This is a genomic window from Rhizobium leguminosarum, assembly GCF_002953715.1.
Taxonomy (GTDB): Bacteria; Pseudomonadota; Alphaproteobacteria; order Rhizobiales; family Rhizobiaceae; genus Rhizobium; species Rhizobium leguminosarum_V.
Map to the genome: position 1 here is coordinate 57,672 of NZ_CP025014.1, position 55,215 is coordinate 112,886.

General features: G+C 60.1%; 58 protein-coding genes (2 of these 58 running past the window's edge). 35 read left to right on the plus strand and 23 right to left on the minus strand.

Going from position 1 to position 55,215, the window contains the following annotated elements:
* Nucleotides 1-302 carry the start of an ABC transporter ATP-binding protein gene (locus CUJ84_RS29730; protein ID WP_105009247.1) on the minus strand. It extends 1,588 nt beyond the left edge of the window, so only the first 302 of its 1,890 coding nucleotides appear in the window; its start codon is at nucleotides 300-302; its stop codon lies beyond the left edge, outside the window.
* 155 nt (nucleotides 303-457) lie between these two features.
* The gene (locus tag CUJ84_RS29735) at nucleotides 458-1,801 is read right to left on the minus strand and encodes an adenylate/guanylate cyclase domain-containing protein (RefSeq protein WP_105009248.1); all 1,344 of its coding nucleotides are present in this window, start codon (nucleotides 1,799-1,801) and stop codon (nucleotides 458-460) included.
* A 452-nt stretch (nucleotides 1,802-2,253) separates the two neighbouring features.
* On the opposite strand from CUJ84_RS29735, the gene CUJ84_RS29740 reads away from it, so the two are divergent.
* Nucleotides 2,254-3,591, plus strand: a complete 1,338-nt coding sequence (locus tag CUJ84_RS29740) for a nucleotide sugar dehydrogenase (RefSeq protein WP_105009249.1) — start codon at nucleotides 2,254-2,256, stop codon at nucleotides 3,589-3,591.
* Here the strand turns inward: CUJ84_RS29740 and CUJ84_RS29745 are convergent.
* Nucleotides 3,581-4,807 carry a DUF3095 domain-containing protein gene (locus CUJ84_RS29745; protein WP_199788868.1) on the minus strand — a complete coding sequence of 409 codons (1,227 nt, stop codon included), beginning with the start codon at nucleotides 4,805-4,807 and terminating at the stop codon, nucleotides 3,581-3,583. The genes CUJ84_RS29740 and CUJ84_RS29745 overlap by 11 nt on opposite strands.
* Before the next feature lie 171 nt (nucleotides 4,808-4,978).
* Between CUJ84_RS29745 and CUJ84_RS29750 the strand changes: the two genes are divergently transcribed.
* Nucleotides 4,979-5,458 (plus strand): class I SAM-dependent methyltransferase, encoded by a 480-nt coding sequence (locus CUJ84_RS29750; protein ID WP_105009251.1) that lies wholly within the window; start codon nucleotides 4,979-4,981, stop codon nucleotides 5,456-5,458.
* 132 nt (nucleotides 5,459-5,590) lie between these two features.
* Here the strand turns inward: CUJ84_RS29750 and CUJ84_RS29755 are convergent, their stop codons facing one another.
* A complete protein-coding gene (locus CUJ84_RS29755; RefSeq protein WP_105009252.1) occupies nucleotides 5,591-7,381 on the minus strand; it encodes an ABC transporter ATP-binding protein in 1,791 nt (596 codons plus the stop codon).
* A 419-nt stretch (nucleotides 7,382-7,800) separates the two neighbouring features.
* On the minus strand, nucleotides 7,801-8,256 hold the full coding sequence (locus CUJ84_RS29760) for an Rrf2 family transcriptional regulator (protein WP_105009253.1): 456 nt from the start codon (nucleotides 8,254-8,256) through the stop codon (nucleotides 7,801-7,803).
* Between the two features lie 131 nt (nucleotides 8,257-8,387).
* On the opposite strand from CUJ84_RS29760, the gene CUJ84_RS29765 reads away from it, so the two are divergent.
* The 10 genes from CUJ84_RS29765 to CUJ84_RS29810 all read left to right on the plus strand — a co-directional run bounded on the left by CUJ84_RS29765 (nucleotide 8,388) and on the right by CUJ84_RS29810 (nucleotide 17,945).
* Nucleotides 8,388-9,293: an NAD(P)/FAD-dependent oxidoreductase gene (locus CUJ84_RS29765; RefSeq protein ID WP_105009254.1), complete on the plus strand. Its 906-nt coding sequence runs from the start codon at nucleotides 8,388-8,390 to the stop codon at nucleotides 9,291-9,293.
* Nucleotides 9,294-9,539: 246 nt separating this feature from the next.
* Nucleotides 9,540-9,986 (plus strand): DUF805 domain-containing protein, encoded by a 447-nt coding sequence (locus CUJ84_RS29770; protein WP_105009255.1) that lies wholly within the window; start codon nucleotides 9,540-9,542, stop codon nucleotides 9,984-9,986.
* Between the two features lie 206 nt (nucleotides 9,987-10,192).
* The gene (locus tag CUJ84_RS29775) at nucleotides 10,193-10,639 is read left to right on the plus strand and encodes a DUF805 domain-containing protein (RefSeq protein WP_105009256.1); all 447 of its coding nucleotides are present in this window, start codon (nucleotides 10,193-10,195) and stop codon (nucleotides 10,637-10,639) included.
* 3 nt (nucleotides 10,640-10,642) lie between these two features.
* Nucleotides 10,643-11,398, plus strand: coding sequence for a hypothetical protein (locus tag CUJ84_RS29780; RefSeq protein WP_105009257.1), 756 nt, complete (start codon nucleotides 10,643-10,645; stop codon nucleotides 11,396-11,398).
* Nucleotides 11,391-12,665: a DUF4350 domain-containing protein gene (locus CUJ84_RS29785; RefSeq protein ID WP_105009258.1), complete on the plus strand. Its 1,275-nt coding sequence runs from the start codon at nucleotides 11,391-11,393 to the stop codon at nucleotides 12,663-12,665. The genes CUJ84_RS29780 and CUJ84_RS29785 overlap by 8 nt, the downstream gene beginning before the upstream one ends.
* Entirely contained in the window at nucleotides 12,652-13,608 is a 957-nt protein-coding gene (locus CUJ84_RS29790; RefSeq protein ID WP_018071512.1) for an AAA family ATPase, read from the plus strand. Before CUJ84_RS29785 ends, CUJ84_RS29790 begins: the two co-directional genes overlap by 14 nt.
* The gene (locus CUJ84_RS29795) at nucleotides 13,609-14,928 is read left to right on the plus strand and encodes a DUF58 domain-containing protein (protein ID WP_105009259.1); all 1,320 of its coding nucleotides are present in this window, start codon (nucleotides 13,609-13,611) and stop codon (nucleotides 14,926-14,928) included. It abuts the gene before it with no gap.
* Entirely contained in the window at nucleotides 14,928-16,004 is a 1,077-nt protein-coding gene (locus CUJ84_RS29800) for a stage II sporulation protein M (protein ID WP_105009260.1), read from the plus strand. The genes CUJ84_RS29795 and CUJ84_RS29800 overlap by 1 nt, the downstream gene beginning before the upstream one ends.
* The gene (locus CUJ84_RS29805) at nucleotides 16,001-16,900 is read left to right on the plus strand and encodes an RDD family protein (protein ID WP_105009261.1); all 900 of its coding nucleotides are present in this window, start codon (nucleotides 16,001-16,003) and stop codon (nucleotides 16,898-16,900) included. Before CUJ84_RS29800 ends, CUJ84_RS29805 begins: the two co-directional genes overlap by 4 nt.
* Before the next feature lie 712 nt (nucleotides 16,901-17,612).
* Nucleotides 17,613-17,945, plus strand: a complete 333-nt coding sequence (locus CUJ84_RS29810; protein ID WP_105009645.1) for a hypothetical protein — start codon at nucleotides 17,613-17,615, stop codon at nucleotides 17,943-17,945.
* Nucleotides 17,946-18,095: 150 nt separating this feature from the next.
* Here the strand turns inward: CUJ84_RS29810 and CUJ84_RS29815 are convergent, their stop codons facing one another.
* The gene (locus CUJ84_RS29815) at nucleotides 18,096-18,974 is read right to left on the minus strand and encodes an FkbM family methyltransferase (RefSeq protein WP_105009262.1); all 879 of its coding nucleotides are present in this window, start codon (nucleotides 18,972-18,974) and stop codon (nucleotides 18,096-18,098) included.
* Nucleotides 18,974-20,692 (minus strand): adenylate/guanylate cyclase domain-containing protein, encoded by a 1,719-nt coding sequence (locus tag CUJ84_RS29820; RefSeq protein WP_105009263.1) that lies wholly within the window; start codon nucleotides 20,690-20,692, stop codon nucleotides 18,974-18,976. The genes CUJ84_RS29815 and CUJ84_RS29820 overlap by 1 nt, the downstream gene beginning before the upstream one ends.
* A gap of 181 nt (nucleotides 20,693-20,873) precedes the next feature.
* Between CUJ84_RS29820 and CUJ84_RS29825 the strand changes: the two genes are divergently transcribed.
* Nucleotides 20,874-21,962 (plus strand): glycosyltransferase family 4 protein, encoded by a 1,089-nt coding sequence (locus CUJ84_RS29825; RefSeq protein ID WP_105009264.1) that lies wholly within the window; start codon nucleotides 20,874-20,876, stop codon nucleotides 21,960-21,962.
* Nucleotides 21,962-22,720, plus strand: coding sequence for a polysaccharide deacetylase family protein (locus CUJ84_RS29830; protein ID WP_105009265.1), 759 nt, complete (start codon nucleotides 21,962-21,964; stop codon nucleotides 22,718-22,720). Before CUJ84_RS29825 ends, CUJ84_RS29830 begins: the two co-directional genes overlap by 1 nt.
* A gap of 108 nt (nucleotides 22,721-22,828) precedes the next feature.
* Here CUJ84_RS29830 and CUJ84_RS29835 read toward each other — a convergent pair whose 3' ends face one another.
* From CUJ84_RS29835 to CUJ84_RS29845, 3 genes are all read right to left on the minus strand, one after another.
* Nucleotides 22,829-23,671 (minus strand): alpha/beta fold hydrolase, encoded by an 843-nt coding sequence (locus tag CUJ84_RS29835; RefSeq protein WP_105009646.1) that lies wholly within the window; start codon nucleotides 23,669-23,671, stop codon nucleotides 22,829-22,831.
* 47 nt (nucleotides 23,672-23,718) lie between these two features.
* The gene (locus CUJ84_RS29840; protein ID WP_105009266.1) at nucleotides 23,719-24,093 is read right to left on the minus strand and encodes a GFA family protein; all 375 of its coding nucleotides are present in this window, start codon (nucleotides 24,091-24,093) and stop codon (nucleotides 23,719-23,721) included.
* A 143-nt stretch (nucleotides 24,094-24,236) separates the two neighbouring features.
* A complete protein-coding gene (locus CUJ84_RS29845; protein ID WP_105009267.1) occupies nucleotides 24,237-25,070 on the minus strand; it encodes an MBL fold metallo-hydrolase in 834 nt (277 codons plus the stop codon).
* A 511-nt stretch (nucleotides 25,071-25,581) separates the two neighbouring features.
* On the opposite strand from CUJ84_RS29845, the gene CUJ84_RS29855 reads away from it, so the two are divergent.
* Both CUJ84_RS29855 and CUJ84_RS29860 read left to right on the plus strand, forming a co-directional pair.
* Nucleotides 25,582-26,250, plus strand: a complete 669-nt coding sequence (locus CUJ84_RS29855) for a GntR family transcriptional regulator (protein ID WP_018482621.1) — start codon at nucleotides 25,582-25,584, stop codon at nucleotides 26,248-26,250.
* Between the two features lie 75 nt (nucleotides 26,251-26,325).
* A complete protein-coding gene (locus tag CUJ84_RS29860) occupies nucleotides 26,326-27,000 on the plus strand; it encodes a GntR family transcriptional regulator (RefSeq protein WP_105009269.1) in 675 nt (224 codons plus the stop codon).
* A 104-nt stretch (nucleotides 27,001-27,104) separates the two neighbouring features.
* On the opposite strand, the gene CUJ84_RS29865 is transcribed toward CUJ84_RS29860, so the two are convergent.
* Entirely contained in the window at nucleotides 27,105-29,000 is a 1,896-nt protein-coding gene (locus tag CUJ84_RS29865; protein ID WP_105009270.1) for a bifunctional sugar phosphate isomerase/epimerase/4-hydroxyphenylpyruvate dioxygenase family protein, read from the minus strand.
* Between the two features lie 248 nt (nucleotides 29,001-29,248).
* Here CUJ84_RS29865 and CUJ84_RS29870 point away from each other — a divergent pair, with 248 nt between their 5' ends.
* The 7 genes from CUJ84_RS29870 (at nucleotide 29,249) to CUJ84_RS29900 (ending at nucleotide 34,745) form a co-directional block, all read left to right on the plus strand.
* Entirely contained in the window at nucleotides 29,249-30,079 is an 831-nt protein-coding gene (locus CUJ84_RS29870; RefSeq protein WP_105009271.1) for a transporter substrate-binding domain-containing protein, read from the plus strand.
* Nucleotides 30,080-30,185: 106 nt separating this feature from the next.
* Nucleotides 30,186-30,629, plus strand: a complete 444-nt coding sequence (locus CUJ84_RS29875) for a type II 3-dehydroquinate dehydratase (protein ID WP_018071496.1) — start codon at nucleotides 30,186-30,188, stop codon at nucleotides 30,627-30,629.
* A gap of 31 nt (nucleotides 30,630-30,660) precedes the next feature.
* A complete protein-coding gene (locus CUJ84_RS29880; protein WP_017991876.1) occupies nucleotides 30,661-31,329 on the plus strand; it encodes an amino acid ABC transporter permease in 669 nt (222 codons plus the stop codon).
* A gap of 10 nt (nucleotides 31,330-31,339) precedes the next feature.
* The gene (locus CUJ84_RS29885; RefSeq protein ID WP_105009272.1) at nucleotides 31,340-31,981 is read left to right on the plus strand and encodes an amino acid ABC transporter permease; all 642 of its coding nucleotides are present in this window, start codon (nucleotides 31,340-31,342) and stop codon (nucleotides 31,979-31,981) included.
* A gap of 52 nt (nucleotides 31,982-32,033) precedes the next feature.
* On the plus strand, nucleotides 32,034-32,798 hold the full coding sequence (locus tag CUJ84_RS29890) for an amino acid ABC transporter ATP-binding protein (protein ID WP_105009273.1): 765 nt from the start codon (nucleotides 32,034-32,036) through the stop codon (nucleotides 32,796-32,798).
* Nucleotides 32,799-32,842: 44 nt separating this feature from the next.
* Nucleotides 32,843-33,910: a Gfo/Idh/MocA family protein gene (locus CUJ84_RS29895; RefSeq protein ID WP_105009274.1), complete on the plus strand. Its 1,068-nt coding sequence runs from the start codon at nucleotides 32,843-32,845 to the stop codon at nucleotides 33,908-33,910.
* A 4-nt stretch (nucleotides 33,911-33,914) separates the two neighbouring features.
* Nucleotides 33,915-34,745 (plus strand): shikimate dehydrogenase family protein, encoded by an 831-nt coding sequence (locus CUJ84_RS29900; RefSeq protein ID WP_105009275.1) that lies wholly within the window; start codon nucleotides 33,915-33,917, stop codon nucleotides 34,743-34,745.
* A 58-nt stretch (nucleotides 34,746-34,803) separates the two neighbouring features.
* On the opposite strand, the gene CUJ84_RS29905 is transcribed toward CUJ84_RS29900, so the two are convergent.
* The 6 genes from CUJ84_RS29905 to pcaD all read right to left on the minus strand — a co-directional run bounded on the left by CUJ84_RS29905 (nucleotide 34,804) and on the right by pcaD (nucleotide 39,395).
* A complete protein-coding gene (locus CUJ84_RS29905) occupies nucleotides 34,804-35,571 on the minus strand; it encodes an SDR family oxidoreductase (protein ID WP_018071491.1) in 768 nt (255 codons plus the stop codon).
* A 67-nt stretch (nucleotides 35,572-35,638) separates the two neighbouring features.
* A complete protein-coding gene (locus CUJ84_RS29910; protein ID WP_105009276.1) occupies nucleotides 35,639-36,685 on the minus strand; it encodes a 3-carboxy-cis,cis-muconate cycloisomerase in 1,047 nt (348 codons plus the stop codon).
* 126 nt (nucleotides 36,686-36,811) lie between these two features.
* The gene (gene pcaG, locus CUJ84_RS29915; RefSeq protein ID WP_105009277.1) at nucleotides 36,812-37,423 is read right to left on the minus strand and encodes a protocatechuate 3,4-dioxygenase subunit alpha; all 612 of its coding nucleotides are present in this window, start codon (nucleotides 37,421-37,423) and stop codon (nucleotides 36,812-36,814) included.
* A 2-nt stretch (nucleotides 37,424-37,425) separates the two neighbouring features.
* Nucleotides 37,426-38,175, minus strand: a complete 750-nt coding sequence (gene pcaH / locus CUJ84_RS29920; protein ID WP_018071487.1) for a protocatechuate 3,4-dioxygenase subunit beta — start codon at nucleotides 38,173-38,175, stop codon at nucleotides 37,426-37,428.
* Nucleotides 38,176-38,184: 9 nt separating this feature from the next.
* Entirely contained in the window at nucleotides 38,185-38,589 is a 405-nt protein-coding gene (gene pcaC / locus CUJ84_RS29925) for a 4-carboxymuconolactone decarboxylase (RefSeq protein WP_105009278.1), read from the minus strand.
* A complete protein-coding gene (gene pcaD / locus CUJ84_RS29930; RefSeq protein ID WP_105009279.1) occupies nucleotides 38,586-39,395 on the minus strand; it encodes a 3-oxoadipate enol-lactonase in 810 nt (269 codons plus the stop codon). Before pcaD ends, pcaC begins: the two co-directional genes overlap by 4 nt.
* Nucleotides 39,396-39,490: 95 nt before the next feature.
* On the opposite strand from pcaD, the gene pcaQ reads away from it, so the two are divergent.
* Genes pcaQ through CUJ84_RS29945 form a run of 3 tightly spaced genes read left to right on the plus strand, consistent with a single transcriptional unit; the run spans nucleotide 39,491 to nucleotide 41,658 of the window.
* Nucleotides 39,491-40,411: a pca operon transcription factor PcaQ gene (gene pcaQ / locus CUJ84_RS29935; RefSeq protein ID WP_105009280.1), complete on the plus strand. Its 921-nt coding sequence runs from the start codon at nucleotides 39,491-39,493 to the stop codon at nucleotides 40,409-40,411.
* Between the two features lie 57 nt (nucleotides 40,412-40,468).
* A complete protein-coding gene (locus CUJ84_RS29940) occupies nucleotides 40,469-40,990 on the plus strand; it encodes an MbcA/ParS/Xre antitoxin family protein (RefSeq protein ID WP_105009281.1) in 522 nt (173 codons plus the stop codon).
* Nucleotides 40,987-41,658 carry an RES family NAD+ phosphorylase gene (locus CUJ84_RS29945; protein ID WP_105009282.1) on the plus strand — a complete coding sequence of 224 codons (672 nt, stop codon included), beginning with the start codon at nucleotides 40,987-40,989 and terminating at the stop codon, nucleotides 41,656-41,658. Before CUJ84_RS29940 ends, CUJ84_RS29945 begins: the two co-directional genes overlap by 4 nt.
* A 40-nt stretch (nucleotides 41,659-41,698) precedes the next feature.
* Here the strand turns inward: CUJ84_RS29945 and CUJ84_RS29950 are convergent, their stop codons facing one another.
* Nucleotides 41,699-42,340, minus strand: coding sequence for an alpha/beta hydrolase family protein (locus CUJ84_RS29950; RefSeq protein WP_105009283.1), 642 nt, complete (start codon nucleotides 42,338-42,340; stop codon nucleotides 41,699-41,701).
* A gap of 69 nt (nucleotides 42,341-42,409) precedes the next feature.
* Here CUJ84_RS29950 and CUJ84_RS29955 point away from each other — a divergent pair, with 69 nt between their 5' ends.
* Both CUJ84_RS29955 and CUJ84_RS39425 read left to right on the plus strand, forming a co-directional pair.
* A complete protein-coding gene (locus tag CUJ84_RS29955) occupies nucleotides 42,410-42,592 on the plus strand; it encodes a hypothetical protein (protein ID WP_018482643.1) in 183 nt (60 codons plus the stop codon).
* Nucleotides 42,593-43,208: 616 nt separating this feature from the next.
* A complete protein-coding gene (locus CUJ84_RS39425) occupies nucleotides 43,209-43,613 on the plus strand; it encodes a DUF1643 domain-containing protein (protein WP_432444926.1) in 405 nt (134 codons plus the stop codon).
* On the opposite strand, the gene CUJ84_RS29970 is transcribed toward CUJ84_RS39425, so the two are convergent.
* A protein-coding gene (locus CUJ84_RS29970) for an IS3 family transposase (RefSeq protein ID WP_105009286.1) occupies nucleotides 43,573-44,720 on the minus strand; the annotation gives its coding sequence in 2 pieces (ribosomal slippage) (nucleotides 43,573-44,471 and nucleotides 44,471-44,720; 1,149 coding nt in all). The two genes, CUJ84_RS39425 and CUJ84_RS29970, sit on opposite strands and share 41 nt — an antisense overlap.
* 207 nt (nucleotides 44,721-44,927) lie before the next feature.
* On the opposite strand from CUJ84_RS29970, the gene CUJ84_RS29975 reads away from it, so the two are divergent.
* The 4 genes from CUJ84_RS29975 to CUJ84_RS38440 all read left to right on the plus strand — a co-directional run bounded on the left by CUJ84_RS29975 (nucleotide 44,928) and on the right by CUJ84_RS38440 (nucleotide 49,288).
* Nucleotides 44,928-45,380: a GFA family protein gene (locus tag CUJ84_RS29975; RefSeq protein WP_024323549.1), complete on the plus strand. Its 453-nt coding sequence runs from the start codon at nucleotides 44,928-44,930 to the stop codon at nucleotides 45,378-45,380.
* 831 nt (nucleotides 45,381-46,211) lie between these two features.
* Complete coding sequence (locus CUJ84_RS29980) at nucleotides 46,212-47,444, plus strand: ATP-binding protein (protein WP_105009287.1); 1,233 nt, start codon at nucleotides 46,212-46,214, stop codon at nucleotides 47,442-47,444.
* A 385-nt stretch (nucleotides 47,445-47,829) separates the two neighbouring features.
* A complete protein-coding gene (locus CUJ84_RS29985) occupies nucleotides 47,830-48,978 on the plus strand; it encodes a hypothetical protein (RefSeq protein ID WP_245457609.1) in 1,149 nt (382 codons plus the stop codon).
* A 166-nt stretch (nucleotides 48,979-49,144) separates the two neighbouring features.
* Nucleotides 49,145-49,288 (plus strand): hypothetical protein, encoded by a 144-nt coding sequence (locus tag CUJ84_RS38440; RefSeq protein WP_018069798.1) that lies wholly within the window; start codon nucleotides 49,145-49,147, stop codon nucleotides 49,286-49,288.
* A 512-nt stretch (nucleotides 49,289-49,800) separates the two neighbouring features.
* Here CUJ84_RS38440 and CUJ84_RS29990 read toward each other — a convergent pair.
* The 3 genes from CUJ84_RS29990 to CUJ84_RS30000 form a co-directional block, all read right to left on the minus strand.
* A complete protein-coding gene (locus CUJ84_RS29990; RefSeq protein ID WP_226307206.1) occupies nucleotides 49,801-50,049 on the minus strand; it encodes a hypothetical protein in 249 nt (82 codons plus the stop codon).
* Between the two features lie 464 nt (nucleotides 50,050-50,513).
* Nucleotides 50,514-50,933 carry a response regulator gene (locus CUJ84_RS29995; RefSeq protein WP_245457610.1) on the minus strand — a complete coding sequence of 140 codons (420 nt, stop codon included), beginning with the start codon at nucleotides 50,931-50,933 and terminating at the stop codon, nucleotides 50,514-50,516.
* 14 nt (nucleotides 50,934-50,947) lie between these two features.
* Entirely contained in the window at nucleotides 50,948-51,685 is a 738-nt protein-coding gene (locus CUJ84_RS30000) for a sensor histidine kinase (protein WP_245457620.1), read from the minus strand.
* A 308-nt stretch (nucleotides 51,686-51,993) separates the two neighbouring features.
* Here CUJ84_RS30000 and CUJ84_RS30005 point away from each other — a divergent pair, with 308 nt between their 5' ends.
* Nucleotides 51,994-52,413, plus strand: a complete 420-nt coding sequence (locus CUJ84_RS30005; RefSeq protein ID WP_105009289.1) for a response regulator — start codon at nucleotides 51,994-51,996, stop codon at nucleotides 52,411-52,413.
* A gap of 4 nt (nucleotides 52,414-52,417) precedes the next feature.
* On the opposite strand, the gene CUJ84_RS30010 is transcribed toward CUJ84_RS30005, so the two are convergent.
* A complete protein-coding gene (locus CUJ84_RS30010; protein WP_348632684.1) occupies nucleotides 52,418-54,118 on the minus strand; it encodes a diguanylate cyclase in 1,701 nt (566 codons plus the stop codon).
* Between the two features lie 350 nt (nucleotides 54,119-54,468).
* Between CUJ84_RS30010 and CUJ84_RS39325 the strand changes: the two genes are divergently transcribed.
* Together CUJ84_RS39325 and CUJ84_RS30015 are read left to right on the plus strand one after the other, a co-directional pair.
* Nucleotides 54,469-54,798, plus strand: coding sequence for a hypothetical protein (locus tag CUJ84_RS39325; protein ID WP_348632686.1), 330 nt, complete (start codon nucleotides 54,469-54,471; stop codon nucleotides 54,796-54,798).
* On the plus strand, nucleotides 54,774-55,215 hold the 5' portion of the coding sequence (locus CUJ84_RS30015; protein WP_105009648.1) for a nutrient deprivation-induced protein. The gene runs 128 nt beyond the window's last position; the window shows 442 of its 570 coding nt (coding positions 1-442); its start codon is at nucleotides 54,774-54,776; its stop codon lies beyond the right edge, outside the window. Before CUJ84_RS39325 ends, CUJ84_RS30015 begins: the two co-directional genes overlap by 25 nt.

A 55,215-nucleotide genomic window follows, 5' to 3' on the forward strand; every position in this document is an offset into this window, starting at 1 on the left:
CGCCGGCCGCGCAGGTCGCGCATTTCCTCGCTGTCGCGCGGAAAGGACAGGATATCGGTCGTGCTGCCGTCGAGCGGATCGGTAAAGAGAATACGGCCAGACGCCTTGGCCGGATTGGGCAGGATGCCCATGACCGACTGGCTGATCACCGATTTTCCGGAGCCGGATTCACCGACGAGAGCGGTGACTTTGCCCGGAAGGATGCGAAGATTGGCTTCTTTTACGACGCGTAACCGGTCACCGAAAACCGAGAAGGAGACGTCGAGATTTTCAATACGCAACAGATCGGCCGCAGACGCCATACCAATGAAATTCCCCAGTCTTCTATGTTCCCGTTAAGGCACACTATCGTACCGCAAACGGGGTGTCTAGCTGATGACAATCATAGAAAAACCGCCGCCTCCCGCCGAAGTTCCCCCGGGCGAGACACGCAGATTATGGCAGGGGTTCTAAGCTCTTACTGGATGAATTTCTCCATGCTGGTGTGCTTGACCTGTTTCTTTGCGTCACGATGCAGGAGAATGACCTGCTCGGCTTCTGAAAGTCCGTTCTGCACGGCCTCGCGGAAGCTCTCGTCGACGTTGATTGCGGGCGCCGGCGCACGCGGCTGCAGCACCGTCACCTTCTGGCGGATGCCGCGCAGCTTCTCCTCGCCGAGCGTCGTCCATTCGCCGCCGCAGTAACCGGCGAAGGCCTGGCTGGCGACGACCTCGCGGCCGTATTTCTTGGTAAGGATCTGCAAACGTTGGACCTCGTTGACCGCCGAGCCGAAGGCGGAGAAGGTCAGGCGGTCCTTGAGGCCGACATTGCCGAACATCACGTTGCCGACATGCAGGCCGATGCCGTAGCCGACCCTGGTCAGGCCCTTCTGCTCGCGGTCCCTGTTGAGCTCGGCGACCCGCGCCTGCGCCTGATGCACGGCCGAAAGTGCCGCCTCGCAGGCAATTTTCGATGGGTCCTTGTGGCGTCCGCAAGGATAGACGGCGAGGAAGCCATCGCCGAGGAAACTCAGGATCTCGCCGCCATTGCGGTTGAAGGGGGCGGCGATCGCGTCGAAGAACTGGTTCAGCGTGTCGATATAGGCCTGCCGGCCTTCCTTTTCGGCATACATGGTGGATTCACGCATGTCGCCCATGACCAGCGCCGCGCGGATCGTCTCACCGTCGCCGCGGCGGATCTGGCCGTTCAGCACCCGCTTGCCGGCGTCGCCGCCGAGATAGGTGGTCAGCATGTTGTTGGCGAGCTTGCCGAGCACCGCCATCTTGGCGGCGACCGCCAGATGGTTCTGCATCCTGAGCAGCGCATCGATCATGTCGTCGGAAAAGCCGGTATTATGGTCAGTCGACCAGGAGCCCATCATGCCCTGCACGGAGCCGTCGCCGAAGGGCTGCACAAAGGCCAGGTAATCGGTGATGCTGTCCTTGCGCAGGTCCTCGAAGATCGGAAATTCGTTCGGCCCTTCCTGTATCAGCCGGCGGCGGATGTGCTGCAGATTGTTGTCGAGCAGGTAATAATAAGGGCTCTGGAGGAAGCGATCCGGCTTCTGTCCGGCGGGCATGCGGAAGCCCTCGATGGTGACGCCGCTGGCGCGCCGCCAGGTGAAGCTGAGCGCGTCGTAGAGCGGATGCAGCATCGAGAAAGAAAGATGCACGCGCGCAAGTGGCAGGCCCGCAGCAGTGAGCCTTTCGCAGAAACCGCGCACGATGTTTTCAAGCTCGTCTCCGGCCAGCGAAGAGTTAGTCAGCCATTCAGCGACCCGGTCCAACAGGATGGAGGACACGCTGGATTCGATCGTGCTCATTCTCGGTATGATCCTCATAAGGCACGCCATCCCCAAGAGCCAAAAGTCCCTCGGCCGGCACATTTTCATGCGCAGGTCCCAAGGAAATCAGGATGTACGAGCGGTATTATTGTGTCAACGATCTGCCGAAAGCCCGGCAGCGGCGCCCTCAGTTCCCCATAGCGGAATCGGACGGGTAGTCCTTTCCAGGTGGTTCATTATCAAAAGTCAAAATAGGGATGCTGCAATTGCGAAACAATGGGAGCTGCAATTTTTTGTGCGCTCAAGTTGCAGCAAAGGCCGCCGCCGAGTCATTTTCGCCACACCCGGTCAGCCACACCCAGATAAGCATGGCAAGGAGGCGCGGCCCTGTTTTCTGCTCCCCTTGTCAGCGGAGAGACGGAGCCCGGGTTTAATTTGCCTGGATCATGCATTAGATCAGCCTTCTCTTCCCCCGTTTGAAAGATCCCGCCTTGGCCCTCTCCCCCTTCGATACGCTTTTGCAGAAGATCGAAACCCGCGCGGCCCGTGCCGGCATCATCGGCCTCGGCTATGTCGGCCTGCCGCTGGCGATGGCGGTGGCGCGCAGTGGCTTTGCTGTCACCGGCTTCGACATCGATCCAGGCAAGATGGTGGCTCTCGATGCCCGCCGCTCCTATATCGACGCGGTGAGCGACGAGGCGCTGTCCGCCGAGATCGACGCGGGACGCTTCAAGGCGACGACCGATTTCGCCGGCCTCGACGAGTGCGACGTCATCATCATCTGCGTGCCGACGCCGCTCACCAAGCATCGCGATCCCGATCTTTCCTTCGTCGAGGCGACATCGCGCTCGATTGCCGCGCATTTGCGCCCCGGTCAGCTCGTCGTGCTGGAATCGACCACTTATCCCGGCACGACCGATGACGTGGTGAAGGTCATTCTCGAAGGCACCGGGCTGAAATCCGGCTCGGACTTTTTTGTCGGCTTCTCGCCGGAGCGCGAGGACCCCGGCAACCAGCATTATCATACCGCCACCATCCCGAAGGTCGTCGCCGGCGACGGCGACGAGGCGCTGGCGCTGATGAAGGCCTTCTATGGTGCGGCGGTATCGTCCGTCGTTCCGGTCTCCTCGAATGCGACGGCCGAGGCCGTGAAGCTCACCGAAAACATCTTCCGCTCGGTCAACATCGCCCTCGTCAACGAGCTGAAGACCGTCTATGCGGCGATGGGCATCGATGTCTGGGAAGTGATCGACGCGGCCAAGACCAAGCCCTTCGGCTACATGCCCTTCTATCCCGGTCCCGGCCTTGGCGGCCATTGCATCCCGATCGATCCCTTCTACCTCACCTGGAAATCGCGCGAATACGAGCTGCCGACCCGCTTCATCGAACTTGCCGGCGAGATCAATTCGGCAATGCCGCGTCATGTCGTCGGCAAGCTTGCCGAGGCGCTCGACATCCGCGCCGGCAAGGCGCTGAGCCGCAGCAGGGTGCTGGTGCTCGGGCTCGCCTACAAGAAGAACGTCGCCGATATCCGCGAGAGCCCGTCGCTGCGGCTGATCGAGATCATCGAGGAGCGTGGCGGGCGGGCGGATTATCACGATCCCTTCGTCGCCGAGATCCCGCCGACGCGCGAATACCAGGCGCTGAAGGGCCGCAAATCGGTGGCTCTGACGCCGGAGACCATTGCCGGCTACGATGCCGTGCTGGTCGCGACCGACCACGACAGGGTGGATTATGCGACGCTCGCAAAAAACGCCTCGCTGATCATCGACACGCGCAACGTCTTCAACCGGCTCGGCCTCTCGGCCGATCACGTCATCAAGGCGTGACGGAAACAGCCGAAAGCGACTTGCCGGTGATCTGGCTCGCGGCCACCGCATAACCGCCGGCGGCGCCATCGATGAAATGGATGTGATCGCGCGCGATCGGCGTCGGCACGAAGCAGGTCATCAGCGCTGAGGATTGCCGATGCAGGCCGTAGCGGGCCACACCCTTGGCCTGCGCCTGTTGCAGCAAAGTCTCGATGCGCTTCAGGTGTTCGGCGTCGACGTCGATCGTCATCTTCAGCCCGTCGTCGAACTTGCGGAAATCGGAATTGTCGGCGACGTCGCGCTTGTAGCGGCGGGCATCGAAGCGGCCGAGCGGAATGCCGAGCCTGTAGCACGCGACCGTGATGCCGAGCTGCAGGAAGATGAAGAGCTTCTGCCACAACCGGCGGTTGGGTGGCGCGGTGGCCTTTGCCTCGCGATTGATGCCATGCAGCGAGAAGGCAAGGTCCGGACCGTCGGCCGGTACCGGATGGCTGTCTCGGTTCTGCTCGGTGGTGATGGCGACGATGCCGCTGACGAGCTCTTGAAATTCCCGGCCCGGCCGGCCTTCGCCGGGCACGGCGATAATCGAGACGATCTCGCCGTTTCGGGCATCGATCGGGCTCCAGCGGCAGGAGAGACCGGTGAGATCCGGGCGGGTTCCAGCGGGCGCGCGGGCAATGCCGTAACGGCCGAGCTTCATCTGTCTTTCGGCCCAGCTGGTGCCGCCGCCCCAGAACATCGCATAGGTGACATAAGGGCTTGCGGAATAACGCGCGACGCGGACGTCGAGGCCCTCGGCACGGGTGTCGGCGACCGGCACGATGGCGATGCGCAGCACCAGGTTCAGATCTTCCTCGACCCAGACCTGCGCGGCGGCAAGGGCGTCGCGTGCCGCCGCCTCCAGCGAACCCGGAAGCGCGATCAGCGCGCCGTCGCCGCCGAAGACGAAGGGATAGTCGCCCTTGCCGACGGAATTCAACACCGCTGAAATGACGCTGGCGCCCGCCATGTTGACGTCCTTGTAACGGCCGGCACCGATCGCCTGCGTCGAGCCGACGATGTCGGCGAGCGCCAGCACCCATCCATCCGGCAGCGGCCGGTAGTTGGCGGCGTCGGTCACGCCCTCGAATTCGCTGAAGAGCGGCACTTCGGCAAAGAAATCTTCGTCGGTCACGGTTTTCATGTCATCGAGCTTAGCACAGACCCATGTTGCCACTGCAACGCCAATTCCCATTTACGGCAATCGACTTGGCGCGGTTTCATGTGTTAGAGCCTTTCTTCGTTTCCAGGACGCAGGGAAACGCCCTATCTTTTTGTTTTTACGCAATTCCGACGCAAAACCGCTGCCGCATTTTTGCTGGAATTGCTCCAGGACCGCTAACGATTTCATGACGGATACGGATAGATGAGCCGCCTCGACAGCTTCATTCGCCGGTTGACGGCTCAACGCGACATTCTGAACTCGATCATCGATCTGGTGGGGGAAATTCAAGGCCCGGTGCTGGAATTCGGCCTCGGCAATGGCCGCACCTATGATCACCTTCGCGAGAACTTTCCCGGCCGGCGCATTGTCGCTTTCGACTGGGAAGTCCGTTCCTATTCGGCCTCGACACCAGAGGCACAAGACATGGTGACCGGTAATATCCGCGAGTCCGGCCAGACTTTCGTCGGCATCGGTGCGGCACTTGCTCATGCCGACATCGGCACCGGCCATGACGAGATCGACGCGGTGACGCTGACCTGGCTGCCGCAACTGATGGCCGGCGTGCTTGCCCATAACGGCGTCGCCGTCAGTGGGCTGCCACTGGAGCATCCCGAGCTGGTGGCGCTGCCGCTGCCAGACGGCATCAAGGAAGGCCGTTATTTCCTTTATCGAAGGACGTAAAGGACAGCATCAGCCCTACTCCATAATTCCTTAAATCGGAATCGATTTAAGGATAAAATTATCCAGCAATTCAAAGTGCTACAGCGTCCTTTGCGGCTCTCGAAAAGACGCGCGGCGCTGTAGCGTTTCGGTTCACGCCACCAGACCCTTGGTCAGTTCCAGCGCCTGCCGTTCGAACAGCCGGCGATAGATACCGTTATTGAGCCTGATCAGCGCCTGGTGATCGCCTTCCTCGACGATCTTTCCCTTGTCGAAGACCAGCAGCCGGTCCAGCGCTCGCACCGTGGACAGCCGGTGCGCGATGACCAGCGTCGTGCGGCCGTTCATCAGGCGTTCCATGGCCTGCTGGATCTGCACCTCGCTCTCACTGTCGAGGCTCGACGTCGCCTCATCCAGGATCAGCACCGGTGCATCGGCCAGGAAGGCACGGGCAATGGCGACACGCTGCCGCTCGCCGCCCGACAGCTTGACGCCGCGTTCCCCCACCAGTGTCTCATAGCCCTTGGGAAGGTCCATGATGAAGTCGTGGGCACTGGCCTGTTTTGCCGCCTGCTCGATCTCGCGGCGCGAGGCGTTCGGCCTGGAATAGGCGATGTTTTCCGCAAGCGTGCGGTGGAATAGGATGGGCTCCTGCTGCACGATGGCGATCTGACCGCGCAGGCTGGATTGCTTGACCGCCGCGATATCCTGCCCGTCGATGCGGATTTCGCCCGAGTTGACGTCATAGAGGCGTTGGATGAGCTTGACGAAGGTCGTCTTGCCGGACCCCGAATGCCCCACCAGGCCCACGCGCTCACCCGGCTTGATGGTGACCGAAAAGTCCTCATAAAGCGGAGTGGGATGAGCGCCATACTGGAAGGTGATGCGATCGAAGACGATCTCGCCCACGCCAATCTCGATCGGCGTGGCGTTCGGCTTGTCCTCGATGCCGAGCGGCATCTTGTCGAGCAGCACCAGCTCTTCCATGTCGTTGACGGCACGCTGCAGATTACGGATGTCCTGGCCGACATTGCGCAGATAGCCTTGCAAAACGAAGAACATCGCCAGCACGAAGGTGATGTCGCCAGGTGTCGCCAGCCCCTGCCGCCACATGACCAGGCCCGTTCCCAGAATACCTGCCTGCATGGAAACCATCAGGAAACCCTGGATCGTGCCGCTCAATGTGCCGCGCTTCCATGTCCGTCGCGTGCGGCTGTCCCATTTGGCCAGCACGTGGCCCAGTCGCTTCTCTTCGCGGCTCTCGGCCCCGAAGGCCTTGACCACCGAATTGCAGCTGATGGCATCCGCCAGTGCACCACCAAGCTTGGTGTCCCAGGCATTGGCAAGCCGTGCCGCCGGCGACACGAAGCCCATGGAAAGCGCCACGGTCACGCCGATATAGATCAGCGAGCCCGCAGCCACGATCAGGCCCATGATCGGCCAGTAGCTGCCGAGCACGATGCTGGCGCCCACCAGCATGACGATGGACGGCAGCAGGGCGACCAGCAGCAGGTCGTTGAGCTGGTCGAGCGCCCACATGCCGCGGGTGATCTTGCGCACCGTCGAACCGGCGAAGCTGTTGGCGTGCCAGTCGGTCGAGAACCGCTGCACCTTGTGGAAACCATTATTCGTCACATCCGCCATGGTGCGCAGCGTCAGCCGGATGATGCCGTTGAAGATGAACCAGCGCAGTGCCACGCTGGTCAGGCCCAGAGCCACGACGATGACGAAGGCGCGCAGCGCCCGGTCAGCCGCATTGCTGCCGGCAATGGCATCGACGATCTGGCCGGAAAAAACCGGCACCATGACTTCGGCCAGCGTGCTGGCAATGACCAACACGATGATGATGCCCACCAATACTGGCCGATGGCGCCAATGATGGAAAACAAAGCCGAGCACATGGCGATAGGCATCGGCGCGGAAATCGAGCTTCTTGCGAGTCATTTTAATCGCTCGGCGCCGTGTCGGCGTCCGGTCCTCAGAATCGAGAGTTGGATGGCACAGCCCAAGCGGGAGACGAAATAATCGCGTCAGATCAATCGGGCTATGAATTAAGGGAAAACCGCATGTCGGGCGCGCTCGAGGCGGGCCGCGAATGGAAATGACCTAGTGTCGGGACATTCCGCACGGGAAGGTTTCGATGATTGCTGGCATGCAACGCCTCCCTTATGTTTGAACTCAAGCGGTGAGCGTTTTGTACCGAAGCATTTCGCCATTGCCAAGCGGATATTTGCAACCTTACGGAAAGTGATGCGGAAACGACACACCTTGTGCGCTTGCGAGGAGAGGGTTCGGCCGGCCCATTCGCTAAAAGCGGCATCAAGAAAGGCCGTTATTCCACTACCGCAGGACGTAATCCCCGCTCAGGAAGCGCAGGAATAGGATGTGGCCGGGAGCGCGGTCAGTTTTGCCTCGAAGTCGGCGGCGATTTTGTCCAGCGTCACGCTGTCCAATCGTCGCAGGAGCAGGGCCTGGGCTTCCTTCATCGCGTCGCCGAGGGCGACATTCACCGCCTGTTCCACAAGACACTCCGGCTGATCGTCGGCTGGGCCGATGGCGAAGAGATGCGGTTCGCCAATGGCGCGGTAGACGTCGAGCAGGGTGATCTCAGACAGCGGACGCACCAGCGTCCAGCCGCCGCCATGGCCCTTTTCGGAGCGGACGTAACCCTGTTCGCGAAGGCCGGCCATGGTGCGGCGGACGACGACCGGATTGGTGTTCAGCATCTTGGCAATCATGTCGGAGGTCGCCGAGTGCTGGTGCTTATCCATGTGGATCAGCACGTGCAGCATGCGTGAAAGGCGGCTGTCATTGCGCATGGTTCTCTTCCTGTCGATCGGAAGGGTCATTATCGCAAGCGGATCGTAACAAGACAAGTAACATGATGCTTGACGGCGGCATATCACGTAACTTATGTTGAGTCATGAGTTCGATATCAGAGGAGAGTTCCATGTCGTTCGAAGCCATCGTCATCGGCGGAAATTTTTCCGGCCTGTCGGCAGCCATGCAGCTTGCCCGGGCGCGGCGGCGGGTTCTGCTTGTTGATGCCGGCGCGCCGCGCAATCGGTTTTCTGAAGCGTCGCATGGCTTCCTCGGCCAGGACGGCCAGACGCCGGCGGCGATCATGAGGGAGGGAAAACGGCAGCTTTCGCTTTATCCGAGCATCACCATCCGCGAGGGGAAAGTCGTCCGGGCACTGAGGGATGGTGACGCGTTCATTGTCGGCACCGAAGACGGCGGCGAAGAACGAGCCGCGCGCATCGTGCTCGCAACCGGCGTCAGCGACACGCTGCCGGAAATCCCCGGCCTCAAGGACCGGTGGGGCCGCTCCGTGCTGCACTGCCCCTATTGCCACGGTTTTGAGGTCAGCGGCGGCAAGCTCGGCGTTCTGGCAAACCATCCGCATTCGGCCCATTCGGCCATGATGATCCCGGATTGGGGAGCGACGACTTATTTCACCCAGGCGCTGTTCGAGCCCGATGAAGAGCAATTGGTGAAGCTGACGGCCCGTGGTGTCCGGATCGAATCCAGCCCTATCGTGGAATTGTTGAGCGACAGTCCGAAGCTTGAGGCCGTTCGCCTCGCCGATGGCCGCGTCGTGCCGCTCGATGCCGTGTTCGTCGCGCCGAAAACGACGATGGCGAGCCCGGTTGCCGAACAGCTCGGCTGCGCCTTCGATGACGGCCCGTTCGGGCCGGTCATCCGGACAGGGGATAACAAGGAAACCACCATCACGGGTGTCTTTGCCGCCGGCGATGCGGCAAGCGCCATGCACAATGCCACGCTCGCCTCCGCTTCGGGCGTGCTCGCCGGCGTGCACTGCCATCAATCGCTTGTCATGCAGTCGGCCGCGTAAGGCGGAAACAGCACGTTAACCGGGTTGAATTCTTCCCCAGCAGGTCAAGGACCTTCACGTCCACCTCGTCACCGAGGTGAAAATCTCAAGGCGTTAATCATTGCTTCTAAAATAATGAGCCGTTGTAACCGACTTATTGCAATTTCTACGTTTGAATTGTAGCTGTTTTTCAGCCGCAGCTACTATCGCTCAACGACCGTGGTGAGACAATAGCAGACGCGCAGCACGCAGAACGGGGGCATCGAGTTGGGGTTTACTGACGCTGTTGGGACGGCTCTTGTGCAGAAATATGCAACTTTCGCGGGCAGGGCCTCCCGCTCGGAATATTGGTGGTTTGTCTTATTCTATTTCACGGTGCTGTTCGCGATCGGAATCGCGTGTCTTGTGACCTCCAGCTTTTCCGACTTCCGGGGCGGAGTTCCGCCACCAGTCGGCCTCCTCGTGTTCATCGGCGGATTGACTTGGCTGGCAATGTTTTTGCCACAGGTGGCCCTTCAGGTTCGCCGTTTCCATGATCGAAATATTTCCGCTTGGTGGTATCTCGCGCTGTTCGTCGGCGGCTTCGTTCCCTACTTCAATGTCATTGCCGGTATCGCGATCCTCGTGATCTGCTTGCTTCCAGGCACGGAAGGTCCGAACAAATTCGGGCCAGATCCGCTGCGTCCCCAAGCGCGAGCGGAGGTCTTTGCCTAGCGCATGGCCATCCGCAACGTCGGCCTGTTGGGTCTGTTCCTGGGCCACGATTCAGTTTCCGCATCAGCGAGCGTCTGTTGGAGCAATCGACTTATTGCAATTTCTACGTTTGAATTGTAGCTGTTTTCATCTTAATGACTATCAAGCAAGACGATGGTGAGACCGTGGATCACCGTGCTTGAATCAGCATAAATGGGGGCATTGAAATGGGGTTTACTGAAGCTGTTCGGACAGTTTTAACGCAGAAGTACGCAACCTTCTCCGGCAGGGCTTCCCGCTCGGAATATTGGTGGTTCGTGCTGTTCTATACCTTGGTAGGGCTCGCGCTTGTAATTTTGGCTTTGGCGGTAGGCGCCTTTTCCGACCAACAGGGTGGAGTTTCGTCAGCGGTGGTCGCCATCATGGTGATCGGTGGATTGTTTGGGCTTGCAATCTTTTTACCAATATTATCCCTTCAGGTTCGCCGTTTCCACGATCGCGACATTTCCGGTTGGTGGTATCTCGCGCTGATCGTCTTGGGCATGGTTCCCTATATCGGTACCGTTACGGGTCTCGCGATCACGGTTATTTCCGTAATGAGGGGCACGGATGGTCCGAACAGGTTCGGGCCGGATCCGCTGCGTCCCGAAGCGAGAGCAGAGGTCTTTGCCTAGAGAATGACCATCCGCAATCTCGGCCTGCTGGTGGCTCTGTTGCTTGCCACCTCGGTTCAGTTTTCGCCTGCTTGGGCGCAAGACAGCGACAGTCAGCAGGTTGGGGGCGGCGATCATCAAAAGAGCGCCGTCGGAGCCGAATATGCCGCGCAGTGCCAGCAGAACGGATTGCGCTGCACGCTCGTCTATGGCGACGCCTCTGCAAAGGTCGAACCGGCATCGAATACGACAAAATCGTCGCCACAACGCAAGCCGTTGATGAGCCCGCGGGAGCCGGTCGTCAACGGTCCTCTGGCGGTTGCTATCGTGCTTGTCGGTCTCATTGTGGCCGTCGGCTTGTGGATACGCTTCGGAAATGGCGGTGTCTTGCTCTCGTCTGCTCCACGCGACATCAAGCGGCAGGGGGAGGCGCCGGAAAGCTGGCGCACGTCAGCAGCCGAGGCCGAGGAAAAGCCGAGCGACTTCCTGCAGCGCATTGCCGCCATGGCGGATCGCAGGCAGGCGCTTGTCCTGCTGCTCAGACATTGCCTGCTTCATGCAGCAGATATGACGGGAACACGGCTTTTCCGCTCGGATACGGAACGGGCCGTTTTCGCCCGTCTACCGAGCAATATGCCCGAACGCGATAGGCTTGAAAATTTTCTGACGGCAGTGGAACTCGTTCATTACGGCGGCCGCACGCTTGCGGAAAGCCATTTCGGCGTCCTTCTGACGACGGCGCGCGGCTTGCTGTCATCAGGCAGAGTGGCCAATGCGTAACTCGGGGCCTCTTCTGTTGCTGGGGCTGCTGCTTGCGCTGGCGGCTCTGGCAGTCTTTGCGCTTTCGCGCGGCAGCGATTTCGACCGCTCGCCGCTTGGCAACAAGGGGTTGGAAACGTGGCTGCAAGCCAAGGGTATCCCTGTCGTACGATCCGACCCTCATGTCGCTCGGGCGCGTTCGGAAATCTCGCTGCGCATCATTCCCCTGTCGATACGCCAAGCCGAGGCTGTCGCACCTCAGGCAAACGAGGAAGCGGATGACGCAGGCCCGGAAAGCCCGATCCGGGAGTCAAACCGCTATGCGCTGCCGACGCTGATCGTTTTGCCGAAATGGCGCGGTAGTGTCTCAACGGATGGTGTTGCCGGCAAATCCGGACTGGCCGATCTCGCCGATATCGGCGGCGAACTCGACAAGATCGGTTATTCAGATTTTGGCTTCGCCCGCAGCAGCACCGATTTTGAAGTGGCGCAACCACAGCTGAAACCGGGCCAGCCAATCAATATCGCCCTCTATCAGGCACAAACCTTCGAACGGTCGAGCCTCCCGAGCGGCTGGGAGGAACTCGCGGGCACGCCGTCGGGTGCATTGCTCCTGCATGGTGAGGACGACCCCAACGTCTATCTGCTATCGGATCCGGACCTGTTGAACAATCACGGACTGGCTCTGGCCGACAACGCCTCCTTTGCCGTGTCGCTGGTCACGCTGCTGCGCGGCGCGGGCGAGAAGCGGCCAATCTATCTGGATACGGCCGGCCTGCCCCTGGATAGCAAGAAACCGGCGGATGAGGGCCGGACCTACGAGCGCTCTGCCTCCGATTTCAAGCGGTTTTTCGCTTATCCGCTGTCCGTCATCTGGGGAGTGCTGTTTGTCGTCGCCGCGATTTGTTTCTGGCGCGGCGCCTATCGCTTCGGGCCTGCCTTGAACGAGACATCCGGAAACATCGAGCTGTCGAAGACCGCCGCGATCGACGCGACGGCGCGTCTGCTGCGCCTTTCGGGCAATGATGGCCGGATGACCGGACAGTTCGTGCTCCATCTGCTTGCGGACAAGGCGCAACTGGTCTTCGGCCCCGGAGCCGGAAACGAGGCGGGCATAGAGCGGCTGTTTCAACGCCTGGCGCGCCGCGATCAGGCGGCGGCGAAGGCATTGCATTCGTCAGCGCAGGCGCTGATCGATCGTGGACATCGGATGACGCGGGCGGATCTGCACCGCAATCTCGAAATTTTTAGAAAATCGCTGGGGAGCACTGACCTTGGATCTAGGTGAATTTCGCAATCTTATCGCTGCGGTTCGTGGCGAAATCGGCAAAGCGGTGCAGGGGCAGGATGCGATCATCGATCTCGTCCTGATCTCGATCTTTGCCGGCGGGCATTGCCTGGTCGAAGGTCCGCCCGGCACGGCCAAAACCCTGCTTGCCCGGTCGGTCTCCGCCGCCATGGCGCTGCAATATCGTCGCATCCAGTTCACGCCAGACCTGATGCCCGGCGACGTTCTGGGCGTCAATCTCTTCAATTTCCAGACCAATCAGTTCCACCTGACCAAGGGCCCGGTCTTTACCGACATTCTGCTGGCCGATGAGATCAATCGCGCCCCCCCGAAGACGCAATCGGCTTTGCTGCAGGCGATGAACGAGCGAATGGTCACGCTTGATGGAACCGATTATTCCCTGGGGCCGGACTTCTTCGTGCTTGCCACGCAAAACCCGATCGAGCAGCAGGGCACCTATCCTTTGCCCGAAGCACAGCTCGATCGCTTCCTGTTCAAGCTTGTCGTCGATTTTCCCAGCCGCGATACGGAAATTGCCATCCTCTCCAAACACGCGACGCAGGCGCTGAAATCAGACCTGCGCAATGCCGGCATACGTCCGCTTGTCACAAGCGCGGCACTTGCCGAGGGGCGGGCGTTGATCGATGCGATCCGTCTGGACAACACGATCCTGACCTACATCGTCGACCTGGTGCGCGCCACGCGCTCCGATCCCGACATTCTCTACGGCGCGTCCACCCGCGCGGCCGACGCTGTTGCATCGGCAGTGCGCGTGCGCGCGGCTTTCGAGGGAAGGGATTACGGCTTGCCAGACGATGTCCAGGCGTTGCTGGTGCCTGCCTTGCGCCATCGCATCGTGCTTTCGCCCTCCGCGGAAATTGATGGGCGCACGCCGGACGAGGTGCTGCGCAATATCATGAACCGCGTGGATGCGCCCCGTTAAATGCGGCCATCCTCCACTCTGATCGCGCTCGTTCTGATATCAGCCGCGGTGACGATCTTCACCAGCGTGTGGTGGCGCGACATGAGCTACGTCTTGCTCCTCATGTGGCTTGCACTTGCAGCCCTGACCGTCGCCGATCTGGTCATCTCCAACCTGGCGGGCAGGATGACGGTCGATTTCGATCTGCCGCCGCAGGGCTTTGTCGGCCACACCGCCGCGTTTACGGTCGGCATCCGGTCGCAGAAGGGCGCGCTGTCCCGGAAAATCGAAATCCGGCTCGATCTCGCTCCCGAGCTGGTCGTCGACGAAATCAGATGGCTCAACCCTGCATCGGGTGCCGGAGAAGGAGAGGTCAAGGCCTCTCTGGACCTTCATCTGACCCGGCGGGGACGATACGCGGTCAACGCGCTATGGCTGAAGTGGCCATCGCGATTGAAGCTGCTCGAGATCATCGCGAAGATGCCCGTCGGGCAAGAGATCGCTGTCCAGCCCGACATATCGCCGGTGCTGTCGGGAGCGATCAAGACCCAGATCCTGCCGCTGGAGGCCGGCCAGAAAGATTTGCGGTTGCGCGGCGAGGGATCGGAGTTCCACCAGCTGCGTGAATTTGTAAGCGGCATGGATCCGCGCAGCATCGATTGGAAGCGGTCGGCGCGCATGCGCAGTCTCGTCGTGCGCGAGATGAGGGCCGAACGAAACCACCAGATCATCCTCTGCGTCGATTCCGGGCGGCTGATGGCCGAGCAGCTTGCCGGCTTCACGAAGCTCGATCGCGCCATCAATGCAGCGCTCGCCATGTGCTGGGGCGCAGGCCTTGCCGGCGATCTCGTCGGCTTCTATAGCTTCGACAGCCGTCCGCGTCTCTTCGTGCCGGCCTTGCCCGGACGCGCAGCCTTTCCGCGACTGCAGACGGTGTGCGCCGGGCTGCGCTACGAAACCCAGGAGACCAACCATACTTTGGGGCTGACCCACCTGTCGGGACGCCTGAAGCGACGGTCGCTGGTTGTGATATTCTCCGATTTCGTCGACACCATCACGGCGGAGCTGATGATCGAGAACATACAGGTGCTCGCCCGGCATCACTTCGTCGTCTATGTCGCCTTGCGCGATCCGATGCTGGGGAAGCTCATCGAGCCCGAGGAAACGACGCTCGATGCCGTCGCTCGCTCGGTTGCGGCGCGCCAGATTCTTCACGAAAGGCGCGCCGTCATGGAAAAGCTGGCGCGTCTCGGGGTGCTTTGCCTCGACAGCACGCCGGAGGCACTGACTTCGGATCTCATTGCGCGCTACATCGAAATCAAATCCCGTGAGATGATATGATGGATATCGGTATCGACGGCAGGATGGATAGGGGCGCGACAGTCAATGTCGGCACCGTTCAGAACGATACGCTTCGTTCGGCCCGCTTCCGGCTGGAGCGCGAGGTACACTGGCGTCAACTGGACGAACTGGTGACGCGTGCCGAGAAAGGGGGCGCAGCCACACTCGGCTATGATGAAGTCCGCAATCTCGCCACCGGATACAGGCAGGCGATGAACTCGTTGAGCGTGGCGCGCGATATTTCTCTCGATCGCGCCCTGATCGCCTATTTGGAAAGCCTCTGCGCCCGGGCCTATCTCGTCGTCTACGCTCCGCAGGAAAGCCTGGGCGGCCTGATGTCGCGCCTGCTGTTGCACGGCATTCCCCAGGCCGTGCGGCGCTCGGCCCTGCCTTTGTTCATCGGCTTCCTGGCGCTCATTTTGGGCGCGCTGGCGGGTTACAGGCTCTGCACCAACGACCCAAGCTGGTTCTATACCTTGGTGCCGCCGGAGATGGCCGACCAGCGCACGCCTGATGCCTCGACCGATTACCTCCGCTCGACCATCTATGGCGATGAAGGGCATGACAGCGACCGGCTGGCCGCATTTTCCGCCTTTCTCTTTTCCCACAACACCACCATCGTCATCCTGATCTTCACGCTTGGTGTTTTCGTGTCGGTGCCGAGCTTCATCCTGACCTTTTACAATGGTCTGATCCTCGGCGCGTTCTTCGCGATGTTTTATCGCAGAGGGCTGGGCTACGATGTCTTCGCCTGGCTCTCGATCCACGGCGTGACCGAGCTTGCGGCCATCGCCATTGCCTGCGCGGGTGGGGCAAGGCTCGGACTTGCCGTTCTCCTGCCCGGTGCCAGAACGCGAAAGGAAGCCTTGCGCCACCAGGCGCATGATGCCGTCAAGCTCGCCATCCTGGCGGCGCTGATGCTCATCGTGGCAGCCTTCATCGAAGGGTTCCTGCGTCAGCTGATTCAGGATCCGCTCTGGCGCATCGCTATCGGCTGGGGGATGGGCCTCTTCTGGGTAGGCTGGCTGCTGCTTGGAGGCCGCCAAAGCAAGGTTTCGCGCGAGGCCATGCGATGAGCCAGGCAGTCACCGACGGCAGGCGCACCGAGCAGTTCATCCCGCCGGAAGGCGTCCCGATCACCTTCGCCATTGCCTCGATCGGAACCCGTTTCGGCGCGCAATTCCTCGACATCGTCTTCACCTCGATCATCATATTCATCTTTGCCACCGCCATCATCTTCACAGGCGTGCTGCCTATGACGGCGGAGGCGATGCTCATGGTGATGCTCGGTTTTTTGGTGCAGACCCCCTATTACATTCTCTCGGAGCTCATCTGGAACGGACGCACGCTCGGAAAGAGAATCACGGGCATCCGCGTCATCAACATGGACGGACGGCGGCTGACGCCGCACCAGGTGACCGCACGCAACCTGATGAAACAGGTCGAGATTTTCGCCCCCATGGGCCTTTTGGCTTCGGTCGGCACGCAGTCGGCCTGGGAAAACGGTCTCACGAGCCTCTGGCTTTTAGCGGTGGTCATCGTCCCCTTCACCAACCGACGCCGGCAAAGGCTTGGCGACATCATCGCCGGCACCCTGGTGGTCGACACTCCGCGCTCCGTGCTGCTCTCCGATCTCGTGCTATCTGCTCCTGCCGCCGCATCGACGCAGGCGGAATTCGAATTCCTGCCGGAACATCTCGATGTCTACGGCAAGTATGAGCTGCAGACGCTGGAGGACGTGCTTCGCGACTCCACAAAGAGGTCCAACTATAAGGAGATCGAACAGATCGTGCGAACCATTACCCGAAGGATCCGGTATGAAGACACCGTGAAGCCCGGCCGGGAGCTGCACTTCCTCAACGAGTTCTATCGGGCCCAGCGCGAGCATCTGGAAAGCTTGAAGCTTTTCGGCACGCTTCGCGAAAACAAATATCATGAGCATTCGCGATCAGAGGCGAAGAAACTTGTTTGAGGTGGGGTGAATGCGTTGGGCATGGAAAGTGGCAAGTCACCGCCACCAAATGATGATTGGGAGCTGGTACCAAAAACAGCTTAAGCGAGAGGGGATTTTACCCTCGCCGAAAGTGTGCAGCATCGTCACCTCTCAACCCGGAGGGCACATACTGCGCCTCACCTTTCTCGCAATCCCCGTATTATTAGCTGGCTGCATGACCCCTGAGCGATGGGATAAGGTCTATTCCACGCAGACCGCGCCGACAGCTAGCGACAGATCCAGCGCCATCGAGTATGCGCGGAAGACATATTATAACTATTACTCAATTAGCGACGCGAGCATATCGAACGTCATAACGCTAGATAGTGGAGATCGGCTCATTTGCTTACGGTTCAACGCAAGAAATCGTCTAAGCGCATATGCAGGCATCTCGAAGAGTCCCTTGCGCTACTTCCATGGAGGAGGCCCTCCGCTCAGTTTGGTTGGAGACGACTATCGCTGCAGCGCAAGCCGGCTGCAGTACTCTCCATTCCCCGAACTGGAACGTCTTTTTTAAAGCATTGAGAAGGCTTGAGCTCGACGACAGGTGATTGGATGCCAGTTTCGCTGTTGTTAGAGCCCTCCTACCGATCGAACTCTGAAGGAATTGTGGTTTTGAGTTGCAGCGAATTTACTTCGGAAATCCGCCGGGTTGTACTGCGCCCAGAGATTGTACTTTAGGGATAATGTAATGAAGCTGCGTATCTTAGGCGCTTTCGCGCTTGTTCTTGCTGCTACGGGTCACGCTCAGGCCGACGATCGCACCGCCGCATCAGCAATCTTCTTTCATGATGTGACGAAATCGACATGCGGTTTCAAGATGACGCCAGAGTCGGCGTTAAAAGCTGCAACCACTCTTGGAATGTCGGGTCTTATTAGCGAGCCATTGCTTTCGGCGGTGTTTGCAATTTGTGGAGAGGTAAAAAAAGGAAACAAAAGCAAAACCATCGTAATCCAGGTTCCCGACAACCGCAAAGTGCTGCGGAAAGTCATGGTTGAAAGAGCCAAGTGGTGGCAAGCATGATAAGGGCGGCAGGGCTTGGCGGAGATGACAAACCCGCTGTAACTGCCGGATACCCAAGCAAGTGACAAGTGCTGCATCTTCACCGCGTGTCTGGTGAATGACTCAATTGACGCAGGGGAAAGAGTCTCTCCGGCATTCACGGCCGAACATCTAAGGCAGAAACAGCACGTTGTACTGTCCGAAATTGCCCGGCAGGTCGCGGACCTTCATTTCCTCTTCGCGATCCTCGAAGATGACGAGGCAATTCTCGTAGAAGCCGGAGAGCATTGATATGAAGGCCTTCGTTCCCTCCGGTCCGTAGAAGATCGGCGTGAACTCCATATAGAGCGGCACGCGGCGGGCAAGCAGCGGCTGCATTGAGCGGCAGGCGACCGGCTCGTAGCCCTCGATATCCATCCAGACGAGGCCAATCGAGGCCGGGTCGATCGAAAGTCCGGCAAGGATCTCGGGCACCGGCTTCACCGGCACGCTGATCTTCTTGTCCGTCGGGCTTTGACGGATAGCGCTGCTCTTGCCGTGATTGTTGAGGTTGAGGAAAAAGTCGATCTCGCCTTCGTTCTCGCCGGCGGCGCAATGGGTGAGCCGGACCTTCTCCTCCAGCCGGTTCTGGCGGATATTGAGCTGAAGCAGCGGGAAATTGCGCGGATCGGGCTCGATGCTGACGATCTGGGCGTAGGTGTCGCTGAGGGCGAAATAGACGGTCTGGGTGCCGATATTGCCGCCGATCTCCAGCAGCGTTGCGTCCTTTCGCAAGAGGCCGCGCTCGCGCAGGATGACGATCAGCCGGTCGACGGCCTCGCGTTCGAAATGGCCCTTTCGGAAGACCTTGCGGCCGATATAGTCCGAAGGCGAGAAAGTCATCAGATGGTCGCCGGCGTCGACCGTCATCGAGACCACCCGCGGGCCGATATTCTCGATCAGCAGGCGGCGGCCGAAGCGGGTGTCGAAGAAGCGCGAAGCGGCCGCATTGCGCGCCTTGCGCAAGCGGCGGCTCCAGTATTTGGCGGTCAGCCAGGGCTTGCCGGGCATCAGGGTTTTCCTTCGAGCGGCTCTGCCGCTTTCTCTCTCGGAATGACGTAGACTTTCAAGGGCAGGGCCCGGCCGCGCACATTGATTTCACGGCTTTCTATGCCGGCGAGGTTAGCACCCGAAAGGCTCGCTACCGGCTCGGAGATGACGATCGCCGCCTCGAACTCCTTGGCGGCGGTCTCGAGCCGGCTCGCAACATTGACGGTATCGCCGATCGCCGTCATGCTGCGCACCCGTCCGTATCCCATCGTGCCGACGACGGCCGGGCCGGTGTGAATGCCGATCGCGATGCGCAGCGGCAGTGCCAGCTCATCGGCCAGCTCGGCGGCGAGTTTCTCGATCTCGGCGACGATCGCCGCTGCTGCGTTGAGCGCCTGGCGGCAGGCTTCTTCCGGCGCGGTGTTGAGCCCGAAGAGCGCCATGGCGCCGTCGCCGATGAACTTGTCGAGCCGCCCGCCCGCCTGCTCCACCGCCTTGCCGATGATGGCGAAATAGCGGTTCAGCAGGAAGACGACATCGAAGGGCAGGCGGGTTTCCGTCAGTGTTGTGAAATGACGGATATCGACGAAGAGCACGGCGATCTCGCGCTCGCGACCGGGGCTCGTCTCCTGGCTGTTGGCGGGAAGAGCCGCCTCGATCGCCGGCACGAGAAGCGGCGCGACCGCAACGTCGCCGTTCGGACGAAGCTGGCAGGCGAGCCGGACATCCGGGCCGGCATTGATGCGCCTCAGTGTCGTCTGTTCCATCTTGTCAGGGGCCGGCAGGCTGTCGTAATCGCCAAGGATCTGCACACGGCAGGTGGAGCACTGGCCCTTGCCGCCGCAGACGGCATAATGCGGCAGGCCGCCGAGCCGGCTTGCTTCCAGCACCGAGAAGCCGCGTGGCACACGGATCACCTCGCCGCCCGGATAATTCACGGCGACCTGGTCAAGCCGCTCCTTCAGCTTGCGCCGGGCGCGGGCGACGACGACGATGAGCAGCGAGGCCGAGAAGGCGCCGTAGAGCCCGGCACGGATCATGGCGACCTGACGGTGAACGTCCGGGTTGGAGGCGTAACGGGTGTTGACGCCTTCCTTGTAAGCGCTGACCGTCATTGACTGCTGGTAGGAAGGGTCGGCGAGCGTCCGGCCCATTTCGACGAAGCCGAGCAGCGCGAGCACCGGCACGAGGATGGCGAGCGCCAGCATCAGCGGTGCGAAGTCCGGATACCAGGAGCGATAGCGCAGCCAGAAATGGATGCCGATGCAGCCGTGGATCCAGACGGCGACGACGGCGAGCGCCTGCCGCGCGCCGTTTGCCGGGTTCCGGATCCACAGCGAACCGACGACCGTCTCGTAATCATCGATGTAGCCGTAGAACTCGTGGGCGATGCGTGTGCCGATGACATGATCCATAAGCAGCAGCGGGATCATCAAGCCGAGCACGATCTGCGCCATTTCCCCCTTCGGCATGACGAGGCTGCGGCGCATGTAGATGGCGCGCAGCACCAGCGCGATATGGATGAGAACCGACGAATAGAAGATGGCGGTCCCCAGAGGATTGCGCCAGATCGCCAGGAAGAGGTGGGCGGCTTTATCGGCGGCGGTGACTGAAATCAGGCCAATCGCATGGTTCGACAAATGCAAGAGGACGAAGATGAAAATGACGAGGCCGGAACCGAGCCTCGCCCTTCTGATCGTACGTTCCGAAAAAATCCCTGTGGCCGAGACCGTCGTCATTCATTCCCGTTCTTGTCGATGTAACTGCAGGCCCATAGAGATTGAGAAAGAGGCGGAATTGCTTCGATCGCGATCACATTCCATATGCTTATGCGCAAGTTTTAGGGAAAGGGACAATAGCGGAATTTTTCGTGATAGCACGAGTGCCAGTTGTAAACAGTCTGTCGTACATGAGGTGTCAATGCGGGTGGCTTTCTACGCGCCGATGAAATCGCCGAACCATCCGGTGCCGTCGGGCGACCGGCTGATGGCGCGGCTGTTGATCAGGGCGCTGGAACTTGGCGGGCATCAGGTCGACATCGCGTCCGAATTTCGCACCTATTCCTCGACACCGGAGGCGGCAGCGGCGGTCGAACCCGCCATCCGCGCCGAGCTGGAGCGGCTGCGGCTGACATGGAAATCCGCGCCGCGACCGGAACTCTGGTTCTGCTATCATCCCTATTACAAATCGCCCGATCCCTTCGGGCCGGCGATATCCGCCGAATTTGCCATTCCCTATGTCACCGCCGAAGCCTCCTACGCGGCTAAACGCGACCGGACCGGCTGGGCAGCATCACAGAACCGCGTGGGCGAGGCGATCATGCAGGCAGCGGTCAATATCAGCTTCACCGAACGCGACCAGGCCGGGCTTGCAGCCGCATTTCCGCAGGCGCGGCTTGCCGGGCTGAAACCCTTCATCGACACGGCGCTGTTCGAGAAGGTGTCGCCGGCCCCCGATCCGCACCGGTTGATGACGGTGGCGATGATGCGGGCCGGCGACAAGATGGACAGTTATGTCATGCTCGCAAAAGCATTGCGGCTGATCGAAGACCGGCCCTGGACGCTTGCCGTCATCGGCGATGGTCCGATGCGCCAGGAGGTGCAGGGTCAGTTTGCCGGCCTTCCCGGCCGCATCGAATGGCTGGGCGAACGGAATGCCGTCGAGATCGCCGAACTGCTTGGGCATGGCGGCATCTATGTCTGGCCCGGTTGCGGCGAGGCCTATGGCCTTGCCTATCTGGAAGCCCAGGCCGCCGGCCTGCCCGTCGTCGCGCAGGAAACGGCAGGCGTGCCAGCAGTGGTCGAGGCTGGGGTGACCGGCCTGCTGACGCCGGATGGCGATGTCTCCGCCTATGCCGAGGCCGTGGCTGCCCTGCTTGACGACAGGCAAAGGCGCGACGCCATGGGGCAGGCGGCGCGGCGCTTCGTGCTTGGGGAACGTTCGCTTGTGATGGCGGCGCAGCTATTGAACGGAATTTTGCGGGACAGCGCAGCAACAGGAGTGACGTGATGACCGACGGGATAGCCTGGGACCCCCTGCGCCACGAACTTGACCGCTGGCAGACGGCCGGCCGCGTGGCGCGGTTCTGGCTGCGCGATGACGACGCCGTCGAGCCGACGCAGGCGCTGGAGACGCTGATGGCGCTGGCTGGCGAAAGCCGGGTTCCGCTGACGCTCGCCGTCATTCCCGGCCTGACCGGCGAGGCCTTGGCCGCACGCCTGGGGGAGGAAACAGCCGTCACGGTTGCGGTGCACGGCTGGTCTCATACAAACCATGCGGGACCGGAGGCGAAGAAGCAGGAACTCGGCGGCGAGCGGCCGGCGGAGGTCGTGCTCGGCGAGTTGGGTGAGGGGTTCCGGCTGCTGGAACGGCTGCATCCGGCCCGCTTCCTGCCGGTGCTGGTGCCGCCGTGGAACCGGATCGACGCTGCCCTCATTCCGGCGCTGCCCGGTCTCGGATTTGCAGCCCTTTCGGTCTACGGGCGGGCAAAGCAGGGCGGTCCGATGCCGCTTCTCAACACCCATGTCGACGTCATCGACTGGCACGGCACGCGCGGCGGACGGGGCGAGGTGGAATTGGTGGCCGAGCTGGTGGCCGAGCTTCGCGACCGGTTTGCCGGCAGCGACGAGCCCGTCGGCGTGCTCACCCACCATCTGGTGCATGACGCGGCCGCATGGGACTTCCTGTCGGCCTTGTTTGCAGTGACGGGCGGGCATCTGGCCGTCCGCTGGTCATCGGCGTCGGAACTGCTAGAGCATGTCGCGTAAAAGTGCGCCGCGGTTTTGCGATAACCGACATGCGCAAAAGCAAGACCTAAAGCGCGAGGAGCGAATCTGAAAGATCGCGACGCGCTTTAGGGCCTTAGACATTGCCGATCAGGCGGCGTGAACGCGTCCGAGGAAGTCTCGGATGAGTGCGACGACGTCATCGAGATGCGTCTCGAGCAACCAGTGGCCGCCGCCGAGCACATGCAGTTCGGCATCCGGCAGATCGCGCAGATAGGCTCGCGCCGATTTTTCCGGCATGTAGTGGTCGTTCGGCCCCCAGACGATCAAGGTCGGAGGCTGGTATTCCTGCAGATATTTGCGGTGTTCCGGAAACCAGCTCCGGTTCTCCTTCAGTCCGGCGATCAGGTCTATGGCGATTTCCTTGCGCCGCGGCGTGATCAGCGACCAATGCAGCTTCCAGAGATCTGGCGGGATGGTGTCGGCCAGAGAGGGCGGCAGATCGTTGAGGAATTCCTCTTTGAAGGCCTCCTCGCTGACCGCTGCCGCCAGCACCGTCCTCATCTCCGATTCCGGAAGTGTCCACGTCGCCTCGATATCCGCATACTTCGGCCCGAGGGCATCTTCGTAGGGGATATCGCCATTCTGGATGATCAGCGCCACGATCCGCCGCGGGTCTCTGATCGCCAACCGCGCACCGATCGGCGATCCGAAGTCGTGGAGGTAGAGGACAAACCGGTCGACATTCATCGCGCTGAGGAAGGCCTCTAGCCAGGCAGCGTATCCATCGAAGCTGTAGTCGAAATCATCAGGCGTGCCGCTGTAGCCCGCACCCGGGAAATCCGGCGCAATCAGGCGCCAATGGTCGGCAAGGCGCGGTATGAGATTGCGAAATTCATAGGATGAGCAGGGATATCCGTGCGGCAGCAACAAGACCGGAGCATCTTCTCGGCCGGCCTCGCGGTAGAAAGTCTCGACCCCTGCAACCGTCATCCAGCGATGTCGCACGAGAGTGGAGTTCGAGCCTGCGGCGCTGCCGCTCACTTTCGGTCCTCCTCATGCTGCTCGGCGCCCTCCACCGGCCGCAGCCACGGTTCGCGGCGCTTGATCCAGAGTTCGTAACGCGGCACAAGCGGCGTCGGCGCCTCGGATAGGATGCCGAGTTTGATTTCTGCCTCTTCGTCATCGACGGAAAACAGGCGCGAACCGCAGCCGGTGCAGAAATGCCGCCCCTGGAACTCGCCGGTTTGCCCTGAATGTTCGAATTGGTCGGCGGGCCAGATCCCGTAGAAGGTAAAGGCCGAACCGCTTTCTTGCCTGCAGTCGGTGCAATGACAGATTCCAACGCGTAAGGGTTCGCCACGGACAGAAAGGTGCACCTGCCCGCAAAGACACTTTCCGGAAAGCACGGTCATAACGGATGCCTGTTCTTTGATTTTGCGCTGCCGGGAAAACGGTCTGGCCCAGCATCTGTTCCGCTGTGACGTCGCAGGCATGCTCGGTCGGCGTCGTCGAAGAGCTTCGGACTGGACAAGATAACGGGAGGCCCTTAGCGGACCTACTCAATCACCACGATCTGATTGTCGCGGGCGGCAAAGGACTCGGGGAAGGCTGCCTGCGCTTGCATTTCCATCTGCGCCAGCTGTTCGTCCGTGCGGGAGGGGGCATGGTGGAAGAGCGCAAAGCGCTTGGTGCCCGCCATCTTCGCAAGCTCGGTGCCGTGCTGCCAGGTCGAATGGCCGAAGCCCTTGAAACGCTGCATCTCGTCTTCGTTGTAGGTGCAGTCGTAAACGACGAGATCGGCATCCTGCATCATCTCCAGCGAAACCGGATCGTAGGCGCCTGGAATATGCTCGATGTCATAGACGAGAGCGACCGAACGGCCCTGCCATTCAATGCGATAGCCGATGGCGCCGCCCGGATGGTTCAGCATGAAGGTCTTGATCTCGATGCCCGCACGGGGGGTCAATACCTGACCGGCATGGAAATCGCGGAAGTTCATCGTCGCCTGGCAGATGTCGGTCTTGACGGGAAACCAGGGCGGACTGATGAACTGCTCGACCATTTCCCGCGTGCTCATCTTACCATCGAGATGGCCGGACCAGATGTTGACGTTGATCGAGGGGTAATAGATTGCCTTGAAGAAGGGCAGGCCGATGATGTGGTCATAATGGCAGTGGCTGAAGAACAGGTCGACGTCGCTGACACTGTCCGCGAGCAGCGAGAGCCCAGCCTCGCGCAGGCCGGAGCCTGCGTCGAAGATCATCCGATGTTCTCCGCAGCGAATTTCGATGCAGGAAGTGTTACCGCCGTAGCGATCGAACTCGGGGCCCGACACGGGAATACTGCCGCGGACGCCCCAAAATTTTACCTGAAACAAATCTGTCGTCATCGTTCTTCAAACCGGCCTTCCCACCTCGCCATCGTAGTCATTGTTCATCCCGATGCGAAGCAGTAGAATTCCACGGGTTTGCCTGTACCCCCTTTCATTCTCCTAACCGCTAGCGGAAGAAGAAGTAGATTTTCCTAAGCAATCGGCTTTCGCTTCGGAAAGCAACCCAGTATGGTTCGTTTTCGGTAAACGGGCTGCTGAGGGCGGGGACATTTTCCCGTATGTCATGCCTATTAGATGGTTGCGCGCGATTGAAAAAACAATTGCTGCCCTGTTGAGCCGAAAAATCCAGTTTTTTAAGCAGTATGCAAGCCGGGCCAAAGGGCTTGGCCCAACAGGCATGGGGCACCTGTATTGTGGTCAGGCCCTGCTCGACCCAGTCGCTTCCCCGTTCTCCGGAAAAACCAGCATCATATGAGAAAATTCTAATTCCCATTCTGCGAATGCTTCCTTGATTGAGAATGCCAGAAAGAGATATATCCGACGAAACAGAAAATATAAGAGACTCGCCATGTTGCAGCCGGTTATAAACGAGACCATTGCCGAGAGCAGCTACAGGCGCATTCGGGCCGACATCATTTTTGGTCGGCTGGCGCCAAAACAAAAGTTGAAGCTGGAAAGCTTGAAGGAGTCCTACGAGACCAGCATCAGTACGCTCCGAGAAGTGCTGAATCGGCTGTCCTCCGAGGGGCTTGTCGTTGCCGAGGGCCAAAAAGGTTTCGAAGTGTCTCCGGTGTCCGTTTCAGACCTCAAGGAGACAGCGGCACTCAGGCTTCTCCTCGAAACACATGCGCTGGAGCAGTCGTTCGTGCATGGCGACGTTGAGTGGGAGGCTCCCCTGGTATCGGCGCATTACAAATTGGCGCGGATGGAACAGGTGATGGCATCGGGCGACACCAGCAGGGCAGAGGACTGGAAGCGTTACGATTGGGAGTTTCACCAAGCGCTGATATCCGCCTGTGGATCGAAACTGCTGATGGAGACGCACTCGGTGATCTTCGACAGATATCTCAGATATCAGATGGTCGCCTTGTCCTATCGAGGCGATGTCGCGGCCAATGAACATCAGCAGCTTTTGGATGCGGCATTGCGACGTGACGCGGAGACGGCCAAGCGCGTGCTTGTGCTGCATATCCAGGGTGGGGTCGAACATGCGCTGGCGAGAGGGACGCTGAAATAGAGATGATCCGGACATTTCTCTTCGGGCTTTAGGTCCACCAACACAGATGACATTTCGGCAAAACTAGGAAAAGCCATGCTCAAGCAAGTCCACGACCCGACTGAAACAGTAAGCGATGTCGTCTTCCGGCAGATCCGCGAGGATATCATATCCGGGACATTGCCGCCGGGGGCCAAGATCAAGCTGGAGCAGGCAAAGGAGCGCTATTCCATCGGCATTTCATCGCTGCGTGAAATTCTGAGCCGCCTGACCACGGAAAACCTCGTTGTCGCCGAGGGACAGCGTGGCTTTGAAGTCAGCCCTGCTTCGCGCCGAGAACTCCTCGAGCTCGCTGACCTCAGGATCGTTCTTGAAACGCATGCGATCGGCCTTGCCTTCGCTGCGGGAAATCTTGAATGGGAAGGGCGCATCGTCGCTGCACATCACCGGCTGGCTGCCGCCGAACGCAAGCTCCTTGCGGGCGACGTCTCGCGGACAGTCGACTGGGTCCGATACGACTGGGAGTTCCATCAGGCGATCGTCTCGGCCTGCAATTCAGCGACGCTGATGGCGACATTGTCGTCTGTCTTCGACCGCTTTCTTCGTTACCATATGCTGGCCGAGAGTTTTCGCGGCAAGCCAGTCGTCGATGACCACAGGCTTTTGTTCGAGCTTTCCATTCAGCGCGACGTCGCTGGCGCGACCGACGTCGTCAAAAGGCACGTTCAAAGCGGCGTGGAGCATGTGCTCAAGAGCGGCCGGATTCGCTAGAGCAATTCCAGGAAAGTGCGAAGTGGCTTTCCGTCCGGAATGCGTAAAAACAAAAGCTTAGAGTGGTTCTGCGCTGAAAGGCTGAACCGCTCTAAACCTGGACTTCAGGAGGCGTCTGTCGGAATTCCTTCCGGACGCATCTGTTTCTTCAAAGCGGCGATCCGGAAAATAGCGTTCGGCGCGCCGTAGCCGCGGTAGCCGCGGCGCTCGACGATCTCGAAAAAGAAACCCTCTCCATATGTTCCGCTATAGAGCTGGAAATATTCGCCATGCTCGTCCCGGTCATAGAGGATGTTTTCCGCTTTCAGCCGCTCGGTGAGTGCAGGATCGAGGCCGAAGCGTGCTTCGACGTCATCGTAGTAGTTCGGCGAAATGTGCAGCGATCTGAAACCGCACACACGAAGGTTTTCGGCGGTCGCAAAGATATCGTCGGTCAAAAACGCCAGGTGCTGGATGCCGGCTCCGAATTTCTCGGCCATGAAATGTCCGGCCAGCGTGCGGCGGTTCTCGGCGCCGTTCATGGTAATGCGCAGCGCCCCGGTGTCGTTCTCGACGACTTGGCTGCGGACCACCCCGGCCGGATCGATGATATCGACCATCGGGGTCTTCCGCGTCTCGAAAATGGACGTGTAGAACAAAAGCCAGGTGAGCATTTCATCGTAGCCGACCGTCTGGGCGACGTGATCAATGCGCAAAAGGCCCACTGATGGCGCGTCGCTGTCGTCCGTGACCGGCTGAAAGTCGATTTCGGAGAAACGACCCAATGCGCTCTTGTCGTCGATGAGATAGATGATCCCGCCCCCAACACCCCGAATGGCAGGCAGCTCGAGCTCACCGTCTGCGACAGGCTGAGTGAAAGGCTCTGCATCCAAGGCGAGCGCGCGCTCGTAGGCCTTTGCCGCATCGTCCACGATCAGGGCCATGGCATATGCAAAAGTACCGTGAACGGCGTAGGCGGCGTTGGCAAATCCTGTCTGATCGACATTGACGAGTATCCGGATCTCGCCCTGCTCGAAGAGGGAGACCTTTTTCGTCCGGTGGACCGCCGTCTTTTTGAACCCGAGGGTGCGCAGCAAGGCAACCAGCTCGACTTCGTCTTCCTCGTCCGTGGCAAACTCGACGAAGCCGACGCCCTTGACGGAAGGCCTTTCCGGCATCGCCGCCCCGGTCATGCTGCCGATGCCGAGATGGCGGCGCACCTGATCGCCAAGATAGATCAGCGAGCGGTGGCCGTCGGCCGCAATCGCACGCGACAAGCCGCCTCGAAACTGGTCGTTGAAAATTTCCAGGGAGAAATACCCGTCATAACCTGTCGCAGCGACGGCTTCGGTGAACGCCGTGACGGGTAGGTCGCCTTCACCCGGCATGTTTCGGAAGTGGCGGCTCCAATAGAGCAGGTCCATGTCGATCAGCGGCGCATCGGCAAGCTGGACGATGAAGATCTTCTCCTTGGGAATCGAGCGGATGGAATTGACGTCGATCTTGCGCGACAAGGTGTGGAAGCTGTCGAGGATAAGACCGACATTCGGATGATCGGCGCGACGCACGATCTCCCAGGCGTCGCGGTGGTCGCTGATATGGCGGCCCCAGGCAAGCGCCTCGTAGCCCACCCTCAGTCCACGCCTAGCGGCACGTTCGCCGAGTTCATGAAAGTCCGCCGCCGCCCGGTCGATGCCGCCGATGGCTGCCGGCGAGACGTTCGAGCAGACGAGCACCAGGTCCGTTCCCAGCTGCTGCATGACGTCGAACTTCCGTTCCGCGCGGTCAAAAGTACGGCTTCGCAGCGGCTCCGGCATGCCTTCGAAATCACGAAATGGCTGAAACAGGGTGATCTCCAGGCCATGGTCGCGGACGAGTTTTCCGACATCGGCCGGGCTTCCGTCGAAGGCGAGGAAATCATTCTCGAAGATCTCGACGCCGTCGAAGCCCGCCCGGGCGATCGCCTCGAGCTTCTCCGGGAGTTCACCGCTGATCGTGACAGTCGCAATCGAGGTCCTCATGTCAAAGCCCTTCCGATATCCGTGCGGGGTTAAACGAGCGCCGAACACGACGACGCGTTCCAGAATACCGCTCGCTACTATTATGGCAAATGTCGTGAGGAATTCAAATAGCGTGTCTTATGATAAATTCTCATATGATTTTGAAAAACTCTGTTGATTTGAAAGTCCTTCTCTGGCAATTATTCCTCACACAGTCAAAAGGTGAGGTGGCTGTCCGGTCGAATGACCGCCAAAGGAGGAGGAGTTACATGTTCAAGTCTTTGCTAACGCGCCGAAACGCGATGCTCGGAGCCGCGGCCCTGGTGGCTGCCGCCACCCTGGCGCAACCGGCCGCCGCCATCACGCCTGATGAAATCAAGGCTCGCGGCAAGATCATCGTCGGAATTCAGGGTGACAACCCGCCCTGGGGCTTTGTTACCAGCGGCGGCAAACAGGACGGCCTCGATGCCGACATCGCGACGCTGTTTGCCAAGGAACTGGGTGTTTCCGTCGAGTTCGTGCCGCTTGAAGTCAACAACCGCATTCCCGCACTGACGGCTGGCCGTGTCGACGTTCTGTTTGCCACGATGGCGATGCTGCCGGATCGCGCAAAGGCCGTGCAGTTCAGCAAGCCCTATGTTGCCAACGCGATCGTTCTGATTGGTCCGAAATCCGCAGAGATCAAGACGAATGCCGACATGGCCAAGTTTACGGTCGGCGTCGCCAAGGGTGCAGCCCAGGACACGCAGGTCACCAAGAACGCACCGCCGAGCACGACCATCCGGCGCTATGACGGAGATGCCGCGAGTGTCCAGGCCCTGGTGTCCGGCCAGGTCGAGACGCTTGGCGGCAACATTTTCTATATGGACCGGGTGGAGAAGGCTCGTCCGGGCGAATTCGAAAACAAGCTTGAATTCCAGAAGCTCTACAACGGTGCTTGCACGCGCCTCGGCGAAAAGGAAATCAATGCGGCGCTCAACACCTTTATCGACAAGATCAAGGCCAACGGCGAACTCAAGACCATCTACGACAAGTGGATGAAGGTTCCGGTTCCGGAATTTCCGGAAAAGCTGGAAGGCATTCCGTTCGCGGCGAACTGAAAGCTCATAAAGCATTTAGTCGAGGAGGTGGGCATCCCTGGTGATGCCCGCCAACGCTACCATCATGTTTCGAGACCGGCTTCGGCCCGCGTCCGGGAGCGCGATCATGAACAAGCCAATCTTTGTGCTCAATGGACCGAACCTCAATCTTCTCGGTCAGCGCGAGCCGGCAATCTATGGGACCACGACGCTTGCCGACATCAGGAAGCGGTGCGTGACCAAGGCAAAGGCGCTGGGATTCGACGTCGAGTTTCGGCAGACCAATTTCGAGGGCGAACTGGTCGAGAGCGTGCATCAGGCCAGGACCGACGCCTGCGGCATCATCATCAATCCTGCCGGTTATACGTTCACATCGATCGCTCTTCTGGATGCGTTGAAAATGTTCGACCCGCCGAAGATCGAGCTGCACATTTCGAATGTTCATGCGCGTGAGAGCATCTACCACAATTCGCTGATCTCACGCGTCGCCACGGCCATCATGATCGGCTTTGGAGCCGACGGCTACGAACTTGCTATCCAGGCGATGGCAGGAATGGTCAAGCGAGACTGAACTTTCAGGAAGACGAACCGGAAGGATCGCCATGAACTATAAGTTGGATTTCACCCCGGTCATAGATGGCCTGCCGAGCCTTCTGCTCGGCTGCCTCGGGACATTCTTGCTTGCCATTTGTGGGATGCTGCTGGCGATCATCATCGGAATTGGTGGCGTTGCGCTGCGCGACTCTGCGCTCAAGCCGGCGCGATGGCTGGTCATCGCCTTCGTCGAATTGATCCGCAACACGCCGTTCCTGGTGCAGATCTTCTTCATCTATTTTGCGCTTCCGCTCACGGGCATCAGGCTGGATCCGACGCCGACGGCGATTATCGCGCTCGGCATCAACGGTGGTGCCTACGCCATCGAGATCATTCGCGGCGGCGTTCAGTCGATCCCGAAGGGACAGATGGAAGCGGGGCTCGCCCTTGGTCTGCACAAGGCTCAGGTCTTCCGGCTGATCATTCTCAAGCCGGCATTGCGGGCGATTTATCCGTCGCTGACGAGCCAGTTCGTCCTCCTGACGCTCACCACCAGCATTGCATCGGCGATTTCGGCCTACGAGCTGACCTCCGTATCGCAGCGCATCGAGTCGGAGAGCTTCCGCAGCTTCGAGGTCTACTTCACGGTCACGGTTTTCTATTTCGTGATCTCCTGGCTGATGATGCGCATCTTCGCGCTGTTTTCGGCACGCTACTTCAAATATCCGGTCAAGTAGGAGGAATTCCATGGGTCACGACGAATTCGTCTTCCTCCTGATCGGCCTGAAGTGGACCGTGGCCCTGTCCGCCGTCGGCTTCGTCTGCGGCGGCATTGCAGGGCTCGGCGTCGCCCTTGCGCGCGCCTCGGGCATACCATTGCTGGAACGCGTCACGGCCGCCTATATCGCCGTCTTCCAGGGAACACCGCTGCTGATGCAGCTTTTCGTCGTCTATTACGGCCTGGCGCTGGTCGGGCTGATGCTCGATGCCTGGGTGGCCGTTGCCATCGGCCTGACCCTGCATGCGAGCGCATATCTCGGCGAGATCTGGCGCGGATCGATCGAAGCGGTTCCGCGCGGCCAGACGGAAGCGGCAAAGGCTCTCAGCCTCAGATATGTCTCGCGCATGAAGGATGTCATCCTGCCGCAGGCGCTGCGCATCTCGCTGCCTGCCACGGTCGGTTTCCTCGTGCAGCTGATCAAGGGCACCTCGCTTGCATCGATCGTCGGCTTCACCGAGCTGACGCGGGCCGGCAACATCATCTCCAACCAGATCTTCCAACCGCTGACGGTCTTCGGCATCGTCGGCGCTCTCTATTTCCTGATGTGCTGCCCACTGACGATCCTTGGCGCTCGCCTCGAACGAAAGTTTGCCGCCTCTGCGCGCTGATCCGCATCCCTCGTCTTCGATGCGATCCAGCCGCCAACGTGGAGTTCTACTGATGACCAGTCCCAGTCCTGCTCAAGGCGCAGAAACGATGATCACCATGGAGCGGGTGGAGAAGTGGTATGGCGCTTTTCAAGCCCTGCACGACATCAACATATCGGTTCGCAGCGGCGAGAGGATCGTCTTATGCGGGCCTTCCGGCAGTGGGAAGTCGACGCTCATCCGTTGCATCAACCATCTCGAGACCTACGAGAAAGGGGAAATCCGCGTCGGCGGGATTCTTCTCGGAAATCAGGCCAAGACCATCGATGCGATCCGCCGTGAGGTCGGCATGGTCTTCCAGCAGTTCAATCTGTTTCCGCATCTGACCGTGCTGCAGAACTGCATGCTGGCGCCGATGAAGGCTATCGGCGTCGGCAAGGCGGAGGCCGAGGAACGGGCTCGCGGGCTGCTCGAGCGGGTCAAGATCCTGGAGCAGGCCGACAAATATCCGGTGCAGCTTTCGGGTGGCCAGCAGCAGCGCGTGGCCATTGCCCGCGCGCTTTGCATGCGGCCGAAAGTGATGCTGTTCGACGAGCCGACGTCGGCGCTTGATCCGGAAATGGTCAAGGAGGTACTGGATACGATGATCGCGCTCGCCGACGAAGGCATGACGATGATCTGCGTCACCCACGAGATGGGCTTTGCCCGCCAGGTCGCAGACCGCGTGATCTTCATGGCCAGCGGCGCGATCGTCGAGGAAGCCCCGCCGGCCGAGTTCTTCACCAACCCACAGCATGAGCGAACCAGGAAATTCCTCGGAGAAATCCTGCGAAGGTAAGGCGTCTCAAGGTCGATGCCTCTGGCAAATTATGGGAGCCGGCAATGAAGCCGCTAGAGATTGCAGTCATGGGAGCCGGCCTCATCGGCAGGCGCCACGTCGAGCGAATTATCTCCGAGCCCGGAACCGTTCTCTCGGCCGTGATCGATCCTTCTGCCGCCGGTCGCGACTTTGCCGAGAATGTCGGGGCCCGATGGTACCGGAGCTTCTCAGACATCCGCGTCGAGGACAGGCCTGACGGCATCATCGTGGCAACGCCGAACCAGCTCCACGTTGAGAACGGAATGGAGATCGTCGCTGCCGGCATTCCTGTCCTGATCGAGAAACCGATCGCCGACGATGTCGATGCTGCGGCGGCACTGGTTGGCGCCGGTGAGAAGGCAGGCATACCGCTGCTCGTCGGCCATCACAGGCGCCACAATCCGATAATCCAGGCGGTCAAACAGATCGTCGACGGCGGAAGGCTTGGCCGGATCCTCGCGGTGCACGGCACGTTCTGGGTCGCCAAGCCCGACGACTATTTCGACATCCCCTGGCGGCGCGAGTCGGGCGCCGGCCCGGTCTTCGTCAACCTGATCCACGATGTCGATCTCTTCCGATATTTCTTCGGCGAGGTCGAAGCCGTCCATGCGATGGAATCCCACGCCGTGAGGAACCATGCCGTCGAGGATACGGCTGTCGTGACGCTGCGTTTCGAAAGCGGGGTGCTTGCCACTCTCAACGGCAGTGATGCCGTGGCAGCGCCGTGGAGCTGGGAGACGACCACCGGCGAAAACCCCGCCTTTCCCCGTTACGATCAATTCTGCTACCAGATCGGCGGCACCAAGGGTTCGCTCGGAATTCCTGATCTGACGCTTTGGACGAGCCCTTCGAAGCCCGATTGGCTGGAGCAGCTTGCCCAGGAGCGCGTGCCTTACCAAGCAGCCGATCCCCTTTGCGTTCAGCTCAGACATTTTTGCGATGTCATTCGTGGCGATGCCACGCCTCTGGTGAGTGGCCGAGAGGGCCTTGCCACGCTCAGGGTCGTCGAAGCGATCAAGAGATCGGCGCGCTGGGGACAGATGATCCACCTCTCTGACGCCAGCGCCTCTTTCGATGCCCAGAAAGTCTGACCACATGATCACCGGGACGACCAAACTCATCGCTCACCTCGGCTATCCGACGGAGTCCTTCAAGGCCCCGCTGATCTACAATCCTTACTTCGAGATGAACGGAATTGATGCCGTCGTCGTGCCGATGGGCTGCAGGCCGGAGGACTATCCGGCATTTCTGAAGCTTCTGTTCCGGCTATCCAATATCCACGGTGCTCTGATCACGATGCCGCACAAGATTTCGACGATGGCGCTGCTCGACGAAACGTCGACCAACGCGAAAGTCGCCGGCTCGTGCAATGCAGTGCGTCTCGGTTCGGATGGCAGGCTGATCGGTGACATGTTCGATGGCGAGGGCTTCGTTCGCGGCGTGTTGCGCAAGGATAAAAAGGTTGAAGGAGCCCATGCGCTCATTGCGGGTGCCGGCGGCGTCGGCTCGGCGATCGCGGCGTCGTTGGCACAGGCGGGCGTGGACCACCTCGCCATCTTCGACGCCAACGAGACGACCGCGACCGCGCTGCAGGACAGGCTGAAGAAATATTATCCGCAGCTTGAAGTAACGGTCGGCTCCGCCGATCCGGCAGGCTTCGACATTGTCGTCAACGCGACACCTCTCGGCATGCGACGGGGCGACCCGCTGCCGATCGATATCGACCGCATTTCGCCTTCGACCTTCGTCGGCGAAGTCGTGATGACCAAGGAAATAACCCCCTTTCTCGAGGCCGTGCGGGCGCGCGGCTGTGCATTTCAGGTTGGGACGGACATGTTGTTCGAACAGATCCCCGCCTATCTCGAATTCTTCGAATTCCCGACGACGACGGCCGACAATCTGCGTGCCATCGCCAAGCTCGGGTGATGCGAATTCAGGGCATGATGCCGAAAAAGTGTGAGCGCTTTTCGGACGACATCCTGTTCTAGAGCGAGGCGGTGATGCCGCCGTCGACGGTTAGCATGTGGCCGTTGACGAAGGAGGAGGCATCCGAGGCCAGGAAGACGGCGGCACCGACAAGCTCCTTGACCTCGCCCCAGCGGCCGGCCGGCGTGCGGTTTTCCAGCCAGCCGGAAAACTTTGGATCATCGACGAGCGCCTGGTTGAGCGGCGTGCGGAAATAGCCGGGCGCGATCGCATTGATCTGCAGGCCGTATTTCGCCCAGTCGGTCGCCATGCCGCGCGTGAGGTTCTTCACAGCACCCTTGGTGGCAGTATAGGGCGCAATGCCGGGACGGGCGAGTTCGGCCTGGACGGAGGCGATGTTGATGATCTTGCCGCGGCCGCGCGCAATCATCGCCTGGGCGACCGGCTGGCTGACATAGAACAGGCTAGAGACGTTGGTCTTGAAGATCTCGTCCCACTTGTCGACCGGGAAGTTCTCCAGCGGTGTGCGAAACTGCATGCCGGCATTGTTGACGAGGATGTCGATCGGACCGATTTCCGCCTCGATATAGGCGATGGCGGTGCGGCTGGCCTCCGCATCGGTGACGTCGAAGGCGGCGCTGACGGCATGGCGATGGCTGCGACGAATATCCTCGGCGGCCGCCTCGGCCTTCTGCGCGTTGCGGCCGTTGATGATGATCGAAGCGCCATGCTCGGCAAGCCCGACCGCCAATGCGCGGCCGATGCCCTGACTGGAGCCGGTGACGAGGGCGCGGCGGCCGGAGAGATCGAAGAGAGGAAAGGTCACGAGGCTGCTCCTGATTTCATTGCACTCTGCATAGCCGGTTTCCGGCATGAGATGCAAAGGCGCTGGATCAGGCCGTTCCAAGCCTCTTGATATTTCCTGCAAGCTCCTTCGCCAGCCGCAGGCTGGCGGCGGTTGCCATCGTCATTTGCGACAGGAGCAGCCATTCGAGCGTCCAGGCAGCGCCGGAGCGTTCCTGTTCGTGGACAAGGGAATGATGGATGCCCGAGAGCGCCGTGGCGTTGAAGCGGGCGAGCGAGACGAGGACTTCGGCGGAAACGGGGTTCTGCTTGTGCGCCATGGCCGACGAGGTGCCGCCGCCTGAAATTTCGATCTCGTCGCCGGCCTGGGCGAGCAGCGCAATATCCTGCCCCATCTTGCCGAGACTGCCTGATATCGACGCGAACAGCCCGGCAATATCGGCGATCGGCAGACGCCCGCTCTGCCATTGCGGTGCATCGGTGAGGCCGAGTTCCTGGGCGAGCGAGGCACGGATGGCTGCGGCGTGCGATCCGAGCTTGTCCAGCGTGCCGGCGGCACCACCGAACTGGACGGGAAAACTCTGCTCGGTCAGGCGGTCGCGATAGATCGTCAACGGCTCCTGCCAAGCGCGGAGGCGGTCGGAGACGGTGATCGGGATCGCCGCCTGCATGCGGGTATGACCCATCAGCTGGTTCCCGCCGAACTGGCCGTCCAGCGCATCGAGCCCTGCGGCAAGAGTGGAAAGCCGGCCGGCAAACAGGAAGACGACGGCCTTCAGGCGGATCATCAGGCTGGTATCGATGACATCCTGGCTGGTCGCGCCGAGATGCAGGCTTTTGGCCGCTTCCTCGCCGACATCGGTACGCAGCTGCTTGATGAGATCTGGAACGACGACACCGTCCCTTGCCGTTGCCGATCGAAGACTGGACACATCGGGCGAGAAGGCGGCGCAGGTGTCAGCGATGCGCCTTGCGGCTTCGGCAGGAATGAGGCCGTGAGCGGCTTCAGCCTTGGCGAGCGCGGCCTCGAAGGAGAGCATGGCCCGGATATCCGCCTCGGCGGTGAAATAGGGCGCGATTTCATCGTCGCCGAGCAGGCCGGAAAGGAAGGGGTGGTCGAAGGGCGATGCGGTCATGGGTGTCTCGTTTTTTGCGTCGTCCCCCATCCGGCTGCCGCACCCTCTCCCCTCGGGGAGAGAGGGGAGAGTGAGGGAAGGCTACCTGCTCGGAGCCCTTAGAACAAGCAGCCGGCATGCAGACCCTCAGATATCGAGAAACACCGTTTCCTTCGGACCCTGCAGATAGATGTCGAAATGACAGGTCGCGCCGCCGCGCGTGGCGATCATCGTTGCGACGCGCTCGCGATGTTCGATGCGCGAAAGCAGCGGGTCGGCGGCATTGGCCTCCGTCTCCTCCGGAAAATACATGCGCGTGTGCAGGCCGATATTGATGCCGCGGGCGACGATCCAGAATGTGATGTGCGGGGCTTGTCTGCGGCCGTCCTTGAAGGGAACGCGGCCGGGCTTCACCGTCTCGAAGCTGTAGACGCCGTCCTCGGCGCGGGTTGGGCAGCGGCCCCAGCCGGTGAAATTCGGATCGGCGGCGCCGCGCATTTCCGACGGGCTGTTGTAGAGACCGGCGCTGTCGGCCTGCCAGATCTCGATGACTGCATCGCGCACCAGCGCGCCGGCACCATCGAAGATCCGGCCGGTGACGGTGATGCGTTCGCCGAGGGTCTTGTCGTTGACCATCTCGATGCCGAGATCGGTGTCGTAGACGCCCGCTATGTCACAGAAATTCGGCGTCAGGCCGATATGGACATAGGGGCCTGCCGTCTGCGACGGGGTTTCCTTGAGATAGCCGAGCTGCTGCATGGTCAGTTGCCCTCCAATTTGTTTTCGAACATCGTCGAGCGGCGGCCGCGCAGCACAATGTCGAATTTATAGGCGCGTGAATCCATCGGAATGGTGTTGCCCCAGTCGAGCGGCGCGATCAGTTGCTCGATCGCCGCCTTGTCGGGGATGGTGCCGACGATCGGACATTTCCAGATCATCGGATCGCCTTCGAAATACATCTGGGTAATCAGGCGTTGGGCAAAGCCATGCCCGAAGATCGAAAAATGGATATGGGCGGGACGCCAGTCGTTGATTCCGTTCGGCCAGGGATAGGCGCCGGGACGGATGGTGCGGAAATGGTAGTGGCCATCCTCGTCGGTGATGGCGCGGCCGCAGCCGCCGAAATTCGGGTCGATCGCCGCCAGATAGGTTTCCTTCTTGTGGCGATAGCGGCCGCCGGCATTGGCCTGCCAGAACTCGACTAAGGCGCCGGCAACCGGCCTGGCGCGCTCGTCGAGCACGCGGCCATGGACGATGATGCGTTCGCCGATGGCACTTTCGCCGGGCTGCGCGTAGTTCAGGATCAGGTCGTTGTCGAGTTCGCCGATCATCGAATGGCCAAAGACCGGACCGGTGGTCTCGGAAATCGTGCCGTCGAGCGATAGCAGCGCGCGCTGCGGCGCGCGCAGCACGGAGGTCTTGTAGCCAGGCGTCAGCGCCGGCGCATGCCAGGCTCGGTCGCGGGCGAAGAAGCCGCCGGTCTCGGGCTTGCGGTTCGGTCGTTCGGACATGTTCCTCCCTCAGGCCGCCTTTTCGGCGTCCATCTGTTCAAAAGCCTGCTTTGCGATCTTGATCGCGTGATTGGCGGCGGGAACGCCGGCATAGATTGCAACATGCAGCAGCGCCTCGCAAATATCCTCGCGGGTTGCGCCCGTATTGGCAGTGGCGCGTACATGCATGGCGACCTCGTCGTCCTGGCCCAGCGCCGCGAGTAGAGCGATCGTGATGATCGAGCGCTCGCGCTTCGTCAGCGCCGGGCGTGACCAGACATGGCCCCAGGCGGCTTCGGTGATCAACTCCTGAAAGGGGCGGTCGAACTCCGTCGATGTGGTGGCGGCGCGGTCGACATGGGCGTCGCCAAGCACGGCGCGGCGGGTCGCCATGCCCTGGCTATAGCGCTCGGAAGGGGACGCGGTCTCATTCATGGGCTGACTTCTCCAGACGGAACGGATGTGAGGAAGGCGCGGATGATCGCCGTCAGCGCCTCTGGCTGCTCGACGCAGGGAATGTGCGCGCAATCAGGGATGACCTCGTAGCGAGCGCCCGATATCAGCTTCGCTGTCGAAAGAACGAGATCGGGCGGCGTCGAGCCGTCCTGGTCGCCGACGATGCAGATCGTCGGGACGGTGATCGTCTTGGCGATTTCGGTAAAATCGGCATCGCGGATCGCGGCGCAGGCGGCGAGATAGCCTTCGACCGGCTGGCGCGTCAGCATGTTGCAATAGCCGGCATAGGCGGTGCTCTCGGGCCGGCGGAAGGCGGGCGTGAACCAACGCTCCATGATGGCATCGACAATGCTGCCGATCCCATTTCTCTCGACGGCGGCGATGCGGGCGTCCCAGCTCTCCGCCGTGCCGATCTTAGGGGCGGTGTCGCAGAGGATCAGCGCGCGGACCAGGTCCGGCCGGCGGTGATAGAGCGACTGGGCGATGAGGCCGCCGACGGAGAGGCCGCAGATGACGGCATCCTTGACCGAGAGCAGATCGAGCAGGCCGGCGAGATCCGTCGCATGGTCCTCGATCGATGAAGGGAGCTGGCCGACATCGGAAAGGCCGTGGCCGCGTTTGTCGTAAAGCACGATGGCAAATTCACCGGCAAGCCGCACCACGACATCACGCCAGATGCGGAAATCCGTTCCGAGCGAATTGGTAAAGACGATCACCGGCCTGTCGGCGGGGGCACCAATGATCTGATAATGGATCGTCACGTCGTTTATGCGGGCGAATTGCACGTCACTCTCCTCCTGTCTGGTGAAATTGACTGGTTGATCCGGTTAAGTAAAATGATATTTATTGGCGTTTCGATAACCCTGGAGTTATGCGAGCGATGATCGACAGCCGGGTCAAGTTCCGCCATCTGCAAACCTTTGTCGAGGTAGCGCGGCAGAAGAGCGTCATGAAGGCCGCCGAATTGCTGCATGTCAGCCAGCCGGCGGTCACCAAGACGATCCGCGAACTGGAACAGGTGCTGGGTGTCGATGTTTTCGAGCGCGATGGCCGCGGCATCAAGATCACCCGCTACGGCGAGGTCTTCCTGCGGCACGCAGGTGCGGCGCTGACGGCGCTGCGCCAGGGTCTCGATTCCGTGTCGCAGGAGCAGTTTTCCGATGCGCCGCCGATCCGGATCGGCGCGCTGCCGACGGTTTCATCGCGCATCATGCCGCGGGCGATGGAACTGTTCCTCAAGGAAAAGACCTGGAGCCGGGTGAAGATCGTCACCGGCGAGAACGCGGTGCTTTTGGAGCAGCTTCGCGTCGGTGATCTCGATATCGTCGTCGGACGTCTGGCCGGCGCCGAGAATATGGCAGGGTTTTCGTTCGAGCATCTTTATTCCGAGCAGGTGGTGTTTGCCGTGCGCGCCGGCCATCCGCTGCTCGACGCCCGGCAATCGCCGTTCGCCGGCTTCGGCGACTACACGGTGCTGATGCCGACGCGCGGTTCGATCATTCGGCCGGTGGTCGAGAATTTCTTGATCGCCAACGGTGTCTCCAGCCTGCCGAACCAGATCGAGACGGTGTCGGATTCCTTCGGTCGCGCATTCCTCAGGGCAAGCGACGCGATCTGGATCATTTCCAACGGCGTGGTGGCCGGCGATGTCGCCGACGGCTGGCTGGCGCTTCTGCCGGTCGATACCGGCGAGACCAAGGGGCCGGTCGGCTTGACGATGCGCGCCGATGCCGTTCCGTCGCTGCCGCAATCGATCCTGATGCAGACGATCCGCGAGGCCGCAGGCGAGGCCACCCTTTAAATTCGCTTGATGAATGCCCAGATTTGGACTAAGTCTAATTCAAGACAGGAGGCTTTCATGCAGCATGCGCGACGGGAGCAACGGGAAGACCAGGGGCCACGGCGGCTGGACATGGAGCGGTTTGCTCCGGCAAACCGCAAGAGGCTGAGCGCCCCGGCCTTGCGAACCTTTCTGGCGATCGCCGATCTCTGGGGGTTGAGCGAGGAGCAGCGTCTGCTCATGCTCGGTTATCCATCCCGGTCGACCTATCACAATTGGGCCAAACAGGCGCGCGAGCACGGCGTTTTCACGCTCGATGTCGATACGCTGACCCGAATCTCAGCCGTGCTCGGCATCCATCAGGCACTCGGCGTGCTGTTTTCCGATGAACGCGCCGGCGTCGCCTGGCTGCGCACGCCGCATCAGGCGCCGGTTTTTGGGGGGCATCCGCCGCTTGATATCGTGACCAACGGAACCCAAGACGGGTTGATGACCGTACGCCGGTTCCTCGACGGCGCCCGCGGTGGTCTCTACATGCAGCCGAATATGCTCGACGAAGCCTTCACGCCCTACGAAGATGCGGACATCGTCTTCCGGTGAGGGATCGTTTTGCCGAGGCGCCGCGTCCGTCATACCGGCTGATCCCGTCGCAATTTCCACCGATCGGGCTTTTCGAGACGGTGACGAGGGCAGCCGATCTCCAAGCCGTGATGGAGCTCGTCGGCTGGACCAACGACCGCCTCGTCGCCGACCGCATTCAACGGCTTCCCGAGGACCAATGGGTTTATGGCATCCCCAATGCCAGCATCGTCATGGCGGCATTCCTGCATGTCGCGCCGGGAGGAATGCGCTTCAACGGCCCCGATCTCGGCGCCTGGTACGCAGCCGACGATCTCAAGACGGCGGCTGCCGAGGTTGGCCATCATCTCCGGCGCGAGGCCGTCGCGCGCGGGGTGGCGACGATGGCGCGCACCTATCGAAGCTATTCGGCCGCTTTGATTGGTGATTACCTCGACATTCGCGGAGAGCAGACGCTGCGGCCCGATGTCTATGACGGCACCAGCTATGCGGCGTCGCAGGTGCTGGGAGAAGAGGTGCGATCGAGCGGCGGTGCCGGGATCCTCTATGACAGTGTCCGGCTGAAGGGTGGAGTGGCCATCGTTACCCACCGGCCGCGCAATATTCAGGGCGTGGTGCAGGCCGACCACTTCGAAATCACCGTTTCGGCCACCGACCGACGCATCGATGTCAGGAAGCTCGCGGCCTAACGGCGGCCGTTGCGGGCCCACACCGGAGATATGGTGATACTCAAGCTGGCAGTCGTTCGGCCCATGCCTTCGCCGCCTTCGCCATCGTGGAAAGGTGATCGGCACTGGAGAAGCCGGAGATGGTCTTGCGCGGCTTGAGATCGTGGTCGCCGTCCTCGAGCCAGAGGATCTCGATCCTGTCGGACAGATCGTAGCCCGGCACCTCGTCCCGCGTGCCGAATTCGTCGCGTGTTCCCTGGCAAATCAGCGTGGGCGTCGTCAGCCCCGTGAGATGGCCGGTGCGCAGCTTCTCCGGCTGGCCGGGCGGATGGAAGGGATAGCCGAGGCAGAGCAGGCCGGCGATCTTTCCTCGACGACGGAGATCGTCGGCGACCATGCTGGCGACTCGGCCGCCCATCGACTTGCCGCCGATGATCAGAGGACCGCTGGCGCCGAGCTCGGTAGTGGCCGCCTCGTATTCGGGATTGAGGGTTTCGGCGCGCGGTGGCGGCTTGCGGCCTTCCGAGGTACGGCGGGCTGCCATATAGGCGAACTCGAAACGAGCGACGCGGAAGCCGACGCCGGCGAGCGCATTTGCCGCTGATGTCATCGATACCGAATCCATCGGCGCACCGGCGCCATGCGCCAGTTGGATGGTGAAGCGCGCATCCTGAGGCCCCTGCAGCAGAAACCTGTCAAGCATTGGTAATCCTCCATCCATCGTCGGAACCATGTCGACGGCCGTGACTTCTTCCTGGAAAGGAGACTGACAATGTCGACGAATGATCAAAACGTAAAGCCCGAGCAGCGGCGCCCCAAGGATGTCGGCGCCGTTCCTGAAAAGCCGGAGCCCGCAGACTCTGAATCGATGGCGCCGCCGGTCGTGCAGCCGGCTGGGGTCAGGGACAAGAGCGAACGGCCCGTGGTCAATCCGATCACTGGGGTCGCCTCCTGATCGACTGCGGACAATTGTCGTGCAGAACCGATGAACCGCCTCTTGAAACCCCGGCGGAAAGGGTCCATATACCCGTCCTGCCTGAAAAATGGATGCGCGCGGTATCGACGTCGTCGAGCTGCTCGTGTCCGACAGGATAAGGGCGCTCCCCGCAAGGGTCGAGCGCCCTTTTTGCTGTCCATTCGTTGATTTCCGCAGTCAGCCCGAGCGGACATCGGAGACTCGATCACAGAAAGAAGGCTTCGCCCTCTTTCCGATAGTGGGCCCGGAGGGAGCGCCCACCATCGCTTAAAAGCCTTAGAAACCGGGCTTTCTGGGATGATCAGGGGGGACAGGATGTCCCCCTTTTTAGTTTCCCTTAAAAGAACTCGCATTTACATTCAAGGTGGACGGACCGAGACCCTTGGTGATTAGCTTGATTAGAGAGGACGTTCTCGGAATTGTCATACATGCGTGTCCTCATTAGTTGCACACCTTGCAGTCAGGCGCGACACGAGCCAAGACAACCAACATGGATCTATTTTATACGAAATCTGCGGTGCTATCTGAGTGTGGTGGCTATAGATATTTGCTGCGACGCGTCTGGGATGACCGCTTGCCGCCATTCGTCTCTGGGATGCTTAATCCGTCAACTGCAGACCACGAAATCGATGATCCTACAATCATCCGCAATGTCAGGCGTGCGCAAGCTCTCAACTGCGGATCGCTTATCGTTTGGAACTTGTTTGCTTATAGGTCGACCAATCCAGCACTTATGAAAAGTGTAAGCGACCCCGTAGGAGCCGATAACGACAGGTGGATCGCTGCTGCCCTGCTCGAATGCAAAGAGCGAAGCGGAATCGCAGTAGTTGGCTGGGGAGCTTACAGTTTGTTGCTGGGCCGCGACCGTCAGGTTTATCTGCGAGCAAAAGACCTTGGCGTCTCGCTACTGTGTCTTGGAACCACCAAAATGGCCTGCTGCCGGTTTATCGGACACGAGGTTAAGCTAATCCCACCTTTGTTTCAAAGTCATTGGGGCTGAGATAGCCCAGTGTCGAGTGGCGACGCTTCGGGTTGTAGAAGCGCTCGATGTAATCGAACACATCGGCTCTGGCGTCATTCCTCGTGCGATAAACCTTCCGTGCCGTTCTCTCCGTTTTCAGTGAGGAGAAGAAGCTCTCCATTGCAGCGTTGTCCCAGACATTTCCAGAGCGGCTCATCGAGCAGGTGATGCCGTGATCTCCCATGAGGCGCTGGAACTGCTCGCTGGTATATTGGCTGCCCTGGTCGGAGTGATGCAGCAGAGCATCTGGTTTTCCTCGACGCCATATCGCCATGATCAGCGCATCTGTGACGAGTTGGGCTGTCATGTTGGCATTCATCGACCAGCCGACGACACGGCGTGAGAACAGGTCGATGACGGCTGCGACATACAGCCAGCCTTCCGCGGTCCAGATATAGGTGAAGTCAGCCACCCATTTCGGGTTCGGACGGTCTGCCACGAACTGGCGGTCCAGCACGTTAGGCATGATGACGGCACGGTCACCGGCATCCTTTGGCAAGCCACGCCGCCTCGGTCTTGCCCTGAGCGCATTCAAGCGCATCAGCCGCTCAATACGATGGAGGCCACAGGATAACCCTTCCTCCAGCACATCGTGCCAGACCCGTCGGGCACCATAGGTGCGGTCGCTGGACTGGAAACTCTGCTTGATCCTTTCCAGCAGGACCTCGTCATGGCGTGCATGTTCGCTCGGAGAACGATTGAACCAGGCGTGGAAACCTGAACGAGAAACTCCCAGCGCTTCACAGAGCCATGCCACCGGCCAGATCGAGCGGTGCTTTGCAACGAACGCGAACTTCATATCGCGTCCCTGGCAAAGTAGGCTGCGGCCTTTTTTAGGATATCGCGCTCTGCCTTCAGCTTTGCGACTTCACGACGGAGCCGCTCGATCTCAAGCTGCTCCGGCTTCATTTGCCCTTTTCCAGGAAAGGATTGGCTGGGATCGTCGCCGTATTCCCGAACCCATTTGCGCAACACATTCTCGTGGACATCAAGATCACGGGCAGCCTGCGCAACGGCAACCCCACGCTCCCTGACCAGCTTCACCGCCTCAAGCTTGTACTCGCGGCTGAATATTCGTCTTTGCATTCATGCTCTCCGGTTTCAGGAGGAACACCTTAACTCGATGTCTATGAAACCGGCAGCAGGCCATACCGAGTGGCGCCGCGTCAGTAGGGGGACAAGAGTCAGCCTGCTGACCCCAGTGCAACTGACGCAAGATCAGATCGGAATTTCCGCTACCAGTTTGCCGCAAATCCGCTATTCAAACGTCAGGTCGAAGCTTGAGGAAATGACGTGAAAAAGCTGAAGGGTGGTTGCCGCTGCGGTCAGCTGCGCTACGAAGTGGAAGCGGACAAACTTCCAAAGACCTATGCCTGCCACTGTCTCGACTGCCAGACGTGGAGCGGGAGCGCATTCAGCCAGAATGCGCTCGTGAAAACGAACGCATTTGCCGCCACAGGAGAGACCGCGCGGTTCGAGCTGGCGGGCGGCAGCGGTTTTGTCTCCTACCAGTCGGCCTGTCCGAAATGCTTCACCCGAGTGTTCAATACGAACTCCGCTCGTCCTGGCTTGGTGGGTATCCGGGCTGGGACGTTTGATGAAAGCAACAAACTGGAGCTGGTCGCCCACATCTGGACCAACCGTAGTCAGCGCGGCCTGCGATTGGATCCCGAAACGCCCTGCTGGCAGGAGGGCGCTCCTGCAGAAGTGCTTTTCTCGCTCCTCGATCTGCCTATGCCTTCATGAGCAGGGGATTCAGAGACTTTTGATGAAACTAGCGCGTTCACTGCAGCTTTGCGCACTAGCGGAAAGGAAGCTCTTCCCCAAGCATCCCGTTGCCGTCCGTAATCTCGAACGTCATGTCCCCATCGTTTCCGTCAAGCGTCGCCGCAGCGCGCGTCCCGGAACTGGCGAGCTCGCCACAGCCTCAGGACGGTTCAGCTCTATTGCGCCGGGCGGCACCAATTTCGTCCCGACTTGGACGAGCTCAGCGCGCTTATTTCGAGCCACAGTGGGTGAATCCCTCATTGAGGGGCCACGGCATCGCTCTTCGACTGTTTCGCGAAGGGCAGCACGTCCTTAGCCGCCCAGGACTTCTTGTAATGGTGAAGGTACATCCCGAAGATCTTGGCGACGACGGCAATCAAAACCGCCTATTATCAGTCGGAGAAGCAATTGCGCTTCCGCGCCATATCGAAGAAGCACGAAGGATGGCTCGTCGCTGCTTGGCAGGATCCTGCCATCGGTAACGCGACAGAGTGGATCGCATGGGCGAATGAGTGGCCCCAGCGGGCTGATCCAAGGCCGGCGGCGTCGGCAGCGTTTTCGAGCGGGTCGCTAGAATCACCGACTAACTCGACGCCGAGCAAGCGTTGCGATCGTATTTGGACATCGTGGTCTCTGCGGCAGGTGCCAGAAGCCTCTCTTCGAGCCATCAACGTGTCATGACAAACCCACCTACGCCCCAATTCTGAGGGGGCGGTGTTGGTCTCTCCGCTGCGGAGGTGCGCCGGCAACCGTCGTTCGGAAGCATTCCTCCTTCCAGATTGCCCCCTTGCAAGTTCCAATTAGCGAGCCATTGACTTCCAATTAGCCGAGAGGTTTGTAGAGCAGCGGGCGGAGGAAGCCCTTTCGGATACTCCGGTCGTCCTCATCGAAGGACCACGCCGAGCCGGCAAGACTACACTTGTCCGAAAGATGGGAGAAGCCGGCCGAACCTATCTCACCCTCGACGATCAGACGGTTCTCGAAGCCGCCCAATCCGATCCTGCCGGCTTCATTCGCGGCCTAGATCGAGCCATCATCGACGAGATTCAGCGTGCGCCAGACCTGCTGCTGGCGATCAAGAAGACAGTCGATGAGGACTATCGTCCGGGCAGGTTTCTGCTTACCGGGTCGGCAAACGTGCTGACTTTACCGCGGATTGCGGACAGCCTGGCGGGGCGAATGGAGACCGTCCGAATGCTGCCGCTGGCAAGGGCCGAGATCGAAGGCCGGACGCCGTCCTTTCTGGAGCACCTTTTCGATGGGAGTCTAAAGAGCCCGTGGAGCTCTATCATCGGAGACGACTTCGTCCAACTCGTTCTGCTCGGGGGATTCCCCGAAGCCATCAGCCGCAACAGCGAACGACGACGGCAAGATTGGGCACGGTCCTATCTGACTTCTATCCTGACGCGAGATCTCCGGGACATTGCCGATGTGGAGAAGCTGACCGAGTTGCCGAAGTTCGTGCGGCTATTGGCCGAACATACAAGCCAATTGGTCAACTATTCGCAGTTTGGCGGCAGTATCAACGTCAGTCACAAGACTGGGCAGCGTTATGTCGGACTGCTCGAACAGGTGTTCCTGGTCGCAACGGTACAGCCTTGGTTCACCAATACGCTGAAGCGTATCGTCAAGACGCCCAAGCTGCATTTCCTCGATTCAGGTCTGTTGGCCAGTGTGCGCGGGCTCACCTTCGACCGAGTGAAGGCGGATCGCGGAACATTCGGCGCGCTGCTGGAGAGCTTCGTGTTTTCCGAAGTTCTGAAGCTAATGACGGCGTCGGAGCTGCGGTTGACACCATATCATTTCCGGGATCGGGACATGCGCGAGGTCGACATCGTACTGGAACGCGACGACGGGATGATCGCTGGCATCGAGGTTAAGGCCAGCGCCACGGTCAAGGCCGGCGATTTCGGAGGGCTCCGCGCACTTGCAGAGGCCTGCGGAGATCGTTTCGCCTTCGGCGTCGTCCTCTACGACAATACAGATGTTGTGCCGTTCGGCGACAAGCTGGCCGCGGTGCCACTGTCCAGCATGTGGGGTTGAGAATGGTCGCAGAAGCCAACGGGAGGACCACCCAGTACGCCAACGTATCAGTAGCCGAGAAAAGAAGAAAAGCGAAAAATTCGGGAAGTCCCTTTCCGGGTATGCCGCTGTAGCGCGATTAATTGGACGAGCGCACCTCAAGGCCGCTCGCGGAAAGGAGATTGGTCAGCAGCTTGGACTATCTCATCGAACTATCGAGCACCGTGTGGAGCGGCTGAAGCAAGGGTTTGACGCACGCTCGACGTCGCAGCTCGTGGCCTTGGCGATTGCAGACGGATTGGAGAGTGCGGATTGATCCGATACCCGGATTGCAGGGCACCCCGGTTGTCAGGGGCTGCGCTGAATGCTACCGCAAGTGTGCAAGCGTTTGTGACGGGGTGTATTCATGAACCGAATGATCATTTTCTTGGTTATTGCCCTTGCGACCGGCACCGCGCATGCAAACGGGCTTCCGTTTTTCCCCAACACGAACGTCCCCGACTACACCGCGAAGCTGGCTGTGCGCGACACATTAGATGGGACGGACTACTGGCGGGTCGTGCAGCACCACAACGGCTGGACGCATGTTGAGGAGACACAAGGTGACGAGACATATATCTGGTATGGGCACTTCTTTCAGAACATTCTTTTGTCAACAGTCAAGAAAGATGGAGAGGAGATCAAGCGCTTCAGTATCAGGCAAGTCGAGCCATCGTATGACTACCTCGGCATCAAGCAGGTCAAGGAAACGAACGACGTGGAGACAGTGGGCGGCGAGGAGTGTCGCTGGCTTCAAATAGTTCGACACGATCCGCCAAGCCCTATTTGGATGACCTGCTTGACCAGCGACGGAATAGAGGTCGCAACCAAGGTTCTCTTTTCCAAGGGTAAATTGATGTCCGAGGCGCGTCTGACCGAGATCAAGCGAGGTCCGGTTCCGGAGGCCGAAGTGTTGCCGCCAAGACAGCTTTTTGACGCAAGCACGTGGCTCAAGCCGCTGCGTACCTACCCGGATCACCCTCCAAGTGCTGTCGACTTCGAGGCGAAATTGGTTACGAGGGCGTCTGACAATTCGTCGATAGACAAGTCTTCTGAGGTGAGTCTGTTGCGACATTATCCATGGTGGTTTCGTCGGCGTGAGGGCAAGGACGGGTCAATCCGGATCGAGGTTTGGAACGAGCTTGAGAACCAGGGTGTTGTCTATTCGTCGTCGAAGATGGAACGCAGAATTGTCGGTGGTCGCTCTTCGCTGGATGCGAAGCGTCCCTTCTCTCGATTCAGCAGCCAAACAGGAATGGAAAATCTGGGTGAGCAGGGCCAGTTTCTTGGCGAAAATTGCACATGGTATAACCTAACGCCGAATATGGCCGGTTCACGTCACAAGCAGTGCATCACGTCCGACGGTATTCCGTTGAAGGACGAGCAGTGGTACGGCAGGAGCGCAGTGGAGAGCTTCGACACGGTGGCGTTTACGCGTCGACCCGTCGACATCGGCGAAATGCAGCCGCCTCGCGAATACCTCGATCCCTCAGCTTGGGGATTTGCACTGCAATAGTGCGTTAGCAGAGACAGCTGCATCGACATACCCAGGACTGACTGCGTGCGATGGCCACGAGGTGCTGGTGAAGTTTCGCCCGAAACCGCAGCTCAATCAAAGCTATTTGATTTGCGAGATGCTTTCGCCCTCCTCGCCTTTAAGCGGTCACTGACGTGATCGTGACATGACAAAGCCGCCACGCTCAAAGAAGACCGTCGGCTATAGCATCAGGTCCTATCGCTTAGCCGGCCTCGTGATCGGCGGGATGATTGCCGATGCCAGCGATGGCGCGGTGGCGGCGCTTCGGCATTGGTTGAAGATCATTTGAAGTATTCCTGGGCCAAAAAAGGCCCCGCGTTTTGAAGCGGGGCTTAGTTCTGGGTTGAGTGGGCCGCACATCGAAGTGTTGGGTGGCTGCGTTTAACAAATCTCCGCACGGCCCGAATGTTTTACTATCAACGGACCCTTTTGTTACCGCGCCGACGGATTTTTTTGATCTTTCATCCGCGAGCATCATTGCCTATGCGAGCGATGGGGCCGTTGCCACCTTGCTGCATAAGATCAACCTGATGCTCGCGCTTTGCTGTATCAAAAATTAGCCCCGCCGAAACGGGGCAACTGGGGAAGGACGGATCGCACAGGAAGAGGGAAGCGGACAACCCCAGTATGGGGCGCCTGTGCGATCCTTGCGGCCTAACTGTAGATTGCCGGAAAAGTTCCTGTGCGGTTCCGGACGACTGAGGGTCCAACCGGCAGGAGAGGGCGGATCGCGAGGATCGCAAGGCCGGTACCCAGCGCCTTCGCGTCGACGCAGCCCGAGCCGGTTGGCGATTTTCAGGCTCAATGTCCTTGGGATGCCTTGCCTCGATGAAGAACGCAAACCCGCGTGATCAAGGCGGCAAGTTGATCGCCCCAAATGATGACATAACGACGGGCGCCTGTGCGGATGAGGATCTCGATCGCTGGAAGCTCGTCGACGTGCTCCGCCGCGTATTCGATGGCTGCCTGCAAAGAGATGAACTCTTTGTTCGCAGTGTCGGGGAACCAGCTGTGGACTGTGATCGGATTGGTGGAATACATCAACATCATTTCAGGCACCTTCGTCTCCACCAGTTTAGCGAGAGTAATGCATATCAGGACTCAACCTGTTGTGTGATGTTGGAAAGCCAAATTTGGTTACCGGTCGGTTCATGCCAGCAGTGACGGGGGATGATTGTTAGCAATTCTCAAGGCGCTGCGAAGTTGTTCTTTGAGCAACTTATCTTTGATTTGCAACGAATATATTGAGGGGCAACGTCTCCGACGTACGTGCTGTAGAATAGGCACTCACTAAATGTATGTTTCCGGCAGTATTTGTGACTACACACTGGGATTGTCTTTGTTATGGTGCGGTTGGCCGCTCGGCGATGTTGCCAACCCCATGCAATTCAATCTCCTGTGCGCTGAGCGGACGTCCAATCGCTCAATTATTGTTCATTTAGTTTCTCGGAGAGATGGTGCCGCAAAGCGCCTGAGCGCCGCCATCGTCGAACGTCGAACGACGGTGGACGACATCAACTCAGATGCTGCCTGATCAGATTGATCAAGGCGTCAGCCGGATAGGGCTTTTGCAACCAACCGATCGGCGAGGCTGCCGCAGCTCTTTTGCGCGTTTCGGGATCGGCGTGGGCGGAGGCGAAGATCGAGCGGACGCCGAGGGTGGCGTTTAACTTTATCGCCGCTTGGATACCATCCGTGTGGCCGGCCAGTCGAATGTCCATGATCGCGAGAGCGGGTCGGCCTGAGGCTGCAATGGACAATGCCTCGCCGGCCGTGGCCGCAATGCCGATGACTTCGAAACCCGCGTCGCGAAGGCGATTTTCAAGCTCGAGCGCGATGAGAAACTCATCCTCCACGATCAGAATGCGTGTTGGATTTCCCCCGCCTGCCGCTCGCTCGGAGCCTGTCGTATCGTTGGGGTCGAGGGGGTTCATGGAGAGAGGCTGTTTCAGTTGCAGGGTTGGTCCGTGAATCGGACGGTGCATAGCGCGCCCGGCCCAGGAGAAACTGAGAACGAGCCACGCAGTTGCCGCACCAATCCGGATATCAGTCCGGTTCCGGAGGAGCGCCGGGCGGTGTCCTTGAAATCGTAGCCGGGACCGCGATCGCGGACCGTCAGGACGTATTCATCGTCTGACCGCATCAGAGAGATCCATATTTCGCACCTGCCGGAATCGTCGCAGCCATGCTTAGCGGCATTCGTGAGCAGCTCGTTGAGAATAAGAGCCAGAGGCATCGTAATGTCGTTCCGCAAGTATCGGGCGTCGACGTCGATGTGGAGCGTGACGTCTTTCGAGAACGCCTGTCTGGCGCTGTCGCACACCGCCCTGACGAAATCACGAGCATACACCCCGGTTCGATCATGCTCGGTGTAAAGAACCTGCTGAGCGGCGGCCATGGCCCCGACACGCTGAGCAGCATCACCTAGAACCGCCCGCGCCTCGGTGCTGTGGCTTTCCCGCTCGGCTGAACGGATCAAGGCGTACAGCATCGTCATGTTGTTTTTAACCCGATGATTGAGCTCGTCGAGGAAGACCCGCTGGTTGCTCTCGGCCAACTTCCGGTCGCTGATGTCAACCAGCATATTCACGGCCCCGACGAGATCGCCGTCAGCATTTCGGATGGGGGTCGGGAACGGGAGGAACGGGAACATCGAGCCGTCGGGACGCTGCGCCATCGCCTCCACGCCGCGCAAAGGCCGGTTTTCCTAGGAGGACCGGCGATGGAAATGCTGGCGGAGATCACCCGCGGCTCGGGCATTACACTCGCTGATCGATCTCGCTCATCAGGACACGCCCACGGATGGCAAGCGATACGTTATCGTCTCCGCGCCAGACAAAAAGCGCTCGAAGGAATTTCGAGACACTTACGGGGGTCGTGAGGAGGGGCGAGACAGTCTCGTTGTCGGCGGCGATAGGGCGTCCCGCCGAGTTTTATTGGAACTGGCTCTGCCCGCAGGGATTAGCTTCACGAGGACAACCCCGGAGAAGACTAATGTCATTCAACGTACTGATTGTCGAAGACCAGCCACTGATCGCCTTGAACCTGCAGGATACGGTGGAAGAGCTTGGCCACCACACCGTCGGCATCGCGAGCAACATGTATCAGGCGCTCTTGCTTTCCACCGGCGCGGACATCGCGCTCGTTGACGTCAATCTTGAAGATGGGCCAACCGGGCCGATCATCGGCCGCACCTTGGCGGATACGGACGTTTCGGTCCTGTTCATGACCAGCGATCCCGGTGCGATCCGAGGCGGCGTGCCTGGAGCGCTAGGCGTCATCCAGAAGCCAGTCCGCGATCTCGAGCTTGTCGAGGCAATCCAATATGTTGCCGATCGGCGGGCTGGGAACACGAACATACCGCCGCCGAAATGCTTCATCGAATTTTCGCCACCCGGCCCGTCCGCTTCGTAGCAAGCTAAACGGCGGGCCGCTCGACATCTCCGGTAGTCCAATCGGTGATGACGACGTTGCGCCCACCAGCCTTCGCTCGAAGAAGGGACGCGTCGGCCCTCTGCATCAGGTTTGTCGACGGTTGCCCGTCTTGTGTTGACGCCACGCCTATCGAGACCGTCACGGTGCCGAGCGGCCGACCCAAGTAGGTGATAGGCGCTCTCTCGATTCCGCTGCGCAGTCGCTCCGCAAGCGACCTCGCCTCCTTCTGGTCGGTGCCTAGCATCACGATCGCGAACTCTTCCCCACCGAACCGATGCACTGCCCCATGATTTCCAGCCACGTCCATCATGATCGCTGCCACCTGGCTCATAACGAAATCGCCCGCGTCATGCCCGAAGTCGTCGTTGAAGTGCTTGAAGTGGTCGATGTCGATCATCATCAGCGCAGCGGGGAGATCAGTCGCCTCCCGGCGCAGTCGATTGAGGTTCTCGTCGAGCGACCGTCTGTTCAGAAGGCCCGTGAGCGGGTCCTTCACCGCGAGGTTGGCCAGTCGATCTCGGAGCTGCAGATTGGCGATGGCTAACCCCAGGTTCTCTGCGATCAACTCGATGTAGACGCGGGCGGCGATCAACTCCAATCCACCGTCGGGACCTTCGAAGTAGAGCATCCCAACCGTGTCGCCATGGGCCGCGAGTGGTATACAGAGGCTTCCGTCTTTGGTCGTTTCGTCCAGATGCTGACACGGGACGTCGCCATGCTCGACCTCGCTGAGATGGGGGCGGCCACGTCGAAGTCCCCAGCACTGAATGGACGGAAACTCGGTGGTCGAGCGGCGTGGAGCACCCCAGGTGCCCGCGGCGCTCAAGACGGTCCGGCCTTCGTTCATGACGAACAGGTGCCCGCGGAGCTCGGGAAAAATCTGCACGGCATAGCGGGCCACCACCGGAGCAAGTTCTGCCTCGTCCTGGCAACCCTGCAGGCGATGCATCAACTGGAGGATCAGATCCTTTATCTGCTGGTCCTTGCGCCGCTCGGCGTCGAGCCTGTCGCGCTCCAATCCGTTGTCTCGGAAGATTTGGATGGCGTCGTTCATGTCGCCGATCTCATCTCGGCGGCCGTCAGCCAGCAGTTCGACGGTGTAGTCCTGTTTGGCCAATCGCCGGACGACGCCGCTCATCTGGTGGAGTGGACGTGCAACCCGCCGCTTCAATACGAAGTAGAGCACGCTCAAGAATACGAGCGCGGTGATTGCCAGAAGCGATTTCGCTATTGCTCCCCAAAGGTCCGCCTTCTCCTTAGCGGAACGAAGGTCTTCCTGTCCTCTCGCGTCGACAAGGTCGGTAAAATGAGCGACGCTAGCCATTAAGTCGGTCTGCGCTTCCTCATGTTCCGGGGAGAAAACCGCTGCTCTTCCGACGTCCTGTTTGCCAGCGGCGAAATCCTTGACGGCTTGCTCCTCGATGGCGTCGAGCACTTCTGCGTCGGCCTCGACTGTCTGCAGGGCCGTCCGCTCCTGGTCGGTCAGGTTCGAGATGACGAGACGCTTTACCGACTGTTCTCGTTCGCGCTCGACCGCATCGACCGCCCGAAAGGCATTCAGGTATCGTTCCTCGCCCTTGATCACGTACAGCCGGGCGTCTTCGGTCGTCTTTTCGGCAGCACTCTGTAGCTGCTCGACCGTTTCATCCAGCTTCCAAGCGGTGGTCGCCGCGTCGCGCTCCATGTCAGCGCTTCTAACCGCCATTATGAACGCTCCACCCGAGATAAGCGTCAGAACTACGGTTGTGGCGTAGGCCCAGTTTGTGATCGTGCTAATCCGCATCCGGCTCGTCCTCGCGTGCAGCTACCGGTTATGGTAGCTGTGCTTATGCGACCGAAGATTAGCGATTTGCGATTTACGTGTGCTTAACGATTTAGGTTCGCATCCGGCGCTATCCTCAAAGAGACAAGGTGGTCCGGAAATGGACGGAGCTCGTTCAACCGGGAACTGCCGGCGAGTCTGGAAAAACGAACGATGGAAAGATTTAGGTGGTCGTCGCCGACACCACCGGCCCTGGGGTCGACACTCCCAAGGTGGATCAAATCTTTGATGCGTTCTTTACGACCAAGCCGGACGGCCTGGGAATGGGATTGTCGATCTGCCGCTCCATCATCGAGGCGCACGCCGTGTCTGCCAGGCAGCTCGCCGGCGGTCGACGGCTTCCCGCCCGCGGGTTGATCGGTACGCCGGCATCAGGGCCTGGGAACGCTCTTCGCGCCCTCGCCGGAGACGTCAAATGTCAAAAAGAGCGACAGCGCTCAGGACTGGGAACAAAGGCCTCCAGTCGAGGTTTAGGATTGCGGCCAGGGCCGCTCTTGTTAAGCCATGGGAGGCTACAGTGCCAAGCGAATTCACAGAATTAAATGGCCCGCCAAGGCCGTCATCGCAAACATCCACGCCATCTCCAAGAGCGCCTGCGCCCCCGCAGGCGGAGCCTTCACTCGCGGACTTGAAATCTAAGTTGGCCGATGATGTCACCGCGGCCAGAGACACCATAAAGGAAGGCGCCGATACCGCCGTCGAAAAGGTCAACGAGGCTATTTCCGAGCAAACCTACTTCGCAGCCCGCCAGGTTGGCGGCATCGCGACGGCGCTTGAGAAGGTCGGCGCGGAACTGGAGGCATCCGACCAGCCAGAGGTCGGACGGTATGCCAGGCAGATCGGACGAAGCGTCCAGACCGCGGCCAAACGAATGGAAGGCAAGGACCTCGGCGAAATCGCGGTGATGGCCGAGGAATTCGGCCGCAAGCAACCGCTAGCATTTCTTGGAATTGCGGCAC

Bases quoted from the DNA above. Each gene is read 5' to 3' on its own strand.
- CUJ84_RS29785 (WP_105009258.1), top strand. From the start codon at position 11,391: ATGCGTAACTCGGGGCCTCTTCTGTTGCTGGGGCTGCTGCTTGCGCTG.
- CUJ84_RS29830 (WP_105009265.1), top strand. From the start codon at position 21,962: ATGACCGACGGGATAGCCTGGGACCCCCTGCGCCACGAACTTGACCGC.
- pcaC (WP_105009278.1), bottom strand. From the start codon at position 38,589: ATGAATGAGACCGCGTCCCCTTCCGAGCGCTATAGCCAGGGCATGGCG.
- CUJ84_RS29880 (WP_017991876.1), top strand. From the start codon at position 30,661: ATGAACTATAAGTTGGATTTCACCCCGGTCATAGATGGCCTGCCGAGC.
- CUJ84_RS29755 (WP_105009252.1), bottom strand. From the start codon at position 7,381: ATGACTCGCAAGAAGCTCGATTTCCGCGCCGATGCCTATCGCCATGTG.
- pcaQ (WP_105009280.1), top strand. From the start codon at position 39,491: ATGATCGACAGCCGGGTCAAGTTCCGCCATCTGCAAACCTTTGTCGAG.
- CUJ84_RS29780 (WP_105009257.1), top strand. From the start codon at position 10,643: ATGACCATCCGCAATCTCGGCCTGCTGGTGGCTCTGTTGCTTGCCACC.
- CUJ84_RS29910 (WP_105009276.1), bottom strand. From the start codon at position 36,685: ATGACCGCATCGCCCTTCGACCACCCCTTCCTTTCCGGCCTGCTCGGC.
- CUJ84_RS29845 (WP_105009267.1), bottom strand. From the start codon at position 25,070: ATGACGACAGATTTGTTTCAGGTAAAATTTTGGGGCGTCCGCGGCAGT.
- CUJ84_RS29750 (WP_105009251.1), top strand. From the start codon at position 4,979: ATGAGCCGCCTCGACAGCTTCATTCGCCGGTTGACGGCTCAACGCGAC.
- pcaG (WP_105009277.1), bottom strand. From the start codon at position 37,423: ATGCAGCAGCTCGGCTATCTCAAGGAAACCCCGTCGCAGACGGCAGGC.
- CUJ84_RS29765 (WP_105009254.1), top strand. From the start codon at position 8,388: ATGTCGTTCGAAGCCATCGTCATCGGCGGAAATTTTTCCGGCCTGTCG.
- CUJ84_RS29865 (WP_105009270.1), bottom strand. From the start codon at position 29,000: ATGAGGACCTCGATTGCGACTGTCACGATCAGCGGTGAACTCCCGGAG.
- CUJ84_RS39425 (WP_432444926.1), top strand. From the start codon at position 43,209: ATGCTTAATCCGTCAACTGCAGACCACGAAATCGATGATCCTACAATC.
- CUJ84_RS29870 (WP_105009271.1), top strand. From the start codon at position 29,249: ATGTTCAAGTCTTTGCTAACGCGCCGAAACGCGATGCTCGGAGCCGCG.
- CUJ84_RS29835 (WP_105009646.1), bottom strand. From the start codon at position 23,671: ATGACGGTTGCAGGGGTCGAGACTTTCTACCGCGAGGCCGGCCGAGAA.
- CUJ84_RS29890 (WP_105009273.1), top strand. From the start codon at position 32,034: ATGACCAGTCCCAGTCCTGCTCAAGGCGCAGAAACGATGATCACCATG.
- CUJ84_RS29940 (WP_105009281.1), top strand. From the start codon at position 40,469: ATGCAGCATGCGCGACGGGAGCAACGGGAAGACCAGGGGCCACGGCGG.
- CUJ84_RS29860 (WP_105009269.1), top strand. From the start codon at position 26,326: ATGCTCAAGCAAGTCCACGACCCGACTGAAACAGTAAGCGATGTCGTC.
- CUJ84_RS29760 (WP_105009253.1), bottom strand. From the start codon at position 8,256: ATGCGCAATGACAGCCGCCTTTCACGCATGCTGCACGTGCTGATCCAC.
- CUJ84_RS29985 (WP_245457609.1), top strand. From the start codon at position 47,830: ATGAACCGAATGATCATTTTCTTGGTTATTGCCCTTGCGACCGGCACC.
- CUJ84_RS29805 (WP_105009261.1), top strand. From the start codon at position 16,001: ATGAGCCAGGCAGTCACCGACGGCAGGCGCACCGAGCAGTTCATCCCG.
- CUJ84_RS29840 (WP_105009266.1), bottom strand. From the start codon at position 24,093: ATGACCGTGCTTTCCGGAAAGTGTCTTTGCGGGCAGGTGCACCTTTCT.
- CUJ84_RS29855 (WP_018482621.1), top strand. From the start codon at position 25,582: ATGTTGCAGCCGGTTATAAACGAGACCATTGCCGAGAGCAGCTACAGG.
- CUJ84_RS29950 (WP_105009283.1), bottom strand. From the start codon at position 42,340: ATGCTTGACAGGTTTCTGCTGCAGGGGCCTCAGGATGCGCGCTTCACC.
- CUJ84_RS29775 (WP_105009256.1), top strand. From the start codon at position 10,193: ATGGGGTTTACTGAAGCTGTTCGGACAGTTTTAACGCAGAAGTACGCA.
- CUJ84_RS29745 (WP_199788868.1), bottom strand. From the start codon at position 4,807: ATGGGAATTGGCGTTGCAGTGGCAACATGGGTCTGTGCTAAGCTCGAT.
- CUJ84_RS29825 (WP_105009264.1), top strand. From the start codon at position 20,874: ATGCGGGTGGCTTTCTACGCGCCGATGAAATCGCCGAACCATCCGGTG.
- CUJ84_RS29820 (WP_105009263.1), bottom strand. From the start codon at position 20,692: ATGACGACGGTCTCGGCCACAGGGATTTTTTCGGAACGTACGATCAGA.
- CUJ84_RS29900 (WP_105009275.1), top strand. From the start codon at position 33,915: ATGATCACCGGGACGACCAAACTCATCGCTCACCTCGGCTATCCGACG.
- CUJ84_RS29795 (WP_105009259.1), top strand. From the start codon at position 13,609: ATGCGGCCATCCTCCACTCTGATCGCGCTCGTTCTGATATCAGCCGCG.
- CUJ84_RS29815 (WP_105009262.1), bottom strand. From the start codon at position 18,974: ATGCCCGGCAAGCCCTGGCTGACCGCCAAATACTGGAGCCGCCGCTTG.
- CUJ84_RS38440 (WP_018069798.1), top strand. From the start codon at position 49,145: ATGACAAAGCCGCCACGCTCAAAGAAGACCGTCGGCTATAGCATCAGG.
- pcaH (WP_018071487.1), bottom strand. From the start codon at position 38,175: ATGTCCGAACGACCGAACCGCAAGCCCGAGACCGGCGGCTTCTTCGCC.
- CUJ84_RS29885 (WP_105009272.1), top strand. From the start codon at position 31,340: ATGGGTCACGACGAATTCGTCTTCCTCCTGATCGGCCTGAAGTGGACC.
- CUJ84_RS29875 (WP_018071496.1), top strand. From the start codon at position 30,186: ATGAACAAGCCAATCTTTGTGCTCAATGGACCGAACCTCAATCTTCTC.
- CUJ84_RS29800 (WP_105009260.1), top strand. From the start codon at position 14,928: ATGGATATCGGTATCGACGGCAGGATGGATAGGGGCGCGACAGTCAAT.
- CUJ84_RS29895 (WP_105009274.1), top strand. From the start codon at position 32,843: ATGAAGCCGCTAGAGATTGCAGTCATGGGAGCCGGCCTCATCGGCAGG.
- CUJ84_RS29955 (WP_018482643.1), top strand. From the start codon at position 42,410: ATGTCGACGAATGATCAAAACGTAAAGCCCGAGCAGCGGCGCCCCAAG.
- CUJ84_RS30005 (WP_105009289.1), top strand. From the start codon at position 51,994: ATGTCATTCAACGTACTGATTGTCGAAGACCAGCCACTGATCGCCTTG.
- CUJ84_RS29995 (WP_245457610.1), bottom strand. From the start codon at position 50,933: ATGAACCCCCTCGACCCCAACGATACGACAGGCTCCGAGCGAGCGGCA.
- CUJ84_RS30010 (WP_348632684.1), bottom strand. From the start codon at position 54,118: ATGGAGCGCGACGCGGCGACCACCGCTTGGAAGCTGGATGAAACGGTC.
- CUJ84_RS29810 (WP_105009645.1), top strand. From the start codon at position 17,613: ATGAAGCTGCGTATCTTAGGCGCTTTCGCGCTTGTTCTTGCTGCTACG.
- CUJ84_RS29990 (WP_226307206.1), bottom strand. From the start codon at position 50,049: ATGATGTTGATGTATTCCACCAATCCGATCACAGTCCACAGCTGGTTC.
- CUJ84_RS29735 (WP_105009248.1), bottom strand. From the start codon at position 1,801: ATGAGCACGATCGAATCCAGCGTGTCCTCCATCCTGTTGGACCGGGTC.